General features: G+C 59.9%; 52 protein-coding genes and 1 tRNA gene (2 of these 53 only partly in view). 29 read left to right on the top strand and 24 right to left on the bottom strand.

All coding sequences use genetic code 11. From position 1 onward, the window contains the following. Both AC1EJZ_RS01265 and AC1EJZ_RS01260 read left to right on the top strand, forming a co-directional pair. Window positions 1-1,070: the 3' portion of an MFS transporter gene (locus AC1EJZ_RS01265; RefSeq protein ID WP_480293812.1), read on the top strand. The gene continues 151 nt to the left of window position 1, outside the view; only the last 1,070 of its 1,221 coding nucleotides appear in the window; its start codon lies beyond the left edge, outside the window; its stop codon occupies window positions 1,068-1,070. 5 nt (window positions 1,071-1,075) lie between these two features. Further along, complete coding sequence (locus AC1EJZ_RS01260; RefSeq protein WP_058237479.1) at window positions 1,076-1,990, top strand: alpha/beta fold hydrolase; 915 nt, start codon at window positions 1,076-1,078, stop codon at window positions 1,988-1,990. On the opposite strand, the gene nth is transcribed toward AC1EJZ_RS01260, so the two are convergent. Next, on the bottom strand, window positions 1,973-2,665 hold the full coding sequence (nth, locus tag AC1EJZ_RS01255) for an endonuclease III (protein ID WP_058237480.1): 693 nt from the start codon (window positions 2,663-2,665) through the stop codon (window positions 1,973-1,975). The two genes, AC1EJZ_RS01260 and nth, sit on opposite strands and share 18 nt — an antisense overlap. 148 nt (window positions 2,666-2,813) lie before the next feature. On the opposite strand from nth, the gene AC1EJZ_RS01250 reads away from it, so the two are divergent. Then, a complete protein-coding gene (locus AC1EJZ_RS01250; RefSeq protein WP_058237481.1) occupies window positions 2,814-3,494 on the top strand; it encodes a Crp/Fnr family transcriptional regulator in 681 nt (226 codons plus the stop codon). A 42-nt stretch (window positions 3,495-3,536) separates the two neighbouring features. On the opposite strand, the gene sp36 is transcribed toward AC1EJZ_RS01250, so the two are convergent. Both sp36 and AC1EJZ_RS01240 read right to left on the bottom strand, forming a co-directional pair. Then, window positions 3,537-3,704, bottom strand: a complete 168-nt coding sequence (gene sp36, locus AC1EJZ_RS01245; RefSeq protein WP_074026219.1) for a Sp36 family protein — start codon at window positions 3,702-3,704, stop codon at window positions 3,537-3,539. Window positions 3,705-3,737: 33 nt separating this feature from the next. Continuing rightward, the gene (locus AC1EJZ_RS01240) at window positions 3,738-4,073 is read right to left on the bottom strand and encodes a WhiB family transcriptional regulator (protein ID WP_058237482.1); all 336 of its coding nucleotides are present in this window, start codon (window positions 4,071-4,073) and stop codon (window positions 3,738-3,740) included. Window positions 4,074-4,322: 249 nt separating this feature from the next. Here AC1EJZ_RS01240 and AC1EJZ_RS01235 point away from each other — a divergent pair, with 249 nt between their 5' ends. The 5 genes from AC1EJZ_RS01235 to AC1EJZ_RS01215 all read left to right on the top strand — a co-directional run bounded on the left by AC1EJZ_RS01235 (window position 4,323) and on the right by AC1EJZ_RS01215 (window position 11,777). Next, the gene (locus tag AC1EJZ_RS01235; RefSeq protein WP_070725301.1) at window positions 4,323-6,611 is read left to right on the top strand and encodes a transglycosylase domain-containing protein; all 2,289 of its coding nucleotides are present in this window, start codon (window positions 4,323-4,325) and stop codon (window positions 6,609-6,611) included. A gap of 2 nt (window positions 6,612-6,613) precedes the next feature. Further along, on the top strand, window positions 6,614-7,651 hold the full coding sequence (locus tag AC1EJZ_RS01230; RefSeq protein ID WP_480293811.1) for a metallophosphoesterase: 1,038 nt from the start codon (window positions 6,614-6,616) through the stop codon (window positions 7,649-7,651). 244 nt (window positions 7,652-7,895) lie between these two features. Beyond that, a complete protein-coding gene (locus AC1EJZ_RS01225; RefSeq protein WP_058237483.1) occupies window positions 7,896-9,989 on the top strand; it encodes an alpha-L-fucosidase in 2,094 nt (697 codons plus the stop codon). 176 nt (window positions 9,990-10,165) lie between these two features. Then, window positions 10,166-10,242: transfer RNA gene (locus AC1EJZ_RS01220), tRNA-Pro, on the top strand. Between the two features lie 689 nt (window positions 10,243-10,931). Beyond that, window positions 10,932-11,777, top strand: coding sequence for a hypothetical protein (locus AC1EJZ_RS01215; RefSeq protein ID WP_070725510.1), 846 nt, complete (start codon window positions 10,932-10,934; stop codon window positions 11,775-11,777). Here the strand turns inward: AC1EJZ_RS01215 and AC1EJZ_RS01210 are convergent. Together AC1EJZ_RS01210 and AC1EJZ_RS01205 are read right to left on the bottom strand one after the other, a co-directional pair. Further along, a complete protein-coding gene (locus AC1EJZ_RS01210; protein ID WP_058237485.1) occupies window positions 11,774-12,169 on the bottom strand; it encodes a hypothetical protein in 396 nt (131 codons plus the stop codon). The genes AC1EJZ_RS01215 and AC1EJZ_RS01210 overlap by 4 nt on opposite strands. Before the next feature lie 42 nt (window positions 12,170-12,211). Further along, a complete protein-coding gene (locus tag AC1EJZ_RS01205; protein WP_480293810.1) occupies window positions 12,212-13,222 on the bottom strand; it encodes a bile acid:sodium symporter family protein in 1,011 nt (336 codons plus the stop codon). A 105-nt stretch (window positions 13,223-13,327) separates the two neighbouring features. On the opposite strand from AC1EJZ_RS01205, the gene AC1EJZ_RS01200 reads away from it, so the two are divergent. Together AC1EJZ_RS01200 and AC1EJZ_RS01195 are read left to right on the top strand one after the other, a co-directional pair. Further along, window positions 13,328-14,176 carry a YwiC-like family protein gene (locus AC1EJZ_RS01200; protein WP_480293809.1) on the top strand — a complete coding sequence of 283 codons (849 nt, stop codon included), beginning with the start codon at window positions 13,328-13,330 and terminating at the stop codon, window positions 14,174-14,176. 38 nt (window positions 14,177-14,214) lie between these two features. Then, a complete protein-coding gene (locus AC1EJZ_RS01195; RefSeq protein ID WP_092648928.1) occupies window positions 14,215-14,598 on the top strand; it encodes a phage holin family protein in 384 nt (127 codons plus the stop codon). Here the strand turns inward: AC1EJZ_RS01195 and AC1EJZ_RS01190 are convergent, their stop codons facing one another. Then, on the bottom strand, window positions 14,599-16,254 hold the full coding sequence (locus AC1EJZ_RS01190) for a hypothetical protein (RefSeq protein ID WP_480293808.1): 1,656 nt from the start codon (window positions 16,252-16,254) through the stop codon (window positions 14,599-14,601). 9 nt (window positions 16,255-16,263) lie between these two features. After that, window positions 16,264-16,491 carry a hypothetical protein gene (locus AC1EJZ_RS01185; protein WP_058237490.1) on the bottom strand — a complete coding sequence of 76 codons (228 nt, stop codon included), beginning with the start codon at window positions 16,489-16,491 and terminating at the stop codon, window positions 16,264-16,266. Between the two features lie 204 nt (window positions 16,492-16,695). Here AC1EJZ_RS01185 and AC1EJZ_RS01180 point away from each other — a divergent pair, with 204 nt between their 5' ends. Both AC1EJZ_RS01180 and AC1EJZ_RS01175 read left to right on the top strand, forming a co-directional pair. Then, complete coding sequence (locus tag AC1EJZ_RS01180; RefSeq protein WP_480293807.1) at window positions 16,696-17,535, top strand: ABC transporter transmembrane domain-containing protein; 840 nt, start codon at window positions 16,696-16,698, stop codon at window positions 17,533-17,535. Window positions 17,536-17,790: 255 nt separating this feature from the next. After that, window positions 17,791-18,567 carry a fructosamine kinase family protein gene (locus AC1EJZ_RS01175; RefSeq protein ID WP_480293806.1) on the top strand — a complete coding sequence of 259 codons (777 nt, stop codon included), beginning with the start codon at window positions 17,791-17,793 and terminating at the stop codon, window positions 18,565-18,567. Here the strand turns inward: AC1EJZ_RS01175 and putP are convergent. The 3 genes from putP to AC1EJZ_RS01160 form a co-directional block, all read right to left on the bottom strand. Further along, on the bottom strand, window positions 18,564-20,051 hold the full coding sequence (putP, locus tag AC1EJZ_RS01170) for a sodium/proline symporter PutP (RefSeq protein WP_480293805.1): 1,488 nt from the start codon (window positions 20,049-20,051) through the stop codon (window positions 18,564-18,566). The two genes, AC1EJZ_RS01175 and putP, sit on opposite strands and share 4 nt — an antisense overlap. 69 nt (window positions 20,052-20,120) lie before the next feature. Then, the gene (locus AC1EJZ_RS01165; RefSeq protein ID WP_058237494.1) at window positions 20,121-21,530 is read right to left on the bottom strand and encodes a GntP family permease; all 1,410 of its coding nucleotides are present in this window, start codon (window positions 21,528-21,530) and stop codon (window positions 20,121-20,123) included. Between the two features lie 12 nt (window positions 21,531-21,542). Then, on the bottom strand, window positions 21,543-22,064 hold the full coding sequence (locus AC1EJZ_RS01160) for a gluconokinase (protein WP_058237495.1): 522 nt from the start codon (window positions 22,062-22,064) through the stop codon (window positions 21,543-21,545). Between the two features lie 128 nt (window positions 22,065-22,192). On the opposite strand from AC1EJZ_RS01160, the gene purB reads away from it, so the two are divergent. Further along, window positions 22,193-23,647 carry an adenylosuccinate lyase gene (gene purB, locus AC1EJZ_RS01155; protein WP_480293804.1) on the top strand — a complete coding sequence of 485 codons (1,455 nt, stop codon included), beginning with the start codon at window positions 22,193-22,195 and terminating at the stop codon, window positions 23,645-23,647. Window positions 23,648-23,659: 12 nt separating this feature from the next. Here the strand turns inward: purB and AC1EJZ_RS01150 are convergent, their stop codons facing one another. Continuing rightward, a complete protein-coding gene (locus AC1EJZ_RS01150; RefSeq protein ID WP_480293803.1) occupies window positions 23,660-24,190 on the bottom strand; it encodes a hypothetical protein in 531 nt (176 codons plus the stop codon). Then, a complete protein-coding gene (locus AC1EJZ_RS01145) occupies window positions 24,177-25,595 on the bottom strand; it encodes an alpha/beta hydrolase (RefSeq protein WP_480293802.1) in 1,419 nt (472 codons plus the stop codon). The genes AC1EJZ_RS01150 and AC1EJZ_RS01145 overlap by 14 nt, the downstream gene beginning before the upstream one ends. Before the next feature lie 79 nt (window positions 25,596-25,674). Here AC1EJZ_RS01145 and AC1EJZ_RS01140 point away from each other — a divergent pair, with 79 nt between their 5' ends. From AC1EJZ_RS01140 to AC1EJZ_RS01125, 4 genes are all read left to right on the top strand, one after another. After that, window positions 25,675-26,409 (top strand): transaldolase family protein, encoded by a 735-nt coding sequence (locus AC1EJZ_RS01140; protein WP_285015923.1) that lies wholly within the window; start codon window positions 25,675-25,677, stop codon window positions 26,407-26,409. A 125-nt stretch (window positions 26,410-26,534) separates the two neighbouring features. Continuing rightward, complete coding sequence (locus tag AC1EJZ_RS01135) at window positions 26,535-26,816, top strand: metal-sensitive transcriptional regulator (RefSeq protein WP_058237500.1); 282 nt, start codon at window positions 26,535-26,537, stop codon at window positions 26,814-26,816. An 11-nt stretch (window positions 26,817-26,827) separates the two neighbouring features. After that, a complete protein-coding gene (locus AC1EJZ_RS01130) occupies window positions 26,828-27,067 on the top strand; it encodes a heavy-metal-associated domain-containing protein (protein ID WP_058237501.1) in 240 nt (79 codons plus the stop codon). A gap of 8 nt (window positions 27,068-27,075) precedes the next feature. Next, window positions 27,076-29,376 carry a heavy metal translocating P-type ATPase gene (locus AC1EJZ_RS01125; RefSeq protein WP_480293801.1) on the top strand — a complete coding sequence of 767 codons (2,301 nt, stop codon included), beginning with the start codon at window positions 27,076-27,078 and terminating at the stop codon, window positions 29,374-29,376. Here the strand turns inward: AC1EJZ_RS01125 and AC1EJZ_RS01120 are convergent. The 8 genes from AC1EJZ_RS01120 to AC1EJZ_RS01085 form a co-directional block, all read right to left on the bottom strand. After that, window positions 29,300-30,109, bottom strand: coding sequence for a glycosyltransferase family 2 protein (locus tag AC1EJZ_RS01120; RefSeq protein ID WP_257525587.1), 810 nt, complete (start codon window positions 30,107-30,109; stop codon window positions 29,300-29,302). The genes AC1EJZ_RS01125 and AC1EJZ_RS01120 overlap by 77 nt on opposite strands. 39 nt (window positions 30,110-30,148) lie before the next feature. Next, window positions 30,149-31,000: a DUF5926 family protein gene (locus AC1EJZ_RS01115; protein ID WP_480293800.1), complete on the bottom strand. Its 852-nt coding sequence runs from the start codon at window positions 30,998-31,000 to the stop codon at window positions 30,149-30,151. Between the two features lie 17 nt (window positions 31,001-31,017). Continuing rightward, the gene (locus tag AC1EJZ_RS01110) at window positions 31,018-31,623 is read right to left on the bottom strand and encodes an HNH endonuclease family protein (protein WP_480293943.1); all 606 of its coding nucleotides are present in this window, start codon (window positions 31,621-31,623) and stop codon (window positions 31,018-31,020) included. Between the two features lie 106 nt (window positions 31,624-31,729). After that, window positions 31,730-33,184 carry an amino acid permease gene (locus AC1EJZ_RS01105; protein ID WP_480293799.1) on the bottom strand — a complete coding sequence of 485 codons (1,455 nt, stop codon included), beginning with the start codon at window positions 33,182-33,184 and terminating at the stop codon, window positions 31,730-31,732. Between the two features lie 34 nt (window positions 33,185-33,218). After that, window positions 33,219-33,860, bottom strand: a complete 642-nt coding sequence (locus tag AC1EJZ_RS01100) for an SOS response-associated peptidase (RefSeq protein ID WP_480293798.1) — start codon at window positions 33,858-33,860, stop codon at window positions 33,219-33,221. Continuing rightward, window positions 33,860-34,615 carry a trimeric intracellular cation channel family protein gene (locus tag AC1EJZ_RS01095; protein ID WP_070725480.1) on the bottom strand — a complete coding sequence of 252 codons (756 nt, stop codon included), beginning with the start codon at window positions 34,613-34,615 and terminating at the stop codon, window positions 33,860-33,862. The genes AC1EJZ_RS01100 and AC1EJZ_RS01095 overlap by 1 nt, the downstream gene beginning before the upstream one ends. A gap of 19 nt (window positions 34,616-34,634) precedes the next feature. Then, the gene (locus tag AC1EJZ_RS01090) at window positions 34,635-35,675 is read right to left on the bottom strand and encodes a VIT1/CCC1 transporter family protein (protein WP_480293942.1); all 1,041 of its coding nucleotides are present in this window, start codon (window positions 35,673-35,675) and stop codon (window positions 34,635-34,637) included. A 143-nt stretch (window positions 35,676-35,818) separates the two neighbouring features. Then, window positions 35,819-36,103: a YtxH domain-containing protein gene (locus AC1EJZ_RS01085; protein ID WP_058237509.1), complete on the bottom strand. Its 285-nt coding sequence runs from the start codon at window positions 36,101-36,103 to the stop codon at window positions 35,819-35,821. A gap of 100 nt (window positions 36,104-36,203) precedes the next feature. Between AC1EJZ_RS01085 and AC1EJZ_RS01080 the strand changes: the two genes are divergently transcribed. Continuing rightward, window positions 36,204-36,974, top strand: coding sequence for an alpha/beta hydrolase (locus AC1EJZ_RS01080; protein WP_285015929.1), 771 nt, complete (start codon window positions 36,204-36,206; stop codon window positions 36,972-36,974). Between the two features lie 9 nt (window positions 36,975-36,983). Here the strand turns inward: AC1EJZ_RS01080 and AC1EJZ_RS01075 are convergent, their stop codons facing one another. The 3 genes from AC1EJZ_RS01075 to AC1EJZ_RS01065 all read right to left on the bottom strand — a co-directional run bounded on the left by AC1EJZ_RS01075 (window position 36,984) and on the right by AC1EJZ_RS01065 (window position 40,406). After that, a complete protein-coding gene (locus AC1EJZ_RS01075) occupies window positions 36,984-38,243 on the bottom strand; it encodes a hypothetical protein (protein ID WP_480293797.1) in 1,260 nt (419 codons plus the stop codon). A 124-nt stretch (window positions 38,244-38,367) separates the two neighbouring features. After that, window positions 38,368-39,063, bottom strand: a complete 696-nt coding sequence (locus AC1EJZ_RS01070; RefSeq protein WP_480293796.1) for a ChbG/HpnK family deacetylase — start codon at window positions 39,061-39,063, stop codon at window positions 38,368-38,370. After that, window positions 39,060-40,406, bottom strand: coding sequence for an MFS transporter (locus tag AC1EJZ_RS01065; RefSeq protein ID WP_480293795.1), 1,347 nt, complete (start codon window positions 40,404-40,406; stop codon window positions 39,060-39,062). The genes AC1EJZ_RS01070 and AC1EJZ_RS01065 overlap by 4 nt, the downstream gene beginning before the upstream one ends. 135 nt (window positions 40,407-40,541) lie before the next feature. On the opposite strand from AC1EJZ_RS01065, the gene AC1EJZ_RS01060 reads away from it, so the two are divergent. Genes AC1EJZ_RS01060 through hrpA form a run of 5 tightly spaced genes read left to right on the top strand, consistent with a single transcriptional unit; the run spans window position 40,542 to window position 51,099 of the window. Next, the gene (locus tag AC1EJZ_RS01060; protein WP_070725472.1) at window positions 40,542-43,568 is read left to right on the top strand and encodes an alpha-mannosidase; all 3,027 of its coding nucleotides are present in this window, start codon (window positions 40,542-40,544) and stop codon (window positions 43,566-43,568) included. A 13-nt stretch (window positions 43,569-43,581) separates the two neighbouring features. Then, window positions 43,582-44,955 (top strand): extracellular solute-binding protein, encoded by a 1,374-nt coding sequence (locus tag AC1EJZ_RS01055; protein WP_070725470.1) that lies wholly within the window; start codon window positions 43,582-43,584, stop codon window positions 44,953-44,955. Next, the gene (locus AC1EJZ_RS01050) at window positions 44,952-45,884 is read left to right on the top strand and encodes a carbohydrate ABC transporter permease (RefSeq protein ID WP_070725468.1); all 933 of its coding nucleotides are present in this window, start codon (window positions 44,952-44,954) and stop codon (window positions 45,882-45,884) included. Before AC1EJZ_RS01055 ends, AC1EJZ_RS01050 begins: the two co-directional genes overlap by 4 nt. Window position 45,885: 1 nt before the next feature. Continuing rightward, a complete protein-coding gene (locus AC1EJZ_RS01045; RefSeq protein WP_070725466.1) occupies window positions 45,886-46,728 on the top strand; it encodes a carbohydrate ABC transporter permease in 843 nt (280 codons plus the stop codon). Window positions 46,729-46,746: 18 nt separating this feature from the next. After that, window positions 46,747-51,099, top strand: coding sequence for an ATP-dependent RNA helicase HrpA (hrpA, locus tag AC1EJZ_RS01040; protein ID WP_083314352.1), 4,353 nt, complete (start codon window positions 46,747-46,749; stop codon window positions 51,097-51,099). Here hrpA and AC1EJZ_RS01035 read toward each other — a convergent pair. Further along, window positions 51,089-52,546 (bottom strand): alpha-L-fucosidase, encoded by a 1,458-nt coding sequence (locus AC1EJZ_RS01035; RefSeq protein WP_070725463.1) that lies wholly within the window; start codon window positions 52,544-52,546, stop codon window positions 51,089-51,091. The two genes, hrpA and AC1EJZ_RS01035, sit on opposite strands and share 11 nt — an antisense overlap. Before the next feature lie 241 nt (window positions 52,547-52,787). Here AC1EJZ_RS01035 and AC1EJZ_RS01030 point away from each other — a divergent pair, with 241 nt between their 5' ends. From AC1EJZ_RS01030 to AC1EJZ_RS01005, 6 genes are all read left to right on the top strand, one after another. Next, window positions 52,788-53,714, top strand: coding sequence for a carbohydrate ABC transporter permease (locus AC1EJZ_RS01030; RefSeq protein WP_083314351.1), 927 nt, complete (start codon window positions 52,788-52,790; stop codon window positions 53,712-53,714). A gap of 10 nt (window positions 53,715-53,724) precedes the next feature. After that, window positions 53,725-54,663: a carbohydrate ABC transporter permease gene (locus AC1EJZ_RS01025; protein WP_227469124.1), complete on the top strand. Its 939-nt coding sequence runs from the start codon at window positions 53,725-53,727 to the stop codon at window positions 54,661-54,663. Next, the gene (locus AC1EJZ_RS01020) at window positions 54,660-54,839 is read left to right on the top strand and encodes a DUF6903 family protein (RefSeq protein ID WP_058237517.1); all 180 of its coding nucleotides are present in this window, start codon (window positions 54,660-54,662) and stop codon (window positions 54,837-54,839) included. The genes AC1EJZ_RS01025 and AC1EJZ_RS01020 overlap by 4 nt, the downstream gene beginning before the upstream one ends. A 16-nt stretch (window positions 54,840-54,855) precedes the next feature. Next, a complete protein-coding gene (locus tag AC1EJZ_RS01015; RefSeq protein WP_070725461.1) occupies window positions 54,856-56,208 on the top strand; it encodes a carbohydrate ABC transporter substrate-binding protein in 1,353 nt (450 codons plus the stop codon). Window positions 56,209-56,217: 9 nt separating this feature from the next. Then, complete coding sequence (locus tag AC1EJZ_RS01010; protein ID WP_227469123.1) at window positions 56,218-56,742, top strand: SprT-like domain-containing protein; 525 nt, start codon at window positions 56,218-56,220, stop codon at window positions 56,740-56,742. 84 nt (window positions 56,743-56,826) lie between these two features. After that, window positions 56,827-57,671, top strand: the 5' portion of a protein-coding gene (locus AC1EJZ_RS01005) for a 6-phosphofructokinase (protein ID WP_070725521.1). It continues 286 nt past the right edge of the window; only the first 845 of its 1,131 coding nucleotides appear in the window; its start codon is at window positions 56,827-56,829; its stop codon lies beyond the right edge, outside the window.

Genomic DNA, 57,671 nt, shown 5'->3' with positions numbered 1-57,671 from the left:
AATCAGCTGCCAGCGATGAGATTCTCACGGGCGAAGAAGTGACCTTGAGCAGGCATGAGGGCGACACGGAAAACATCATTGGAGCGCCTGGCAGTGCTGCCGATGACACCTCGGCCGTCGATCCTGTGCCCTCCACGTCCGAACCACGCATCCCTTCCCCCGTCGATCCTGTTGATGACGAGGGCGACGCACCTGACCTGGATGAGGATGAACCTCGCGACCGCATCTCCCCGCCTGAGCGTGATGATTTGCCGGCACCAGCTCCGCGCGACGTCCTCGAAAATCGCCATGACCGCGATGAGGACGAAACAGCCACAGATGAAGATGAGCTGGAGCGCACCGCAGTGCACCGCCGTTCCCTCGTCTCTCCGCCGGAGGAAGCAGATCCGGCAGATGAGAACGAGGCAAACTGGCATCCTCGCGCTGAACCGGTTCCGGTGCACGTGGAAGGCACCCCGAGTTCCCTCGATGACGCCATCTTTGAAGGCACGACACTGTCGCCCGAGATTCCGTCTCGCGCTGGATCGCACTGGTGGAGCTTCTTCGCATTCTTGATCTTCCTGCCCATCGCATGGTTCCTCGCAGCTGATGCCGGGGCGCGCATGACACTTGCTGACGGGTCTGCGTTCTCGACGGGGGCAGTGAACCTGGCAGCTATTGCCGAACTGGTGGGCGCTCTGGTGATTGTTCTCCTGCTGGGGGTGACGGTTGCGCGCTCCTCGCTGGGTGGCTTCGTCATGGGTATTCTCACCTTCCTGTCCGGACTTGTTCCGATCGTCATTCCGGGGATTTTCTCGCAGCTCATTCAGCCTGCTGTTCAGTGGCTGAACTCGTGGAACGCATTCGGCATGAATCTTGCTCACCACTTCCAGGCCTCCGCATTTTCCGGACGCTTCGCACTCCTGGGCCTGATCGTGCTGGTAGGCGCGTGGGTCTCTCACTGGGTACGTCGCCGTGGCCGCTCGGAGGAAGCTCTGCGCGCTGAGGTGGAAAAGATCAATCCTGAAGGTGCCTTCTTCTCATGGCGAGCCCGCCGCCGCGCGGCCAAGGCTCGCGATGAGGGCCGCTGAATCACATGGATGCAGATCTTTCTCTTCGGGAGGTTCTGGAAGAGCCCGGTCCGTGGCAGCATCGCCACGTCAACGCTGGCGGCGCGACCTTCCACGTTGTCGATGCCGGCCCGTTGGAATGTGACCACGCCGTTGTTCTGCTGCACGAATTTCCTTTGTTCTGGCGTTCCTGGCGGCATGTTATTCCCTCCCTGGCTGAGCAGGGGCATCGTGTGATCGCAGTTGATCAGCGCGGTTTCGGCGCCTCCGACCTGCAGGCCGACAAGGTGGATCTGCTGCAACTGTCCCATGACGTCACCGCCATCATGTCAGCAATGGGTATTTCCCACTTCACAGTGGTCGGCGCAGGCATGGGCGGTGCTGTTGCATGGATGCTGGGAGCTACCAATCCGGTTGCGTTGCGCGCGGTGATGACGCTGGCGGCGCCGCACCCACTGGAACGTACCCTGTGGCCCACACTGCTTCCTCTGTGGCGCGGGCGTCTGCTCGCCCTGCGCATGGATATTCCCTGGCGGCGCGTCACCTTGCTCAAATCCGGCAAACTCATCGATTCAATGATCCGTTCGTGGGCGGCGCCCTCACATCGCGAACAGATGCTGGCCGACGCACAACCCTATCGACGCGCAATGGCTCGCGCGTTCGCCGCCTCCGCGACCACTGACTCATTTTCCAGCACGCGATTCCTGTCCATCGCCTCGCGCAAGGCGCTGGCCGACCCCGTGCAGGTTCCGACTCTGAGCGTGCACTGCGCAGAAGATTCATCACTGTCGGCTACAGATTTTGCGCGCGATTCACACCATGTGACCTATCCGCTGCACACCACAATGCTGCCCGCAGTAGGGCACTTCGCCCCCGAAGAAGCACCCGAGCGTGTCACGACCCTGATCAGCGATTTCCTGGCTTCACTGCCCACCACCTGACCAGGGCACTACACCGACTTTCGGGCAGCGATCCACCACCGGACACTCATCGCATCGAGGCCCCTGGGCAGTGCACACTGAGCGACCATGTGCGATCAGAACATGTGACAGTTTCGTCCAGTTCACGCCTGCCAGCAGTGTTGTCACGTCCTTTTCGACGCGCGTCACGCTGGTCGCCCTCGTCCATCCCAAACGGCGAGACAGGCGGCCGACATGTGTATCAACTGTCAGTGCGCGCGCTCCGAAACACACTCCCATCACGACGTTGGCCGTCTTATGCCCGACCCCGGGGAGTTTTTCCAACTCCTTGTTGGACTGCGGAACCTCACCACCGAATTCAGTGCACAGCGCCTGAGCGGTCGCAATGATCTGCCCGGATCGTCGGTGCTGGAAACCCAACGGCCGCACGATCTGCTCGACCGTATCGCGCCGCGCCTGAGCAAGGTCCAGAGCTGTTGGAAATTCCCCGAAGAGCGCCGGCGTGATGCGGTTGACCCGCTCATCGGTTGTCTGCGCCGACAGCATTGTCGCAATGAGCAGCTGGAACGGCGTCGAACAATCTAATGTGCATGTGGCGTCCGGATAGGCGTTCATCAGCTGACGCGCAAGTGCCTCGGCAGCTTCAGAACCCGCATTGACAAGCCCAGATGTGTCGTGTTCTGTTGGAATCGTCACGTATGAATAATAATATTGACTGTTGTTGCCATACACTCCGGCCAAAACGCCGTGGTGATTGTCACGATTACGACACAATGGAAGATGAAACGCTGCGAGCAGCCTCGCGCGATTCGACATAGACGACAGGAACGGAGTTTGGTCTCACATGTTTGTTGATGACATTATCAATCAGGTTCCCCTCTTCGACGGGCTCGACGAGGCGCAGAAGAACTTCTTGCAGTCCAAGATGGGACGCACCGCATTGCGTCGCGGCGAAACTCTCTTTGACGAGGGCGACCTTGGCGATCGCCTCTACATCATCACCGAAGGCAAGATCAAGCTGGGTCACACCAGCAACGACGGGCGCGAATCACTGCTCGCCGTGCTCGGACCGGGCGAAATTATCGGTGAACTGACGCTCTTCGATCCAGGCCCGCGCTCCACGGACGCTACCGCAGTGTCCCCGGCGACCCTGCTCTACCTTGAGCACGAAGACCTCATGGAAATCCTTGACACGAACCCGACGCTGGCCAAGCACATGCTCAAGGCACTTGCCCAGCGTCTGCGCCGCACGAACGAGTCCATGTCTGACCTGGTCTTCTCAGATGTTCCAGGCCGTGTCGCCAAGGCGCTGCTTGACCTGGCCGACCGTTTCGGCGCGCCCACCGACGAAGGCGTTCACGTGCCTCATGACCTGACTCAGGAAGAGCTTGCTCAGCTGGTTGGCGCGTCGCGCGAAACCGTCAACAAGTCACTGGCTGACTTCGTCTCCCGCGGCTGGATCCGCCTTGAGGGTCGCGCAGTGACGCTGCTGGATGTTGACCGTCTGGCTCGTCGCGCACGCTGAAGACGTCAAAAAAGTGGGGCGGTCGCTGACCGCCCCATTTTTTTATGCCTGTTTTTCTATCGGCCGCTTCAGGTAGGCGACCAGATTATCGGAACCCGTCGGCCCGGGGATGACGGTGACAAGTTCCCACCCGTCAGCACCCCATTGATCCAGGATTGCTTTTGTGGCATGTGTAAGCAACGGAATCGTTGCGTATTCCCATGTGGTCATGTCACTAGCCTAACTGTTTGATACCGATGCTTCCTAGCGGCGCACGTGGGCCAGAACTTTCGGGATCCGCGGTGTACGTAGTTCACACGCCAACGCGTCCTGAGATTCGTTGAGCCACTGCCACCAATCCTCCACGTCGTCGTAGTGACGCAGCATAGCTCGCCGTTCACGTTCAGTCAGTCCACCCCACACGCCGAAGTTAGCTTCTGACTGCAACGCATCTGCCAGACATTCCAGGCGCACTTCGCATGCCATGCATTTGACTCGTACCTGGCGTTGGGAAGCTCCCTGCACAAACAGTGCGTCCGGTTCTTCCGTCGCACACAGCGCGCGGGCGGCCCATGTCTGATCCTGATCGATACTGCTCATTCCTTGTTCTCCAGTCCATGATCATCCTTGACCATCACTACTGTGACCATACACACATCTGGCTCATTCAAGCAACACGAGATCATCAATAGTGTGAAATATCCTCCTCACAGGATGCATAACAGGCGCCCGCGGCCTCCCTCGTCAATCATCGACGAGGGTGACGCCAGCAGCCTCAATTTGACGAATTCCTCATACCTCAGGCACTTCCCCTCCCCTAATACACGTGGACACACGTATCCTTAACCTATGTCGAAGCCACAGACTCGAACTCGTTCAGTCACGCCAGTCCAGCTGGTGGCGCTCCTGCTCGCCTTCATCTGCATCTCTGCACTGCTGGGCGTCCTGGGTGCCGGTATCGCGGTGCCTGCCGTGGGATCACTGGGGGTGGCCGCCAAAGCCTCACCATCGATTCTCGAGGGGCTGCCCGAAGATATCGAGATCGTTGCACCGGCTGAAGAGTCGACGATGCTCGACGCCAACAATCAGACGATCGCCAAGTTCTACGACAAGCGCCGTATCGTCGTGCCGTCCGACAAGATTTCCGAAGAGATGAAGCAGGCGATTGTCGCTATTGAGGACAAGCGATTCTTCACCCATCACGGCGTGGACCCGGACGGCATTATGCGCGCCGTTGTGCGTAACTTCTCCGACGATGACGGCATGCAGGGTGCATCGACCATCACGCAGCAGTACGTGCGTAACTCGCTGGTGGAGAAAGGCCTTCTGGAAGGCGACCCTGAACAGATTCACGATGCGACGGTGAGTACACCTGAGCGCAAGCTGCGTGAAATGAAGTACGCGATGAGTCTGGAGCGCCAGATGTCCAAGGATGACATCCTGACCGGCTACCTGAATATCGCACCATTCGGCCCCACCACCTATGGCGTCGAAGCCGCTGCTGACCTGTACTTTTCCTCCCACGCATCCGAGTTGACCATGCCGCAGTCGGCACTGCTGGCGGGCCTGGTGCAGTCCCCGGTCTCCTACAATCCGCTGGTTCACCCCGATGCCGCTCAGGAACGACGTGACATCGTCCTTTCCGTCATGCTCGATCAGGGCATCATTACTCAGCAGGAACACGACGAGGCGGTGGCCACACCTGTTCCCGACATGCTCAACCCGAACGAGCGCCCCCAGGGCTGTGCCGGCGCGGCGACGGGTATGGAGTACTTCTGCGAGTTCGCCAAGCAGCAGTTCCTCGACGATGCAATATTCGGTGAGACCCGCATCGAACGTGAACGCCTGCTGAAGACCGGCGGTATCACGATTCGCACCACGATTGACGCGAATAAGCAGAAAGCTGCGCTGGACGTTGTCAACGGAGCATTGCCACCGGGTAACGGAGTCGACGCCGCGATCGCGTCGGTGGAGCCGTCCAACGGCCACATCGTCGCGATGGCTCAAAATACGCACTTCGGCGCACCCAACGAATCTGATCCAGCAATGACGCAGGTGAACTATTCGGCGGACTCAAACTTTGACGTCGGATCAACCTTCAAGGTATTCACTCTGATTCAGTGGTTCAAGGAAGGTCACGGCGCTTATGAAAGTGTTGGCCGGGGTAACCGCACCTACACGCCGGGTGATTTCCATTGCAACGGCGCCGCGATCGGTGGCTTCGAGCCGTGGACGGTGGGCGACCTGCCCGGCAAGGACGGCTCCCACACGGTCTTGCGCGCCACAGAGATGTCTGTCAACCAGGCATTTGTTAACATGGCGAGCCGCCTCGATTTGTGTGAGATTTTCCAGCGCGCAGCTGACCTGGGCATTAAGGACCCCAATACGGGTGAAGCGCCGGCCGCCCTCCCGTCCAACATCATTGGTTCGACCGGCGCATCGCCACTCGCGATGGCTTCGGCGTACGGCACGCTGGCCAACGGTGGCTCGCAGTGCCCACCGACGGCGCTCCTGTCCGTTTCTGACCGCTCAGAGAATGTCCTGAAGGAATTCAAGCCGTCGTGTCATCAGGTCTTGGATCAGGAAGTGGCTGATAAGGTTGCGACGCTTCTGGGCAAGTCAGCTGCTGAATGGTACGGCCCGCAGGAAGGTATTTACCTGGAGGGTGGCCGCCCGTTTGCCGCAAAGACCGGTACGACTGACTCGAACTCGAACACATGGACCGTTGGCTTCACACCGCAGCTCGCCACCGCCGCGTGGATGGGTCATGCGAACGCATCATCCCAGCAGGTCTCCGATGTGACGGTGGCCGGACGCTACTACTCGGTTCCTTATGGTTCCACGGTTGGCCTGCACCTGTGGATGCCGTACATGAACCTTGCTCTTCAGGGTGCGGAAGTCCAGCCCCTGCCGAACGCCAACCTGAATGGCACACGTCAGGTTCAGAACAACGCCAACTCGAACAACCAGAACCAGAATCGCGACAGGAACGCAGGTAACAACGCGAACTCCTCGTCCACTAGTTTGTCCACCGACGGCCAGGTTGACCTCAGTAATATTGATCTTGACAGTTTGAATCTGAAGCCCGGCGAAAGCATCGAGCTTCCTGACGGCACGATTATTGAGCGAGAGAGATAACGATGAGTGAGTTCAACGCGCGCCAGTCGTTGGCTGCGACGGATCCTCGCATCTTGCTCAATGCGTCCCGTCAGCCATCGGTTCTGCCACCCCGCCTGATCGCAGCGGGCCGCGCGTTGGGCCTGGCCACTGCGACGGTGGCGGGTCTGGGGGTCGCTTCGCTTGCCTGGGGTCAGTGCGAGCGACGATGCCCGACGGTACGGCACTTCTCGATTCCAGTGCCTGCACTGCGCCAGGGCGAAGAGCTGCGCATCCTGCACATCTCCGACCTCCACCTGTATTCCGGTCAGGACTTCCTCGTCGATTTTCTTGACCACGTGGCCCGAACCGAGGATTTCGACATGGTGATGTCGACGGGCGACAACTTCGGCAATGCGACGGGAGCTTCGCTTCTGCGTGAGGCCTACCGGCCGCTGTTGGCTTACCCCGGAGTGTTCGTGCTGGGTTCCAATGACTATTACACGTCGTCGACGTTCCGCCCCTGGACGCACTATCTGCGCCGCGATGCGCACGCCGTTCACGACACGTCCCGCCTGGCGCGTCTGCCGTGGCGCAATTTCGTTCAGGAATTGACGAGGGCGTCCTGGGTTGACCTGTCGAATCGGTACGATCAGCTGACGGTGCGCATGGCGCACGGCGACCGGTCGGTGGCGGTCAATCTGGCAGGTGTTGACGATCCTCACCTTGAACGCGACCGCATGCCGAAGCTGCCGGAAAGATGGGATGATTCGGACACCATCCGCATCGGTGTCACTCACGCACCGTATCGCAGGGTCCTCGATGCGTTCGTTGATCGAGGTGTGGATCTGATCTGCGCGGGACATACTCACGGCGGACAGATCGGGCTGCCCGTGTGGGGGGCGTTGGTGACGAACTGCGACCTGCCGCCGCGCTACGCCAAGGGTGTGCACACGTGGACTCATACAAGCGGCTCGGCTCCGCTGCATGTCAGTGCCGGACTGGGAACCTCCCCGATGGCGCCTGTTCGAATCGCCACGCGCCCCGAGGTGTCGATTCTGCGTCTGGTCAGCGCAAACTGAAATCGGTTGACATCACCTTGAGCCGCATTATGTGTGGGGGGACTTAGATCCTTATTCCTTTTGTTTTAATTTTGTTTCTTGCAATAAATTAACTCTTTATTTTGGTTAATACCGAAACAGTAGAAGAAAAGTAATTCTTTCGAGTAGCGTAGTCGGCGACAATGTTGTCACACTATTAGGAGATCGCGTGAGAAAGCTACATTTTCTTGCATCTTCAGCGTTAACTCTGGGCCTCATAACTTCTATGACAGGTCTAGCCTTCGCTGAACCGTCTGCCGATCTGGCACCCGCGAACCCATCCCCCGTGGTAGGCGTGGATGCAGCAATTCCCTACACTGAATCGGAGCGCGCCCAAAACTGGGAAAAGCTGAAGTTCGGAATGTTTATCCACTGGGGCGTTTATTCGAACTTCGGTGGATATTACAAAGGTCAACGCCAGCCCCTAGGGTATCCGGAACAGATTAAAGCCTGGTCGAAAATCAGCGACGAAGATTATCTTGCTGAAGCAGCACAAATGAATGCGCCTGAATTTGATGCCCATGAATGGTGTCAAAATGCTAAAGACGCTGGAATGAAATACCTAGTTATCACATCAAAGCACCATGATGGTTTTGCAATGTGGGATACCGCAACAACTGACTATAACGTCATTGATAAGACCGATATGGGTCTCGACCCTCTGGAAGAACTGTCGACTGCTTGCGCCGATGTCGGTTTGAAGTTCGGCGTGTACTTCTCCATTATCGACTGGACTAAGCACGAAGCTGAGCCCTACTCGAACATGAACAAGATCCCCGAAAGCATGATGCCCTACATCAAGTCTCAGCTCACTGAGCTGATGACGAAGTACGGCGAAATCGCAGAGGTCTGGTTCGATATGGGCGCTCCCACTGCCGACCAGTCAGAGCGAATGGCCAACTGGGTGCATGAACTGCAGCCCAACGCCATGGTCAGCTCACGCGTGTGGAACAACAAGGGTGACTTCGAAGTCGGTGGCGATAACGCGGTCTTCAGCCAGAAACGCCAGGCACCGTGGGAAGCTGCCCGTTCAACGTTCCCCACGTGCTGGGGATACTGCAAGTGGCCTGAAATTGAAAACAAGCGGCAGAATCCCGCTCAGCTGACCTACCAGATTCAGCACGAAGTCAACAACCTGTTCACAACAGTCGCCAACGGTGGCCAGTACCTTCTGAATATTGGCCCCAAGGGCACCGGCGAAATGGATCCATTCGAGGTCAACATCCTCAAGGGTGTGGGCGAATGGAACAAGGCTCACCCCGCCATTCTCAACGGCTCACGCTACGCCCGTTTCCCACAGGAAAACTGGGGATATGCGGTCGTCAACGACAATGCGGTGTACCTGGGTGTCACCGACGGCTGGGCTCCTGACAAGACCATCCAGTTGCGCGGCCTTTCCTCCACGGTCAAGTCTGTGACAATTGACGGAACGGATACGGAACTTCCGTTCACGCATGAGGGAACCACACTGACAGTCACACTCAAGGGCAATTCCCCTGACGCGAACCTGCCGGTGATCAAGGTTGAAACAGAAGGCAAGCCACTGTACCTGTCGGAGAAGACTGTCACGTCAGATAACGGCACCTTCACCGCAACTGAAGAGAACGCAGAAAGCATGCCGAGCACCCTTGGATACTCAGGGGACGTGTCCCACACCGTGTACCTGACTGCCAAGGACAATGCGGTGATGGATGCCACGGCAACTGTCACGTCCAATGCCCTGAAAGACCAGACGATGTACGCCCTCACTGTCGGGGACACGCGGATGGAAGTGACAGGCGCGCAGCTCAAAGCTGGCGTGGAGATTGGAGCTCTGGCGGCCAATACCGCAACGCCGGTCATGCTGTCACTTGCCAATCCTCCTTACTACGCCACACCGCTGGGAATCGACACATTCCAGATGGACGTGAAAGGCACTGTCACCAAAGTCGTGACCCCCGAGGCGCCAACAGTGGTTCCCGCCGACAAGTGCGGCGTTGAGCAAACGGTGAAGCTTCCAACCCAGGAAGGCGTCACCTACACCACGGAAAAGACCAACTCAACGGTTCACGTCACAGCTTCAGTGGCCAAGGACTACATGGTTAAAGACGGCGCAACCGTGGAATGGGACCTGTCGGTGGCTGCGCAGCCATGCCCTGTCACCCCAGCCAAGCCGGTCACTCCAGGCAAAGTCGAACAGTCCAAGAAGAGCGCGGACGGTAAGTACATCGTCGCCAAGGGAATTGCTCGCACCGGTGCGAACAACCTGACTGGCCTCATTGCGCTCAGCTTCATCGTCGGCGCAACCGCACTCACGGTTGTGTCCCGGAAACGGAGGTGACCTGAACTAACTGCCATCCCTCGCGGGTGAGGTTTCCAGCCGTGTCAACAGCCAGAAGCCTCACCCGCTTCTCCCTTTCATCAGCGCCACGCAAAGGGTGTGACCGAAACTTCAGAGGGATGAGCCACTTAATTTTGTGCACTCTGCTCCCTCGTCGCTATACTTGAACGGTCGCACGGGGTGTGGCGCAGCTTGGTAGCGCGCTTCGTTCGGGACGAAGAGGTCGTGGGTTCAAATCCCGCCACCCCGACCATGTGATGTGTCGGGACATCGTTGACAGTTTGTTGGCGGTGTCCCGATCTGTCTGTATACGGCCGCCTTTCAGTACACTGCCGGCGTTTCCACATCTTGCTGGCCTTTCTGCATCTCACCGCCTTTTTGGGGTTAATGCCCGAAATGTGTGTATGGGGTGGGCGTGTCGCGGGGTGTTTAGTGTCCGGCCCAGCCTTTTTGGGTGTGTCATGACCGCAGATCCTTCGGGCGGGGATGCCACTGCTGTCCTGCCGCGCGCACCAACACGTGCACATACCCCTAGTTCTAACCCCGCCTCGTGCACATACCCCTAGCTCTAACCCCGCCTCGTGCACATACCCCTAGATTTAAACCCTCCACGTGCACATACCCCTAAAAAGTCTTGTAAAAATGCACAATCCCCTAGATTTAACGCGTGAGGCTCGAGGCCGCCGGAAGCTACTGACGGCTGACCTGCGGAAATAGGTTTTGTCCTTTTGGGGTGCCGACTTTAGCTAGGGGTATGTGCAATTCGAGCGTTAAATCTAGGGGAATGTGCACCAAAGCAGGGAAGATCTAGGGGTATGTGCAACGCAGGTAGCCAGCACGTATTTCAATCAAGTCGGCGCTTTGTTCCGCGACGAGGCATCAACGAAACAGAGGAGGAAGCCTCTGGCACGTGGAGGTGAGTGAGCACCGCGGCGTGGCACAATGGAGCTTTCAGATCTTCTGTTCACTGATCGGAGTGTTATGGACGGCATCACCCAGTATCTTGACTATGTTTTTGATCAGGTTGCCGACAGGCACAACCCTCAGGTCCAGGCTACGCGCACACAGATCCACGATCAGATGAGCGAACGGGTACAGGCACTGGTTGACTCCGGCGTTGACGAGGATTCCGCACTGTCAACTGTGATCAGCCAGTTCGGCACGCCAGATGAGCTCGCAGCCTCATTCGGGCTTGAAGCGCTGTCACCCTCGACACCGAAACGCGACGTGGTTCCCGAAGAATTCACCGTGGTGGATCTGCAGTGTGCCCAGCGTGTGCTGGACTATCGCCGCGAACGAGGCCAGCGCATTGCCCTGGCGTCAGCTCTGTGTGTCATCGCATTCATCCCGATCATCGTGCTTGAACTGCTCGCAGGCCAGGACGGTGCCGTGACCGTGACACTCGCGTTGAGCATCGGCGGTGCGGCCGTGATTGTGTGCTTCGCCGTTGCGGCATACCTGTTCATTGCGGATCCGCATCGCCGTGAGTTCTCAGAGTGGAAACGGACCCGCTGGATCGCTGATGCCGAGGCTCGTGCGCATGTTCGTGAGCAGCGCGACCGCTTCACCCCTTCTTTCAGCACGATGACAGTCAGTGGAGCAACGGGGTGTGTCATCGCCACAGTCCTCATCGTATTGACAGGGTTCATTGACCCCGCCCGACTGCCCTACGCTCTGCCGATCTGTTTTGGCGTGGCAGGTGTGATCCTGACGGTTTCCATCTACGTTCTGGTGCGGGCGCAGTCATTCAGGAATGCGCTCAACCTGATCGTCCCGGACGAAACCTAGACGTCAGAGCGCGTATGCGGCAGGTACTCCCACTGCACGTCGATCACGTCCGCAAACCTTTCAATCATCGCCCAGATCGCGTCGGTGCACATTTCGACCGAATCGATCGCATCCTGACCACCTGAACAGATCGCGATCTGAACAGGCTCGTCAGCGCTTCCTGCACCGAAACGCAGCATGGAGGCTCCGCCTCCGTAGGCACCGAACCCCTCGGGCACGCCCTGAGCGGGAGTTTTGCGCGCGAATCCCTCTCTCAATGCGCGCCGCAGGTCGGCGCACACCGTCTCATCACCGTCCGTGACGGTAATGCGGACAAGCATGTTGAGCAGCTGGTTTTCATTTTCCCGGCCATAACCCCAGTCATAGTCGGGTGTCCACGGTTGAGCTGTCATGACGTGTCCTTTCCGGGTGGGGTCACCCTCGTCGATGCTTGTTTAGTCTACGTCGCCAAGGCTGCGGCGGCGGAAGAAAGCGGCGAGGATTCCGCCGGACAGATTGTGCCATACGGAGAAGACGGCTGCCGGCAAAGCGGATTCGGGAGTGAAGAACTGGGAAGCGAGGCCTGCGGCCAGACCGGAATTTTGCATGCCCACCTCAATGCAGGTGGTGCGGGCAACACGCTCTCCGCCTCCGGTGGCCCGCCCTGCGAAGTATCCCAACACGTGTCCGAGGACGTTGTGCAGCATCACGACGAGGAGGACGAACAGGCCAGCATGCACAATGCGATCAGCTGACTTACCGACAACAGCGATCAGCACGTATGAGATACCGAGGACAGACACCCACGGCAGGAACGGCAGCACTTTCTGCACGGAGCTTTCTGCCAGGCGTCGAATAATCAGGCCGGCCAGAATCGGCACAAGGACGATCTGCACAATCGTCTTCGCCATCGACCACGCGTCAACAGGCAGGTATTGGCCGGCCAGCCACTGCGTGAGCAGCGGAGTCATGATCGGGGCAAGCAGAGTCGACACGGATGTCATGGCGACGGACAATGCAACATCACCTTTGGCCAGATAGGAAATCACGTTCGACGCAGTGCCGCCCGGCGCGCATCCCACCAGGATGACGCCCACGGCAAGTTCGGGCGGAAGGCTGAATACCTTCGTCAAGACGACGGCGAGTGTGGGCATGATGACGAACTGTGCAATCACACCGACGATGATGGGGAGCGGACGCTTGACGACCAGGACAAAATCGGATGCCGTCAGCGTCAGGCCCATGCCGAACATGATGACGGCGAGCGCAATGTTGACGCCTCCTGCCAGGCGCGCCGCTGGCCCGGGAATCAGCAGCCCCATGATGAAGGCGATAATGATGATGAGCGGGAAAACGGTCGCTGCGCGGCGAGCCAATCGGTCCTCCGGATTCAGACGTGCCGATGAGTGATCCTGCTGGGAGTCGAGCACGTTGGTAGTGCTCTCATTATTGTGTTCATGGGACATAGATGTACAGTGCTCCACCGCATGCCACAGATGATTCGGCATCTCACCTTTTGGCCGAAGTGTCCATATGGCGACCACGTGCGCCACTTCCGTACACTGATCGTCATGACGAGCCGCCCGACTGACCATCCGCGCATCCGACGCCCGCGTTCTTCTTCGCGCGTGCGCGCACTCATGCGCACCGGCTGGCTGCCTGACCAGCATGGCTCGTGGATGATGACGCTGCTGCCTTTCCTGGTCGGTGCCACGCGCGGAGGCTGGCGCCCTCTTCACCTGCTGGTTCTGGCTGCGTGGATGGTGGCGTTCATGCTCTTTTCTGCGGGAAGCTGGTGGATCCGCTCCCCCAAGCGTCAGCGTTTCGCAGCGGCCACAGGCACGTGGGCCGTAAGCACCGTCCTCCTGGGCGGAGCGTCGGTCCTGTGCGCCCCGAAACTGCTGTCGTGGGCACCGATTTTCGCACCCCTCATCGCGATCGCGCTGGTGCAGAGTCTGCGACGGCGCCAACGGTCCATACTCGCGCGACTGTCGCAGGTATTTGCTTCTGTGTTCATGTGTCCTGTTGCGGTGGATATCTCGACCGCTTTCCGGCGCACACACTGGTTCCCCTGGCAAGGCGGCGAGCTGTGGCCTCAGGCCTGGTGCGCGTGGGCAGCGTTGGCCGGAGTGCTGGTCGGGTCCGTTCTGCATGTGCGCTGCCTGATCCGCGAGCGCGGAAACCCCACTTGGATTGTCGCCTCAGTGATCTGGCATGCGCTGACTGTCGTCGGGACTGCGTGGGCAGCTGCGGCCGGGCAGCTTCATTGGCTCGTACCCTGTGCCTTCGCGCTCGCATTCACGAGGGCGACTTTCATGCCGTGGAAGCATCAGCGCACCACGATTGCCGTGAAATACATCGGGCTGGCCGAACTGGTCGTCATGGTGGCTGTGGGAGCTTCCCTCATGGTGGCGCCTTAGCGGTGGTCTGGCGGCAGGCATCATGAGACCATGTACCTATGAGGTTTCTTGTACGTTCCCTTGCCAATCTGGTCGGAATCTGGGTGTCCACCCTGATCATCAGCTCCGTGAATTTTGCTCCCGAAGCGTCGGTGTGGAAATCTCTGGGCACGATGATTCTGGTGGCTTTGATTTTCACGGCGGTGAACTCACTGGTTCGCCCACTGGTCAAGGTTGTCACCTTCCCGCTGTATATCCTCACCTTCGGCTTGTTCGCACTGGTCACAAACGCGTTGATGTTCATGCTGACAGGATGGCTCAGTGAGCAGGCGAATCTTGGTTTCACGGTTGGAGGCTTCTGGCCGGCAGTAGGTGCGGGTCTGATCACGGCTGTTATTTCCGCTCTTGTTGTCGCCGCGCTGCCACGCAGGTCAGAGTCGTAGCTATTCATCTGCAAAGATGCGGCGAGTGTTGAACAGCTGCGAGGTTGTCACAGTCTGATCGCTCAGGCGCAGTGACTGTTCGCGATGCCTGGACCATTCGCGCACTTCCGGGGGCGCCGCATACGCTGACGGATCATTCAAGGCGTCGAAGGCTTTGGTGTACGGTTCCAGGCCGTGCGGCGTGATGTCCAGCCCCTCCCCGTCCAGCGGTCCGACCAGGTCGCCGTCAAAGGAAACAGTCACCGCATCGTTGACATCCATGTTGGGGGAGCCGTCAAGAGGCGGGACGATGTCGCGCGTATTCTCCATGAACAGGGTGTGGACGCCCTCGGGCATGACGTAATTTCCTGTCGGAGACCCGGCGGTCAGACTGGAGACGACGGTGTACTTGCGCGTCGTGTCCGGGTCGGCAATGAGCTGCGTATTTGTGATACCCGACTGGGAGTGTCCGACGAATTCGACGGGCTCGTCGGGTGCGATCCCCGCCATGTCCATCGCTTCAAGGGTTGCAGCACTCAAGTCGTTATTATCATGGCCGACCGCCTGCAAGTTGCTGAGCATGTCCTGCGGGTTGGTCTGCCCGGGTGTCCACTTTTGCGTACCGCGCACGACGACTGACCATGATCGCTTTGTCGACCCGTCGGGCTGCGGCGTTTCATGTTTGAGGATCTCAAGCTGGCCGAACGTGTCGCTGCCGCTTTCAAGCTGACTGACGCGGCCCAACAGTTCACTACCACTGCGAGGCGTCGGTACGGTGCGGGGTAGGCGGGGAGTTGGCGCATACCTGTTGGATACGCTCACGCCGCTGGCTCGACTCGACGCATTCACCGCACTTCGCGCCGTCAGCCACAGCGGCGGCACACCCGCCAATGCAGCCACACCTTTTTTCGGGATGCTCGGATCAACGACACGGATCTGCGAGGATCGCTGGGGGCGCCCCGATCCTCCCGCGTCACTGATTTGCGAGGTGGTGATTTGCAGGCCTGCCAGCGGTCCCGTCGCGCGCTGCCCGACCGTGAAGAAGAGCTGACTGGCAACGCGTGCGGCGTCAACGGTTTGAGTGCGCGGACTGCCCCACCATGCCTGCTGACCGGCATCGGGACGGAAACCGTACAGATCCCTTCTGGTGGACAGAGAATTCACTGTCGTCCCCAACGTCGCCATGTCGAATTCGACACGGTATCCCAAGGTAGAGTCGCTGCGCATCTTGCCGCTGAATTCATTCGCATACCCGTAGACTTGCTCCGCTGTCAGCCCTGTTGTCAGTGGCGAAAGCGGTGTCCACGACACTCGCCCGTCCATCAGCAGCATGCGTGCGGTGACAAAACGCTGGGCATCACCTTCTGCACTGAGATACTTCATTGCCGCTGCGGTCAGGCGGTTACTCAAAGATTCCAGACGCACAACGAGCGCACTCACAGCAGTCATCGCATCCTCCACCGCGCCGATGAGGAGGCCGGGATCGAACCCCAGCATGACGGCCGAGGACGCCATGAGCTGAATAACCATCAGACTCGCATAACAGTTCTGCGCCGTCTCTTTCGCCATCATCACGCCGAGTGCCGCTCCGATCAGCTCATCTGTGTCAACACTGGTGTGTGCGCTGGTGGTGACAACGGAGTCATAGAAACCTGGGTCTACGCTCTGCTCACTCACGCGTTCCTCCTATCCCCCAACCGGACACATCAATACGGAGTTGCGTGCCGCATCGCCCACAACCTGCTGCGCCCACATCGCATCCGTCACAACGGCGTTGAATTCCCGGCGCGCCAGGTCCGCAGTGGGTCCTTGCCAACTGGGGCATTCGATGGCGCTGAGAGTTGCAACCAGCCCATCCATGTCCTCGCTCACGCTCCACAAGCTCCTCAATACCGCGTCGATTTCGCCGCTCATATGCTGCCTCCTTCACATCAATGACGGTGTCACGGTAGCCAGCCTCATCGCCTCGCGCGCATGCCGTGCGGCCGCCTGTGGATTGGCGAGGGGAGGCGCGCGAACCTGTGGAAAACCTCTCCGCTCCACCATTCGCACTTGACCGAGTGATTGAATACAGTGTGATCACCCCACGCGCATGACTTTTCTTCGGGAGATGACCGGATGTACGTCGATCCCACATCCAACACCAAGGCTTCGAACCTCAGGTGGATTGCGCCCTACTGCCGCCCCGACGTTCCGCGCGTCCTTGCCGCACTGGTGCTGTTCGTCGTCGACAAGATCCTGATCATGCTGGTCCCGATCCTTGCGGGAATGATCGTGGATCTCGTCATCGTTGACCGCCACCTCGATCAGCTCCTGCCCCTGTGCGGCGCGATGGTGGGTGCGACGCTTGTACGCACCTGCGCCCGCTACGGCTACCAGATGCTGATGGAACGCTTCGGACAGAACTCGATTTACCGCCTGGTGTCCGACCAGTACGAAAAACTGCATTCGCTGGATTTCACGTACTTCAACCACACGCGCACCGGCGACATCATGAACCGCCTGACCGCAGACACCGACGCAATCCGGCACTTCCTGTCGTGGGTGACCTACAACGTGGTCGACTGCGTGTGCCTGTTCATCGGCTCACTGGCCGTCATGTTCACGATCGAATGGCGCCTCGCGCTGGCCCTGCTGGCCATCACCCCGTTCCTGGCCTATTGTGCCCGCCAGCTGGCCAAACATGCACGCCCCCTCTTCCTGTCGATGCGTGAATCCCTGGCTCGTCTCAATTCGATGGTGAAGGAAAACATCGAAGGCAACCGCGTGGTCCAAGCCTTCGTGCGGGAACCTTACGAGATCCGCAAACTCGATGAGCACAACGCTGCCGTCGACCCACATGTGTGCCTGGTAGTCGACTGCTCCACAGTTGAGGATCACACGCTGCCCGGACCCGCGCACCGCGCTGATCTCAGCGTCCGTCAGCGCGCGGTAGTACCAGCAGATCGGGTGAAATGACGGGTCATTGATGCCGGAGGCTTCAGATTCGGGCGGGTACGGAACGGTGATTGTGCGATCGAAGATCTCAGCCGGATTGTCACGAGGGCGCTCTCAATGCTCGCTCAGGCCGCGATCCTCATCATCGTATGCGAAGAGCCACTGACCGGTGAGGTCGAGCCACTCCTGGCGGCATAGCTGTGGGTGCTGTTGCGCCACAGTGCGCTCCTCGAAAAACAGATGAACAGAGTCTCGTTCTGATTGTACGGTAAGGATATGGGTACTTTTCGCAAGAGTGATCAGCGACCAGGCAGGATCCTGTACGAGGTGGCCGGTCTCAAGTGGCTGGCTGACACGCCACCCCAGGCTGCGCCCGTTGTGCCGGTGAGCGATTACGGCACGACATGGCTGGAGGAACCCGAGCTGGAAACGACGCGGCCAACCAGGCAGGCTGCCGAGGATTTTGGTCGCGCACTGGCCCACACACATGCGGCCGGCGCACCGAATCTGGGTGCGCCGCCACCGGCCAAAGAGGACGCTCAGGGGTGGATGGGTCTGACGCCCCTGCCGCTCCTGTCCAAAGTCGAAGCACCCACGTCATGGGGCGAGTTTTACGCCGAATATAGAATCCGCCCGTACCTGAAAGCTCAAGCCTTCACCGCAGATGAGCGCGCCACACTCGAAGCTTTGTGCACCAGGCTTGAAAGCGGCGCCCTCGACCATGACCAGCCGAAACTGGTCACAACGCCTGCGGCCCGCACGCACGGGGACCTGTGGTCGGGCAACGTGATGTGGACCCCGAACGGTGCGACGCTGATCGACCCGGCTGCTCAGGGCGGTCATGCGGAGGAAGACCTGGCGGCACTCGCCGTATTCGGCGCGCCCTTCGTGGAGCGGATCTGGGCGGCTTACGACGAGGAATCGCACCTTGCTGACGGCTGGCGCGAACGCATTTCACTGCATCAGCTGCATATGCTTGTCGCACACTGCGAGCTGTTCGGACGCTCCTACGTGCCTGAAACCCTCGCGATCGCGCGGCACTGGGTGGGTTAAGCCGTCAATCCGTCCAGAGCGGCATCAAACTCGGCGTCGATCTCATTGTTGCGCCGATAGGTTGCCATCGACACTGCGACGCTGACCAGAAGGTTGAACACGAATCCGGGGACGATTTCGTACAGGTCGAAGATGCCGCCTGACAGGTTGCCCCACACGGCCACGGTCACAGCTCCGACGATGATGCCGGCACATGCGCCTTGCCAGGTGAGTTTGCGCCAGTACAGGCACAGAATCACGATCGGTCCGAATGATGCACCGAAACCTGCCCACGCGAAGGCCACCAGTCCAAGGATCGTGTCCGAGGGACTCCACGCCAGCACCGCTGCCAGTACGGACACGGCGGCCACGGCCAGGCGTCCCAGTAGTACGCCGTTGGTTTCCGACAGGTCTCGTTTGGACAGTGCTTTGTAGATATCCTCCACGATTGCCGAGGATGTGACCAGCAGCTGCGATGAAATCGTTGACATGATCGCCGCCAGAATGGCGGCCAGCATGAACCCGGCGATCAGGGGGTGGAACATCAGCTGTCCCAGCGTGATGAAGACGGATTCGGGATTCGGCAGCTGTGATTCGTCGTGCTGGTAGTAGGCGACGCCTGCCAGAGCAGTCATACCTGCGCCGATGACTGCCAGAGCCATCCAGCCGATGCCGATGCGACGCGCAGCCTTTGCTTGCGCGGCTGAGCGCAGCGCCATGAAACGCACGATGATGTGGGGTTGACCGAAGTAGCCCAACCCCCATGCCAGTGCGGAGATAATGCCTATCACGGCCGTCGCGCTCAGCGTCCCGCCCGATGGATGCAAAATGGTGGGATCCACGCGCTTGATGGTCTGCACCATCGGGCTGAAGCCGCCGACGTGAATAATCGCCACGGTCGGCACCAGAATGAGCGCACCCACCATCATGAGGCCCTGAACAACGTCCGTCCACGATACTGCAAGGAAGCCGCCCACCAGGGTGTAGAGCACAACGATCCCGGCCACCAGCGTCATGCCCAGGCGGTAATCCATACCGAAGGATGATTCAAAAAACGAGCCGCCGGCTACCATGCCTGATGACACGTAGAAGGTGAAGAACACCATGATGACCAGACCGGCGACGATGCGGATCACGTTGTGAGGGTCTTTGAGGCGCGAGGACACGAACGACGGCACAGTGATCGAGTTGGAGGAAACCTGGCTGTATGACCTGAGCCGAGGAGCTGTGTACTTCCAGTTCAGCCATGCGCCGATCGTCAGGCCAACCGCGATCCAGCCGTTGATCAGACCTGTCGCGTAGATTGCGCCGGGCAAACCCATCAGCAGCCAGCCCGACATGTCGGATGCGCCGGCCGACAACGCTGCCACACCTGGGGACAGCGACCTGCCACCCAGCATGTAGTCGTCAAGATTGCTCGTCCGGTTGTAGGCCAGCAGGCCGAGCATAATCATGGCGACGAAATACACAATCATCGCGATAGCCTGATACGTCATTTCACTCATTATGGCCCCCTTCGGTCTCGAGGGAAAAGAACAGCATCAGGCTACGTGATGATGTGAGGTAGTCGTCTCCTAGAAGGCTCCCAGCGGGATGGCGATAACGATGACGCACAGCAGCGCGACCACCGACAGGATCGTTTCCATCAGCGACCACGTTTTGAACGTCTCACCCACCGTCATGCCGAAGTATTCCTTGACCAGCCAGAACCCAGCGTCGTTGACGTGTGAGAGGAACACGGATCCGGCGCCGATGGCGAGCACCAGCAGTGCAGCGGCAACGGGTGAAATGTCGGCTGCCATAGGTGCCATGATGCCGCCAGCGGTGATCGTGGCAACTGTGGCCGAACCCGTGGCCAGACGCACGGCGACTGCCACCAGCCAGCCGGCGATCAGGATCGGCATTCCCATCTGCTCAATCCACTGGGCGATGACCTCGGCAATACCGGATTCGACCAGCGTTTCCTTGAAACCGCCGCCGGCACCGACAATGAGGAGGATGGATGCGACCGGGGCCAGCGAGGAGCCCACGATGTTGGTGACTTCCTGTGTGGTGCGGCCGCTCATGCGCCCCAGAACGACAATCGCATACAGCACGGTCAGCAGCAGCGCCACGATCGGTTCACCGACGAATGTCAGCAGTTTGAAGATGATGGAGTCCTCGTGCCCCATCATCACCATTTCGACCACGGTGCGCAGCAGCATCAAGATCACGGGCATCAAAACTACGGAGATTGCCACACCGAATGATGGGCGGTGCCCTTCGCGCTTTTCGGTTTCAGAGGCATCGCCCAGGACACTGGCGGCTTCGCGCGGCACCCACTTGACCATCACCTTCGCCGCCAGCGGGCCGGAAATGATGACTGTGGGCACAGCGACGAGGAGGCCCAGGCCGAGTGTGATGCCGATATTCGCATTCAGTGCGTCAATCGCGATGAGTGGCCCGGGGTGCGGAGGCACGAGTCCGTGCAGTGCCGACAAGCCAGCCAGTGCAGGAATCCCGACCGCTACGACCGGCAGTTTGGCGCGGCGCGCAACGAGCATGACCACTGGGATCAGCAGCACGATGCCGACTTCAAAGAACAGCGGGATACCGACGACGAAGGCGACCAGTGCCATAGCCCACGGCAAGCGGTGCGGAGCTGTCTTTTCAAGGACAGTGTCAACGATCTGGTCAGCGCCGCCTGAGTCGATCAGGAGCTTGCCGATGATGGCGCCGAATGCGATCAGGACGCCCACGCCACCGACGGTGGATCCGACGCCCTTGGTAAATGCGGTGAACGTGTCGGTCAGCGGGATGCCTGCAATCAATGCGAGGACAGCGGATCCGAGTGTCAGCGCGAGGAATGGGTGCATTTTGCGCCAGACGATCAGCACGATGATCGTGGCGATACCGGCCAGTGCCGCTACCAGCAGCTGCGCCACACTGTCCGTGTGTTGCACACCGTCCGCGGCTCCTGCCATGGGGATGAGAATCTGATTCATCGGTTTGGCCCCTTAATCAATCAGACCCTGCTCGCGCAGGGCATTCACTGTGGCATTGAAAGTCTCGTCGATATCTCCAAGGGCGGAGATCACTACGCCGTCCTCGTCACTTTCGAGGTCTTCGAGCGTGGCAAACTGTGAAGGCAGCATATTGGGCTTCATGAAGTGGTCACGGGTCGCCATGCGCTCTCGGATGACATCTTCCGGCACTGTCAGATGCACGAAAAAGACGCGTCCTTGCGATTCGCGCAGCAGGTCACGATAGCTGCGTTTCAACGCGGAGCAGGTGACGATCGTTGATTGGCCATTTCTGGCGTGATCGCTCATCCAGTCGCGTATCGAACGCAGCCACGGCCAACGGTCCTCATCGGTGAGCGGTGTGCCCGCACTCATCTTGTCGATATTCGCCTGGGGGTGGAAATCATCCGCCTCGGCTGCTGGCCATTTCAGGAAGTCGGCCATCTGCTGAGCTGCAGTGGTCTTTCCGCATCCGGCAACTCCCATGAACACCAGGTGCACTGCCTCGTTACTCATCTTCCTCCACCCCATTGTCTGTGAACAATCGTTCAGAACTAGCCTACTGATTCTACTGTTCTTGCAACGATTAAACGTGTGAATTGCGGGCAATACGTCGATTCGGTGCGATTGCGTAGAATAAGGCCATGAGCGATACGTGGTCAACTCTTTTCAATCCGGAATCCGGCTATACCGACCTTGCAGTGGACACACCCCTGTCCCCTCTGGATGGGCGCTACCGCGCAGCCGTCGCCCCTCTGGCAAACACGCTGTCTGAGGCAGCGTTGAACCGTGCGCGCGTCCATGTGGAAGTTGAATGGCTCATCTACCTGATGGACCACGAGGTTCTGCCCGGCGCTCCCACACTGACCGATGCGGAACGCGCCTATCTGCGCCGCCTGGCCGTCGATTTTGGGCCGGAAGACATTCATCGTCTCGCCCGCATCGAAGCTGAAACGCGCCACGATGTCAAAGCGGTCGAATACCTGATCAAAGAGCACTTGGATCAGGCGCCAGACGAGCTGGGAGATTCCACCTGTCTGCCGGACCTGCACGAAGTGGTCCACATTTTCTGCACCTCCGAAGACATCAACAACCTCGCGTACGCGCTGACTGTCGCCGCGGCTGTCACACACACGTGGCTACCGGCAGCCCGCCAGCTCATTGAGTCACTGCGTGCCATTGCGCGCGACGGTGCCGACGCGCCGATGCTGGCACACACCCACGGTCAGCCCGCCACTCCCGTGACAATGGGCAAGGAAATGGCGGTCTTCATTCACCGCCTGAACCGTCAGATCGACCGCATTGAGAAAGCCGAATACCTCGGGAAGATCAATGGTGCGACCGGCACGTGGGCGGCACACATGGTGGCCGTTCCCGGTGCCGACTGGCCGGCGCTCGCTCAGGGATTCGTCGAGTTCCTCGGCTTGACATGGAACCCGCTGACCACGCAGATCGAATCGCACGACTGGCAGGCCGAGCTGTACTCGGACGTCGCCCGTTTCAACCGCATCGCGCACAACCTGGCGACGGATTGCTGGTCGTACATTTCGATGGGCTACTTCCACCAGAACCTTGCTGCCCAGGGGTCTACCGGCTCGTCCACCATGCCCCACAAGGTCAACCCGATCCGCTTTGAAAACGCCGAAGCGAACCTGGAGATTTCGTGCGCGCTCTTCGACACGTTGGCGGCCACACTGGTGACATCGCGCATGCAGCGCGACCTGACGGATTCAACCACGCAGCGCAATATCGGTGTCGCTTTCGGACATTCGCTGCTGGCACTGGATAATCTGGTGCGCGGCCTGGCCGGACTGGACATCAACCGTGAGCGCATGGCTGCTGACCTGGATCAGAACTGGGCTGTGCTGGGTGAAGCCGTCCAGCAGGCGATGCGCGCTGCTTCCATTGCGGGCGCAACCGGCATGACCAACCCGTATGAGCGCCTCAAGGAGCTCACCCGCGGGCACACAGTCGGCGCCGACGAAATGCGCACATTCATCGCCGGCCTGGGATTGCCGGGTGAGGTCGAACAGCGCCTCCTGGACCTGACCCCCGCCACCTACATTGGCCAGTCCGAAAAGATGGCGGGCTGGGAGTAGTCCGTCCACGGTTTACGGCCGCCAGGCAGGGTCAGCGTCGGGTGCGCCGAAACGCGCATACAGGGCCGAGGGTGTCGCGGTTTCCTCGCTGAACCCAACACTGGTGACGTCGCATCGCACTTCGCCTGCTGAATCCGTGACGCAGGCGCGCACCGCCACGGGAGCCAGCTCCGGGTTGTCCCATGCGCACCGCACCGCATCCTCGAGCTGTTGGCGCGCCTGATCTTCACTGTCGTCATCACACACGATGCGCATGTCAATCAGAGGTGAACGGCCGAACCCTTCGTGCACACGCACATCCAACGACAGGTGCGCTCCCATCATGTCCGGCATGCGCTCAGTCAGCCACTGCTGCACGCGCTGCCCTCGACCCGCCCGTTTCGGCGGTTTAAGAACATCCAGCGCGGCGCTGACCCCCCGCGCTCCGGCGGTGAGCACACTGATCAGCACAGGGTTGTCGATCTGTGGCAGACGGCCGCGTCGCCCTCGTCCATGCCCCTTATTGACGGGGGTGGGTGAGCCTTTTCCTTTACGTCTGCGCATGTGTCCTCCTCAACCTTGAAAAGTCGATCAATGGGTTGGGCTGCCACTGCCAGTCACTGCCCACCAGGTCAGTTTCGGGTGCGTCGAGCACGACGTACTGGTCCCACGTCGACTCTTCGACGGTTTCGAGTACGTCCTGCCACACCTCATGGAATGTGGTGTGCACGGATTCCCCCTCGCGCGGCAGGAATTCCTGCAGGCGGTCCACGCATTCCGAGGGGTATCCGTGTCGCACGACGCTGGCTCGCCGCTCCAGCAGACGCACCGTGTCGGTGTAGATCGTCGATGAATGCGCGTAGTACAGCGGCGACTGACGCGGCCGCACCAGGGTTCGGTGGATCGTCACCCGCTGGTCGGGGGTCAGTGCGGGTGTGCCGTCCAGGGCTGGAATCACGTCCTGGTCGTGAGCAATCGACACCATCGTCACATCGGGGCGAATTTTGATGCGCCGGCATGGTGATCCCATCGTCATCACGCCGCTCACGCGCATACCCGCCTCATCCGGGTCCATCGACGCCAGGGCTGCTGCCACCATGCCGCCCTGAGAGTGGCCGCAGATCAAGACGCGTTCGGCCGGCCAGTCATCCTGGTCCACACCGCTGCGTCGCATCGCTTCATGCACCGCCTTGACCGCTCCGATCCGCACGGCTGAAGGCAGGAAGAGGACTTCGCGGATATTCGATTCCGTGTCGGCAGGGTTCGGAGTCGATGTCGGGTCAAGGTGCATGGTGCCGGGAATGGCCACGATCCAGCGTCGCGCGTCGCCCTCGCCCACGCGCACCACCTTGACCATCTGCCCCATCGACCCGCAGTAGTACATGTCGTCGATGTCGGCGGCGATGTCACCCAGTGACGAGGGTGGCTGCGTTCTGCGCAGTTGCGGTGTGGGGTGGCCGGGCGGAACGGTCGGCGTACCGTCGTCACTATCGAGGATCACCGCAGTGTGAACCGCTCCGCCACGAAAATATCCGGTCGCTGTGCCAACAGTCAGTGCGATCACCATCAACGCTTCATATCCGCGACGCGGAACCAATGGCAGCATGGCGCGCGCTCGGCCGTCGCAGTCGGTGTGCGTGGCGATCCGCGCCTTCAGATACAGTCGGCCAGCGTCGGCCACGCGGCGCGCAGCAGCGGCTCCTGCCCGCACCAAAAGCGTGTCCAGGCCCGGTTCATCGAAGAAGATCCGCTGGAAGCGTTCAAGTATTTCCGACCCCATGCGCTCGGAGGCGACCCTCAGCACTTTCTGTGCATCCTTCGGCACGAAGCGCGCATCGGAGAGCAAGTCGGCACCGGCTGCCAGAGCAATGGCCGGAATCATCGGCACGAGTTTCATGCGCACGTAGGTCGGCGGATAAGACTGCGGCACACGTTTGAGTGGATACCACCTGTCTTCGCTGCGACCCATATGTGTAGTCTGGCACGTCCCATTTATTGATGCCTGCCGAATCGTACAATGGGGTCAGGCTACGAATTCAAGGAGAATCATGCTCATTCTGATCGATCACGCCAATATTGACCTCATTCGTGAGACTCTCGATTACCTTCCCATCGACGGCGTGACTACGAACCCCACCATTCTGGCGAACGAGGGAGGCGACCCGCTGGAGGTTCTCCGTAAAATCCACTCGGTTTTGCCGGAAGGCTCGCAGCTGCACGTGCAGGTCGTGTCCCATGATCGCGAATCCATGGTGGCCGAGGGGCGCGCGCTGCGCTCGGAGTTCGGCAAGCACCTGCATGTCAAGATTCCGGTCACCCATGAAGGCTTCGCCGCGATCAACATGCTGGCCTCGGAAGGTATCCCGGTCACGGCAACGGGCGTCCACTCCACCCTGCAGGGCTTCATGGCTGCTCAGGCCGGTGCGCGCTATGTTGCGCCGTATGTGAACAGGATGGATAACTTCGGTATCAACGGTGTGCGTGTAGCAACCGAAATTCATCAGATCCTGCGCACCCATCACCTGCATGCGGATGTGCTGGCCGCTTCCTTCAAGAACTCCGATCAGGTGCTGCGCCTGGTTGAGGCCGGTATCGGCGCAATCACTGCCGCTCCGTCCGTGCTGGCTGCGTTGGTGGCCAACCCGATCACGGATGTGGCGATCGCCGCTCAGGATGCTGATTTTGCCCGCCAGGTCGGCGGCGAGGAGACCTTCAGTGATCTGATTGCTCTGGCTCACCAGCGTGACCAGCAGTCGCTCAAGGTCGCGCAGCCTGAGCTGTAACCTTTTTCCTTCACGCGCGCCGTGACCGTCAGTGGTCGTGGCGCGCGTTTTACTATCGGCGCACCCCTTGACACTAATACCCCCTAGGGGTATTGTTGTGCTGGTAGACCTGAGAGGAGACCTCAATGCGCGGATACTCGGCATCAACCCAGCAGTACCTCACCCGGCTTCGCCGTATCGAAGGTCAGGTGCGCGGCGTCCAGCGCATGGTCGAGGAGCAGGACTACTGCATTGACGTACTCACGCAGATATCTGCCATTCAAAGCGCCCTTGATTCAGTCGCCCTCGGCCTCGTTCACGACCATCTGGGCCACTGCGTCCTCGACGCCGCCAAGCACTCTCACGAAGCTGGCGAAGAAAAAATCACCGAAGCGATCAACGCGATCGCACGGCTCGTCAAATCCTGAAAGGACTCATCATGGCACTCGATCGAACTGTTGAACTCTATGTCGACGGCATGACCTGTTCCCACTGCGTCGCATCCGTCACCGAAGAACTCAAAGAGGTCGAAGGCGTATCCAACGTGGAGGTCATTCTCAAGGCCAACAAGACCTCACTGGTCACCGTCCACACGCAGACCGGCGTAGATGACGACGCCCTCAAAGATGCCATCAGCGAGGCCGGATACACGCTGACTGAAATCAAGCGAGACTTCTAAGGAGCTATATGCGCAGCGTGCTGGATCGCGCACAAGACCTCAGGCGTCGCCTCATCGTCACCGCACCGCCCACACTGGTCGTTGCTACCGTTTCCATGTTACACAGCCTGCATTTTCCGGGCTGGCAATGGGTGGTGGCCATCCTGTCACTACCTGTCGTCACATGGGGCGCGTGGCCCTTCCACCGCTCAGCCATTCAGGGTCTGCGCCACGGCACCACAACAATGGACACACTGGTGTCCCTGGGCGTGACCGCTTCAACTGTGTGGAGCCTGTGGGCACTGCTGTGGGGCGGCGAATCCGCGATGCTCTATTTCGAGGGCGCCTGCGTGATCGTCCTGTTCCTGCTGATCGGGCGCTATGCGGAGGCGCGCACCAGGCATCGGGCCGGCGACGCGCTGCGCTCACTGCTCTCAATGGGCACCACAACAGCGCACCGCATTCTGCCTGACGGGACGCGCGAGGACGTCGACAGCACCGACCTGCAGGTCGGAGACATTTTCGAGGTTCGTCCCGGCGAATCCATCGCAACCGATGGACGCATCATCTCAGGCGAATCCGCCATTGACACGTCGATGCTGACCGGTGAGTCCGTTCCGCGCGATGTTGCTCCCGGTGACGATGTCGCAGGTGCCACGATCAACACGTGGGGCGCTCTGGAAGTGGAAGCCCGCCGAGTTGGATCCGACACCGCGTTGGCCAAAATCGGTCGCATGGTCAGCGAAGCTCAGGCCACGAAGGCACCGATCCAGCGCCTGGCCGACACGATCAGTTCGGTTTTCGTGCCGGTCGTGCTTGCGATTTCCGCGGCAACACTGATCGGCTGGCTCATCTTTTCCGGTGACGTTCAGGCCGCGGCCACCGCCGCCGTTGCCGTGCTCGTGGTGGCTTGCCCGTGTGCGCTGGGACTGGCCACGCCCACCGCCCTGCTGGTCGGCTCAGGGCGCGCCTCCCAGCTGGGCATCGTGATCCGCTCAGCTGAAATCCTCGAAGAAACCCGCAAGATTGACACGATTGTGCTGGACAAGACCGGCACGGTCACAACCGGCAACCTGGCCGTCGAACACGTCGAGTCAAGCGATCCCGACGTCACGCTCGCCCTCGCAGCCGGTATCGAGTCGCGCTCTGAGCACCCGATGGCGCGCTCAATCGTGCGCGCCGCGCAGTTCCGCTCGCTCACGCCCGTCGTGACTCGCCGCTTCGTCAACCATTCCGGCATGGGTGTATCTGCCCTGATTGATGGAGGTTTGGCCCTGGTGGGCAGGCCCGAGTGGTTCACGGAGCTGGGTATCAGTATTCCCGAGGACATCGTGCGCACTGCCCGATCCCGTTGCGCAACGCCCATCGTGGTGGCCAGCGTTCCAGGGTGGGATGAGTCGCCCTCGACAATCCACGCCGACGAAAGCGACGCTGAGAGCCCGGTCCGTGTTGACATGGCGGTGGGCGGAATGACGTGCGCGTCGTGTGTGAATCGTGTGGAACGCAAGCTGGGCAAACTTGATGGAGTCGAGGCACACGTGAACCTGGCGACCGAAAGCGCGTCGATTCTGCTCACCCGCGACCACGGAGACGATGAGTTGGTGCACGTTGTGGAAGCTGCCGGGTACCAGGCGCGTGTGCGCTCGCGCGCCAGTGAGACTGCCGTGCCGTCTGCGCCGAGTATTGGCCGCCAGCTGAACGCACCACTGACCGGGGCGCAGGTGCATGGTGTGATCGTATTGCGTGACCAGGTGAAGGACTCGTCAGCTGAGGCAATCGGCCTGTTCCGCAACTTGGATATTGAGCCGATCCTGCTGACCGGCGACAATCAGGGTGCTGCTGACGTGGTAGCCGACCAGGTCGGCATTTCCCACGTGATCGCTGATGTGTTGCCGGATGACAAGCGCGATGTCGTGAAGGGCCTGCAGGATGAGGGACGCGTTGTGGCGATGGTGGGTGATGGCGTCAACGACGCTGCGGCGCTCGCTCAGGCGGGACATCGCGGGCTGGGTATGGCGATGGGATCCGGAACAGATGTGGCGATCCAGGTTGCTGACATCACGTTGGTGTCCTCGGATCTGCGCGCAGCCGCCACCGCAATCGACCTGTCACGGCGGACACTGCGCGTCATCCGGCAGAACCTGGTGTGGGCGTTCGGCTATAACGTGGCTGCCATTCCGCTGGCTGTCGCAGGACTGCTCAACCCGATGATCGCAGCCGGCGCGATGGCGTTGTCATCGGTGTGCGTGGTGACTAATTCTCTTCGTCTGCGTCGGATTCGCGCCCTGGGGTCTCGTCAGCCCGATGCGGATACGGGTCACCCAGCTTAAACGCGCGGCTCTCGGAGCGCCTCAAAGGCGAACGCGTCAGCACGCGTGGCCCGCGTTCGGTCAGCGCCACCAGCGTATCGATCAGCTGCTGTGGTTTGTTGAGTTCACCGAGGGTGCGATCTCCACCCAAGTGGACGAATGCGCACGGCAGTTCCACCATGGTGAACCCCTGCATCAGCAGGTCGATGGTCATGGCGGGTTCCAGCCCGTACCCGTTGGCGAAAGGCATGATGGCTGTCAGCGCTTCGCGCGTGATGCAGCGATTTTCGGACATGGGCGATTCAGGTGCCCACCCTGTTGCGCGCCGGATGGCTCGTCGCGCTATCCGTGCGGCGGGCAGGCGGCGACTGGATTTCTCACTGGCGCAGGCACAGTCCGCCATCCCGGTCATCACTGCTTCGACCAGCACGGCGGCTTCGACGGCTGATTCGCCCAGGTCGGATGAGAGGAAGAGCAGGAGGCGCGGTGGCCAGTCGGCGCGGTCACGCATCGCTGCGACTTTCACGCCTGTCTCCATCGCGGATGCGCGTCCACGCGGCACTGAGTGTCGAACAACGACGGCACCTGCCATTCGCGCGTGCGCGCCTGTTTCGTCAGTGGAGCCGTCATCGACGACTATGAGCAAATCGACTGCGGGAATGGCGCGGCAGGATCGGACTGTGGAGGCAATGTCATGAGCATCGTCGTGCGCCCAGATGATCGCGGCAACGCGTTGGGGTCCCGAATCGTTCACGCCCACAACTTTACTCCGACTTTGCCTCTCCTTGTACCTCTACCGGATGGTGACTTGTCGAGAAACAAGCCCCTGTTTGGCTCGACGCTCGTCATGTGTCAGAGCTTCGGTCGCATTGAGCGCGTCCTCAAGCTTGCTGATGAAGTTCTGCGCAGGCTTGGACACGTCATCAGAGCTGACTCCTTCTGCCAGTTCGAACACGGGGATGGCCAGCCCGCAGGCGCGGAAGGCTCCGACAAAGCGGGAACCCTCCCCCACGTGGGCATCTCCGGCCACCTGCATACGTGCCAGCGCGGTAAAGAGCTTGTTTTCGTCCTCGTCGGTCACGTAGCGCACGAAGTTGCGGTTCATTTCGCACCAATACATGCCGGGCGCTCCCGGGACTTCCTGCGTGGGGATCAGTTCGTTGCGTGTCTGCTCCATCGTGGAGCGGATGTCCTCGGACATTTCTTCGGTCGGGTCGAACCAGAATGAGAAATCGTCGCACAGTTCCATCGGCTCGGCGCTTTCCAGCAGTTCCTGCAGCCTGGGTGCGGGGTCACGCACGTCAAAGGCAACGATGCCTTCGTCTTTTGCGTCGAGGGCGGCTTGCAACGCGCCACCCACATCGTGAGACAGGTCGCCGGAATGGAATCGCGTTTGCATGCCCACCATGATTCGCCCGTCGCCGCGCACCATGGCACCCTGCCCGTCTGGCAGCAGTGAGACTATGTCGAATTCGACGCCGTCCTTCGTGCGGGCACTCATGCGCGCACACGGAATGATTTCCCTCATGGCGACCAGGTCGCTTTCGCATGGAAGCCCGTCAAAGGGTCGTTCCACGAAGCGGATCGGCGGACGGTACGTGCTGCGTCCGGGTTGTACTTTTTTACGACGGCTTGCTTTACCCATACGCACAACAATACTGGCTAACAGTGTGCGAGCGCATGCGCCATTGCATCGTGTTCCGCTCTGGTCACCGTGAGTTTCCACTTGGCTTTCACCGCGATCTGCCGCGTCACGTATTCGCAGCGGAAACTGCGGTCAGGTGGCAGCCACTGATCAGCTGAAGCAGCCATCTTGTCCTGGTTGGCCTGTCCGTCAACTGCCAGGAGATTGTCCGGGTCGTTGGCGAAGGCCTGCCTGCGGGCTGTGTCCCATTGCCAGGCTCCCGATCTCCATGCGTCGGCAAGCGCCACGACGTGATCGATCTGCACCAGTGTCGACGTGTCCTGACCTCGCTGAAATTCGATGACCTTGCCCGTGTAGGGTTCTGCCAGTGTTCCGCTGAGCACCACACAGTCGCGAGTATTCGGCTTGAACGTTGGCCGCGCGAGGTCACGGGCCAGAATGTCGTTACGAGTGTCGCACCCGTTATGGTCCTCATCGGCCCACTTCTGACCAAACTGGTCCCGGTTGTAGTCAGGGGCGCCCTCGTCACTGCGTACGATCAGTGTGCGCAGCTGGTCACCGGCGGGACCGGCGGGAGCTTCGACTCGTGGGGCGGGTATGAACAGCCACAACACCCACGCCAGCAGCACAATGACTGCCAGCGCGATGATGAAATCGCCGATGCTGAATCGCCTGTGCACTCACCTATTATCGACACGGCGTCGGCATCTGCCCGACTTATCCACAGGGCTAGCGCCGCGCCAGTTTTTCGCGAATCCAGTAGATCCCCATGATGATCAGCATCAAGCCGAGCATCGAGATCAACTGCGGGCGCGCAGAAGGGCTCAGAGCCATCAGCACACCCATCACCGCCAGGCCAGCCAGAGCCAGATACCCCGTCCACGGCCAGCCGGGCATGCGGATCGGCAGATCATGATTTTCGCGCAGAACCGGGCGCAGACGAATCTGCGAAATGATGATGAAGACCCACGCAATGAGCAGCACCATGCCGATCGCGTTGATCAGGATCCCCAGAATCGCCTCCGGCAGCCACCAGTTCAGACCAACCGACACCAGGGCGAGGATGACTGACAGGCTGACGGCTCGGCGCGGGGTTCGCCCTCGTGCAATATCACCGACTGCAGTTTCTTCCGCCATGACGGCCTCAAGATCACGCTTTGAATCGCCGGTGACGACATGGGCGAGGGCGTCCGGCGAATCCGATGCAGTTGCCGACCCGCCCAGCAGCCACGGTGAGCCCATGCCGCGAGCGCACAGCGAGTAGGCCATACGCGACGACGAGTAGACGTTGGCTGAGAAAGCGCTGACGAGGGCCACGAACACGATGATTTCCATGATGCGGCCGACAGCTGGGATCCCCGCCATGTTCAGCACCGTTGCGAACGGGTTGAGCACCATGTCAGGCGAGTTCCACGGCAGCAGGCAGATCAGCAAAATCACTGATCCGACGTAGAACACCAGGATGCGCCACAGAACCGAGCGAATCGCCTTGCTCATGGCGCGCTGCGGGTCTTCCGCTTCGGCGGCCGCAATCGTCACGATTTCAATGCCGCCGAACGATGTGATGATGGCGAGCAGACCGGTCGCGATACCCGCCATGCCCAACGGTGCGAACCCACCGTTGCCAAGGACGGTTTCCATCACCGGGGCGGTCTTGCCGGGAATGAAGCCGATCAGCAAACCGACGCCGATCAGCAGGAACATGATGATGGCTGCGACTTTGATTCCGGCCAGCCACGCTTCGACCTCACCGAAGTCACCGGCTGCCATCAGGTTGACTCCGCCGAGCACCACCACAATGACGAGGGCGACGACCCACTGCGGGACCGCAGGGAACCACTGCACGAAGATCTGTGCGGCACCTGTGATTTCCATGCCGAGCACCATGATCAGCATGAACCAGTACATCCATCCGACCGTGAACCCGGCCCACCGTCCGATGCCGGCTTCGGCATATGTAGAGAACGATCCGGTCGACGGCAGCGCGGCTGACAGTTCCGCCAGCGAGTACATCACAGTGATCGCGATGAGCGCTGCAATCAGGTACGACACAAGAACGGCCGGTCCGGCCGATGCGATGGCCTGCCCGGTCCCCAGAAAGAACCCAGCACCGATCGCTGAGCCAAGAGCAATCATTGACAGGTGGCGCGTTTTGAACCGGCGCGGTTTTCTGGTTTCAGTCATAGTCATGATTCTCACACTTTCCGTTCGTGCGCTGTCATGCGCGCTCAAGTGGTGAGATCAGCGACGGGTCGTTATTCTTCACCGACCCGACTTCCCGGCCCACGCGGCGCGGCAACAGGTGTGGCTCGGGAACAGCGTCAATCAGTGAGCGCACCTCATCCGGACGGTCTAGGTGCGGGTCGAGCCATGCTCCCCACAATTCCTTGGGCACGATCAGCGGCGTGCGGTCATGAATATTTCCGAGGGCGTCCGGCGCGCTGCGTGTCAGGATCGCACATGTCCAGCTGTCGCAGATGCCTGCAAAGGCCATGAGGGGGTCGCCCTCGTCGGCGGACAAAAACCAGGGCTGCTTGCCTTGCCACTCGTAGTATCCGTTCGCGGGAACGAGGCAGCGGTGGTGCCGGACGGGGCCGCGGAAGGACGGCTTTTCCGTGACTGTTTCGGCGCGCGCGTTGATCATGGGGCGAAAACCGGGTTTGGCCCAACTTGGCACAAGCCCCCATGTCGCATCGGTCATCACGCGGACAAGGCGGTCGGCGTAGTGTTCCATGATGACGCGGATTGGCTGAGTGGGCGCGATGTTGTAGGACGCGATGGTACGCCCCAGCAGCTGGTCGAGTTCGAAGAGATCCTGCATATCGTCGTCGTTACCGAACAGAACGAACCGTCCGCACATTATTGCTCCTTATCGAGTTCTTCACGGATCTGGTTGAGCGCGTCGGTCGCTGCCTGAGCTGCAGCTTCAGCGGTCACAGCGGCGGTTTCCACGCGGTTGCGGCCCCACAGGTGTGCAAGCGACCATTCCGAGTTGCGCGGCAGCTGCCAGGAGCGCTGGAAAGCAAGGAATGTGAATGCTGACCCGACTATGATTGCGGTCGCCATTCCGATGGTGTCGAGGTGCCAGTTCCAGAAGGCCACCATGATCGCGGAGGACACCAGTGCAGGCGTGGCGTACAGGTTGTTTCCTCCGAACACCATCGGCGTGTTTCCCGCTGCGATGTCCCGGATCATGCCGCCGCCGATTGCGGTGGTCATCCCGAGGATCAGTGCCGGCATGATGCCGAACCCTGCTTCGAGTGTTTTCGCGGCTCCGGTTGCTGCCCAGCAGCCCAGTACCGTCCCGTCAGCAAAGGCGAGGGCGATCTGCCAGCGCCGTGAATCAAATGTGAACATGTAGGCGATGATGGCTCCGACCAGCGCCGCTGCCAGGTAGAACGGGTCGGTGAGTGCTGCCGGTGGGCCCACCTGCAGCATGACGTCACGCAGAATACCGCCGGCCAGTGCAGACATCACGGCGAGGACGCCGAACCCGACGATGTCGAACCTTTTCATGCGTGCCAGGCGGCCACCCAGTACGCCGTTGAGCACCACGCCGATCAGGTCGATGGCGCGAAAAATGTCGGGAAGCGCATCGTTGAGCGAATGGAGCACAGAAGTCACATTGTAGATTTTAGAGTGCTGTTGTACCGAACAACCAGCCCAGAGCGTATGTCACGGCGGCTGCTCCGAATCCGATTGCCAGCTGTCTGAATGCGCGAGGCATGGGGTCCTGACCAGAAAGCACACCCACCATTCCGCCGGTCAGCAGCAGCGAAATTCCCACCAGCACGGCGGCAATAACGACGGCGAGCAGGCCATCGGCCGCGAAAATATACGGAATGAGCGGGATGAACGCGCCAGCGGCAAAGAAGATGAAAGAGCTGATTGCCGCGCGCCACGGGGTCCCCACTTCTTCACCGGCACCGCCAGAGTCGTTGCCACTGAGCGCTGTGCGCACGGCGATCGGTCCGGATTGGCCTGATGGATGGGCGGCGAGTTGCTGGAAGACGCGGCGCGCGTGTTCGGCTGCATCTTCAGGCGTTTCGCCGCGAGCGCGGAACACCAGCGCCAGTTCGTTCGCATCCACGTCGAGGGCGGGCACTGACTGGTGGGCCTGCGAGTCGGGCCGGGATGCGTCGAGCAGTTCACGCTGACTGGACACGCTGACCCATTCCCCTGCTGCCATTGACAGGGCACCGGCGAGCAGGCCGGAGATGCCGGTGACGAGGACAATCCTGGAGCTCACACCGGTTGCCGCAATGCCCAGGATCAACGCCAGATTGGACACGAGGCCGTCGTTGGCACCGAACACTGCCGCGCGGAACGTGCCGGCCAGAGACTGGCGCGATCGTGCGGTCAGGCCTCGGATCACTTCGCCGTGTATGTGTTCGTCGGCTGCCATCTGCGCGGTCGCGTCGTCGTCCCGGTCGTACGCCGTGCGTTGTTCGGATCGTTGAGCCATCGCGAGAACGAAGATTGTTCCGAACATGCGTGCGAGAAATGCGCGTGCCCGGGCGCGAAACGAAGGCCTGGGTTCAGGGTAGGCATGAGGGCCAAGCAGGTCGAGCCAGTGTTTTTCGTGACGTTCTTCCGCGTCTGCCAGTGCGTTCAGCACCTGGCTGTCGCCGTCTTTTCGGCGAGCGGCGAGATGGCGGTAGGTCGCCTGTTCCATGCGCTCTTCAGCCAGGTACCTGCGCCACCGGCGTATCTGTTCGCGGGTCGGGGTGTGTTCAGACGTCACGGTGACTACAGTGGCACTCCCACCGGCGCGTTGTCCACGAGCGTCGTCGAAAGAGGACGTTCGGGCGTCCGGAATTATTCTTCTTCCACCTCAACGTCGACATATTCGTAGGTGCTGGTCGGTGTGCCGAAAAGGCGTTCCTTCACAGCATCGGCAACTTTGTCGGTCACACGTTCGCCGCCGGTGCGCACCGCTTCGGATACCCGCTGGCCGGCATTGTCGAGGGGACGCGACACGAAAGGCTGTTCACGAAGCTTGTGCGCTGCGGCTTTGATCTTCTCGTAGCGTTCACGTCCGGCTCGTGTTCCGAGGACGTACCCCACTCCCAGTCCGAGGGCGAGTCCAATTTTCATTCCCATTGACGGTCTCCTCTCGCGTCGACACCCAGTGTATTTTCCTTAGGGCGAATTGTCTCACGCTTTTGCCACAGAACTGACAAAAATAGCTAGGTTGGAAGGTATGAGTGAGGTCTTGATTGAAACACCCCGCGGGCTCAGCCTGTCGGGTTCGTTCGTCAACCCTGTGGACAGCACTGACTGTGCCGTGCTGTTTTCTCACTCGTTCCTGTCCGATCGTCACTCCGGCGGGCACTTCGATCGCCTCGCCGGGCACTACCGCACGGCGGGGTATGCGACGCTGGCATTTGACTATTCGGGACATGGGCTGTCTGACGATGACATCATCACTCTTGACTCTCACGCGGAGGATCTGCGTGCCGCATCAGGCTGGCTGGCTGACCAGGGTTTCCATCGCCAGCTGATCCACGCGCACTCCTACGGCGCCACCGTCGCCATGAACGCTGCTCCACCTGCAGCGACAACTATGGTGCTGTCCGGGGCGGTACTGGGTCCCGTGTCGTATGACTGGCAGGCTATTTTTTCTTCCGAGCAGCTTGATGAGCTGGAGCGTCACGGCGTTACAACCATCCCTGACGATTCACCCGGCCCTCGCCAGAACTTCACGATTTCCAGGCAGACTCTGGTGGATCTGTCGCTGGTCGACACGAAAGCGACAGTGGCTCACCTGACTATGCCGGTTCTGATCATTCACGATGCCGACGATGAGGAGATCGGCCTGGTGGAAATGACTGAGGAAGTCATGCCGGAGCTGCCGCTGGGAAGTTCCGTCCAGGTCATTCACGGCTCGCATTTCGGCGCAGGTGAAGACGCTCAAACGCTTGTGGATCTGTCGCTTGAGTGGTCACGCACGCACGTTCCGATTCGTCGATAGTCGGCAGGCCTATGCGCGCTGAGGTCGGCGGTGTCCGCGGTATCGAGTCTTGCCGTGGGTGACGCTGTAGCGGTAGCCCAGTGGAGATGTCCACTCGTATATTCCCGGTCGGTGCTGAGTCAGGTGCCAGCGTAAATGCGTCTTGTCGCGGTGCACGGTACGTGAGAGCGGACCGAGATTGCCCAGGTGGGTCTGTCCCTTTCGCCCGTGCGGGTCATACGGAACGGTATGGTCAAGGTCGCATGCCGAAGAGCGCATCGTGGAGTACGGGAAGACTTCGACGGGCTCGCGAATATGCATCGCATGGCGGATCAATGGCGGTGGGTCATGTCGGTCGACCGCACGGTTGCTGTTGAGGTCAAGGACGGGACGCACTGTGACGTGGCAGTGAGCCAGCAGGTCGGAAAGAGCCTGCGCCGGGATCGTGCCGCACCTGTCACCGTGTACCAGTCGCGGCGACGCAGCGTTGATATGCAGGTGAAGCGTGGCAGGCGGGCGGGTGCGATCAAGCGCCTTACCAGTGGCGCCTCCCAGGCGCGCAAGCGCATAGGCGGGCGTCGCCAGAATTCCCAGGGCGCGGGACTTGCGCTCGTCCAGAGATTCGTCGGGATGTTCGCTCACGAGCGTGCGCGCCAAAGCGTTGACCGTTCCTTCCAGAAGCTGCGCGTCGGTCACGCTCAAGGTGGCATCGAGATACACCAGATCCGTCGAGCTCTCACGGTCGAAGGCGACTCGGCGGTGCGACTTCTTCAAGTCGAAGCATCGTTCGATGCGTTCGGTGTCAACCTCGGCAATCAGCTCGTTGATGTGCCGGATGGTGCGCTCTTTGCTCCACGTGCCGATGTTACCGATTCGGCGATCAACTTCCCTGCACACGTCCAGCGACAAACTGGTGGTGCGCATCGTGATAGCGCGCGCCTTCCACACGGGCACGTCCAGATCCAGTATGCGCTGCCACAGGCGCGGCATGCGGAAACGCATGTCAAGCAGGTCTGAAATAAGGTTCAGCGCCACGTGCGGGGAGCATCCCAGAGCCGCCGCCACTTCCAGGTGAGCGAACTCGGCAATCAGGGGTGTACCCGCGCCACTGCGAATGACACGCTCTTCATCTGCAGGAGCTGCGCGGCTGACAGCCAGGACAGTGTCGACGACAAGACGGGCACGATCAGCTTCGGCCTGTTTCCAGCGCGTGTCCGCCTCACGCAGGGCATCGATGCGAGCTATGGCATCGTCCTGCGCGAGCTGCGGAACACGTGTTTTGTCGAACATGTGTTCTATTGTGGCAGCACCCACCGGCATCTGCGTTCCACACACAGCCAACAACCATCCTGATTTAAGTGATGTGTGTCACACTATCGACCGGCGTCACGACCCCACCACTACCAGTTACCAGCTACCAGCGATCGACCACGCGAATATCGCGCTCCTCCAGTGCTTCCAGCCATTGTGAGTCAACGACGAGCCGCGCCTCCCACTGCCGCTTGGCATCATCAACACCGGGATGCACAAACACTTCACTGACCCCGACAGGCACAGCATCCAGCATTGCAATATAACTGTCCCGTAGCTGCTCGTAGCTGGCGACGTCTTGATACGGCGTCGTATTGGTGAGCATCACGTCCGGCAGAGCCACCCCCATCGCATCAGCCGCCTCAACGGCTTGAGCATGCAGAGAACGCATCGACGAGTCACCCTCGGCAAAAAACTGTGTGGGGAAGGTGCGCGGCATGCGGAAAGCCAACGAAAAGTGGGTGCAGAATTCGAGTGCGGCGGGGAGCGCCTCGGGCGTATACAGTGCGCCGCAATGCGAATCGAGCCGGATGACGTCCATCCCGCAGTCAGTCAAGCGCGAATGCTGTTCGCGCAGCTCATCGGCGATCTCACCTCCGGTTGCTTCGTGATGCAGGCCGACGCTGCCCAGTCCGGCGTCTCGCAGCATGTTCAGCTGCGCGGGCAGGTCGTCAGAATTGGCGAGGGCGGTCACGGCACTGACACGGCCACTGGCGACAAGGTCGCACACGATGCGCGAGGACGCGGGGTTCATGCCGAAGTCATCAGCGGTAATGACGATGCGACGCTCGGCACTCATGCTTCGTCGGCTTCCGGAAGGCGAATGAAGCGCGAAATCAGCGTGCCGATCAGCATGAATACCAGCGGATAGATGGCCATGTAGACGCGCCACGCCATCGCCGGGTCAGGGCCGGGCACCGCGCCGGAACGATATCCGAAGAACCAGCCCAGCGACAGCAACGCAATGGAGGTCGGGATCGCATTGAGACGGCCGAACACGCCGAATGCCGACAGGAAGATCCCTTCGCGATGGATGCCAGTCTTGCGGGCATCCTCGTCAAGAACGCGGGCGAAGATCAGGTCGTTGGTGGCGAGCATACCGGACCAGCCGAACGCCACGCAGATTCCGCACAGGATGCCGGTGATGAGGTTGTGGGCAAAGAACAGTGGCACAAAGGTCAGTGCGCATACCGGCAGGGCCAGGCGCCATGTCCACGCCGCGCCGCGTCTGCGCACGATCGAGGTCCAGATGGCGAGCGACCCCAGCGACGTGAAGATGACGACACCTTGCATGATGGTGGCTTCCAGCGCGCCGCCACCCAGCGCGTAGTCCACGTAGAACTGCAGACCACCCATGAGCATCGCCATCGACGCGCCGTACAGTGCTGAGACCACGCCGATCGTCCAGAAGTAGCGGTTGGTGACGATGTCTCGGATCGATCGCAGGAACGTCGGGCGTTTTTCTTCGACGTCGCCGTGGCGTTCGTGGATCCCCAGCGCCATGAAGATGATGACTGCAGCGGCGATAACACCGTAGATGACGGCGAGGCGCTCGTATCCCACGGTCGGATCAGCACACGCTGCATCCCTGACGTCACATCCCAGGATGTTGCGGGCCAGCAGTGGGGTAAGGCCGAGGGAGAAGATCATGGCGACCAACTGGAATCCCTGTCGCAGCGAATTGGCGAGGGCGCGTCGCTTTTCCTGCGGGAACAGTTCCGGCAGCAGCGACCCGTAGGCCGCGTTGATCATGGAATCGGCCGCTTCGGACAAGATGGCGAACGTGGCGAACCAGGCGACCAGCGATGTTGTCTTCGCCGCGACGACGGCGTCAGGCACCCAGAACAGTGCGATCATGCCGATCAGCAGCACCAGTGCGCCGACGATGAGGTAGGGACGGCGCCTGCCCCAACGGGAGCGCGTGCGGTCGGAGAAATAGCCGAAGATCGGGTTATCGATGGCGTCAATAATCCCGTAGACCGTGTAGACGGCGGCGTAGATGGCAGCATCCATACCGAGGACCGACACGTAGAAATACAGCATCGACCCTTTGATGACATTGATCGGAATCGATGTGCCAAACATGCCGATGGCGAAACGCCACGGCGGCGTCTGTCGACGCTCAGGTGAGATGGCGGTCACAGCAGCATCGTAGCACGCCTCATTATGCATACATTTTACGTTTGAGGATGATTCATGATCCATTCCCTCTTCAAATACATCAATAATGATGGATAATAGAGAGGAACACATCACAATTCGAGCCAAAGGAGCCTCATGTTCGATGAAAGTTCACGCACCCGCCGCCAGGTGTCACGCGTACTGCGCGACTGGCTCACCCCGGGTGTCACGATCGAACGAGCAGATCTGACCCTTACCGCATGGGAAGTGCCCGACGAACCCGTCCCCTTCGACGAGGCAGTCACACAGGAATACTCCGACATCAGCCTGCCCTACGCATGGTCGCACCCCTGGGGCACGACATGGTTCCACGTCAGCGGGCGCGTACCGCAGGAATGGGACCCTGCATCCGACCAGCGCCGCCACGAAATCATCGTTGACCTGGGATTTTCCGACGCCGGCCCCGGTTTCCAGGCAGAAGGCGCAGCATATCGGCCAGACGGCACGATGATTAAGGCGCTCGAACCACTCAACCGTTACATTCCGATCGAGGCAGCGCCCGGTGAAGAATTCGAGCTCTACATCGAAGCGGCCGCCAACCCGAATGTCATCGAAGGTGACTGGGTGACACCACCGACGATGGGCTCGAAAGAAACAGCCGGCACAGAGTCGATCTACACAATGACTACGTGCGAACTGCGCGCCATCGACACCACGGTTGAAGCACTCCAGGCTGACCTGACCGTGCTGAACGACCTCGTGACCGTCGTCGACTCACCCAGGCGCGAACAGATCATCCGCGGACTTGACCGCGCGTTGGACGCCCTCGACTATGACGATCTTTCGGGCAGCGCACACGAGGCGAGGCAGATGCTCAGCGATGTTTTGAGCGCTCCGGCCTCCGCGTCAGCGACCACCGCATACGCGATCGGACATGCGCATATCGATTCGGCATGGCTGTGGCCGCTGCGAGAGACGCGACGCAAAGTAGCGCGCACGTGGTCGAATGTCCTGCACCTGATGGACGTCGACCCCGACGTCATGTTCGCCGCCTCCTCAGCCCAGCAGTATCAGTGGCTGCGTGACGAGCACCCTGACGTGTTCGAGCGCCTGCGTCAGCGCGTTGCCGAAGGCAGGTGGGTAGTCGTCGGAGGCCAGTGGATCGAATCCGACCCGTACATGATCGGCGGGGAGGCAATGGTTCGACAGTTCCTGGAAGGCCAGCGATTCTTCCAGCGCGAATTCGGCGTCATGCCCGAACACGTGTGGCTGCCGGACTCCTTCGGATACTCGGCAGCACTGCCGACCATCGCACGGCACATGGGTATGAAATGGATGCTCACGCAGAAGCTGTCGTGGAATGAGACGAACACGTTCCCGCATCACACACTGTGGTGGGAAGGAATCGACGGGTCGCGTATCTTCACGCACTTTCCACCCGTTGACACCTACAACTCGACGCTCAGCCCGACCGACCTGCATCACGCTGAAAGCACATTCCGCGACAGCGGCGGAGCATCCAGGACGCTGGTGCCGTTCGGCTACGGTGACGGTGGCGGCGGCCCGACCAGGGAAATGCTGGCCAACGCGCACAGGCAAAAAGACCTGGAAGGCTCCCCGCGCGTGCGCATCGCCTCACCGACCGACTTTTTTGCCGACGCGCAGACCGAATATCCCGATGCGCCGACGTGGGTGGGCGAACTGTACCTGGAGAACCATCGCGGCGTGCTCACCTCGCAGGCGCGCACCAAGCGTGGGAACCGACGCTGCGAGCATCTGCTGCGCGAGGCCGAATACTGGTGGACGCAGGCAGCGGTGCGCACCGGTGCCGACTACCCCTACGATGAGCTGCACGAGATCTGGCAGGAAGTCCTCCTGCTGCAATTCCATGACATCCTGCCCGGATCCTCAATCGCGTGGGTCCACCGCGAAGCTGAAGAAACCTTCGAGCGCCTCATGGAGCGCCTCAACACCCTGATCAATGACGCGCTCAGCATTGTTGCCGGCAACGGTGAGACCCCGCTCACCGCGAACGCCTCGTCCGCCGAGCAGCGTGGCGTGGGTGCCGGAGTGATCGCACATGTCAGCGCGCAGGCTCCCTCGTCCATCACCATTGACGAGGGCGACGACGGCTGGCAGATCTCGAACGGCGTGCTGAACGTACATGTCACGCGGGACGGTTTGATTGACTCGTTGGTGGATGCGCGCCGTAATCGTGAGGTTGTGCCGGCAGGACAGGTGCTCGGCAGACTCAACGCGTACCGCGACATTCCGGTGGACTGGGATGCGTGGAATATCGACGGTGATTACCGTCGCCACCCGAACCCGATTGACTCGGTGGACGCTCTGGATGTGCGTGAAGAAGACGGTGCTGCCGTCGTGACGTGTGAGCGGTCCTGGGGCACGTCGACGTTCGTTCAGACGATGCGCATCGCGCCCGATTCTGCGACGGTTGATTTCACGACTGAAGTCGAGTGGCATGAGCGCCGGCGGATGCTCAAACTGGAGTTGCCGGTGGACGTGTTGACCACAACCGCCCAATCCGAAATTCAGTGCGGACATATCACGCGCCCCATTCACGAGAACACGTCGTGGGAGCACGCGCGCTTTGAAACTGTGGGACTGCGGTGGGTGCGCGTGGCAGAAGATGATTTCGGCGTGGCCGTGGCCAACGACCGCACCTATGGGCACTCGTTCGTACGCATGCGCAGCGACGAGGGCAGGCCGTTCGTACAGATCGGTGAGTCACTGCTGCGCGCGCCGATGGCTCCGGATCCGGATGCCGATCAGGGCCACCACGTCCTGCGCACCTCCCTGACCGTCGGAGCTGAGATTGACGATGCGATCGCGCAAGGACAGCGCATGAACCTGCCGGTGCGCGAAGTGCGAGGCGACCATGACGTGCCGGCACTGGTGACACTGGACAGCGGGCATGCCCTGATTGAGGCAGTCAAGCTGGCTGATGACGAATCCGGTGACGTGATCGTTCGCTTCCATGAAACAAGAGGCGGGCGCACCACGGCGCGATTCAGTGTCGATATTCCCCACCTCGCGTCAATTCACCTGGTGGATGGACTGGAGCGCGAGTGCGAGGACGAGGCTGACCTTCGCGCCGATGAAAGCGGCTTCGACGTTGATCTCAAGCCATTCGAACTGGTGACAGTTCGTATGCATCGCAACTAACTAGGAGTAGAAAATGAGAAAGAAGTATGCGGCAACCGCAATCCTGTGCAGTGCAGCGCTGTTGGGGATGGCTGCATGTTCCGGTGGAAGTCAATCTGGACAAAGTGGTTCAGCTGGAAATGGCGATCCCAACACACTGACCATCGCGTATCAGAAGACTGCTGCCTTCCACCAGCTTGAAAACATGCTGGAAAAAGCGAAGACCGAATTTGAAGCGTCCCATGAGGGCATTACTGTCAACATGCAGCCTATTGAGGCTGATCAAGATCAGTACTTCACCAAGCTCGCGTTGATGAACGGCTCGCCTTCGACCGCACCTGATGTCATCTATGAGGACACATTCCAGGTCATGCCGGACGCTGAAGCGGGGTACCTGTACCCGATGGATGAGTTCCTCGATCAGTGGGAGGACTGGGATCAGTTCGACAAATCCGCGCAACAGGCCGGTGTCGCAACCGACGGAAAGACGTATGGAGTCTCCTTGGGAACAGATACACGCGCACTCTACTTCCACAAGGACGTCTTCAAAGAAGCCGGATTACCCGAGGACTGGCAGCCGAAGAACTGGAATGAGATTCTTGACGCGGCTAGGACGATTAAACAAAAAACTGACGCCATTCCGCTGGCGATTTACGGCGGCAAAGCTGCTGGTGAAGCATCAACCATGCAGGGCTTTGAAATGCTGCTGTACGGCACAGATGACACGCTGTATGACGAAGAGTCCCAAAAATGGATCACCGGGTCGAAAGGATTCCGCGATGCTCTGGGATTCTATAAGACAGTGACTGACGAAGAACTCGGATTGCCACTCGATATTGCGTTAGAATCTTCCGTTGGAGACAAGACATCGCATGAGCTCCTACCCGCAGGCAAGGTTGGTATCGTCATGGACGGTTCGTGGGTACCGGGAAGCTGGATCGAAGGCGAACAAGAGTGGGACGAGTGGGCCGATAAGATCGGCTTTGCGAAGATGCCGACTCAGAATGGTCAGAAACCAGGATTCACGTCCATGTCGGGTGGATGGCTCTTGTCCATCGGCGCGTCGACCGCCAACCCGCAGGCAGCGTTCGACTTCATTTCCATCGCCACAAATATGGAAAACTCCAAGCTCTATGACACCACCGAGTCTCAAATTGCCGTGCGCCGGGATGTTCAGGAAGACCCAGAGTATTTGAACTACAACGAGTCTTTCGAGTTCTTCTCCGGTCTGGTGCAGTACACGCATTTCAGGCCGGCAACACCGGACTACTCCCAGATTTCTTCGAATATCCAAGTGGCAACCGAGTCGATGGTCACCGGCGAAGCCACTCCGGAGCAAGCTGCTGAGCAGTACGACCAAACATTGATCGGCATCGTCGGAGAAGAAAACACACAGGCAGCTCAATGAGTACTGGTCATTTAGAACGTGAGACTGTCCGGGCAGGCGCATCGTTGGGACAAACCCGATCGACTGCCCGGCGTCTCGCCGAGTTCGGCGCGCTGGCACCGGCACTGCTGCTGATGGCAGTTTTTCTGGCCGGACCAATCGCCTATTCACTGTACGGATCCCTGACAAACCAAGCCATGACGGGAATTCGCGCGGCTGAGCCACAGTTCGTGGGACTGGATAACTACAAGGCTCTTCTGGGCGCGCCTGAATTCTGGAAGTCAGTGCTGCTGACAGTCGTATTCGTCCTTGCCTCCGCAGTTATCGGCCAGAACGTCCTGGGCATGTCGCTTGCACTGCTGATGCGACGCGTCCCCAGATGGGTGGCGACATGTGTGGGCACCATTGTCATTATCGCGTGGGTTCTGCCTGAAATTGTCGCCGCGTTTGCCTTGTACGCATTCTTCCAGAAAGACGGAATGCTCAACTCCTTCCTGGAGATGATCGGCCTCCATGGCCCCTCGTGGCTCATTGGCTTCCCGATGCTGTCGGTCATCATCGCCAACATCTGGCGCGGAACAGCTTTTTCCATGATGGTGTATGCGGCAGCTCTTTCGAACGTGCCAGCTGATGTGCAGGAAGCCGCCATGATCGACGGGGCAGGCGGATGGCAGAGACTGATCCACGTGACAATACCGATTATCAAGGGATCGATTTCAACCAACCTTCTGCTCACCACGTTGCAGACTCTAGGTGTCTTCACACTGATCTGGGTCATGACAGGTGGCGGGCCCGGGACCCAGTCATCAACTCTTCCTGTTCTGGCGTTCCAGCGCGCATTCAAGTTCTCCCAGGTCGGATACGGCACCGCAATCGCCACCGTGACCCTGATCCTCGGTGCCCTGTTTGCGCTGGTCTACATCAAGGTCCTCAAACCGGAGGTGGACTGACATGGCGCCCTCTGTTGCACAACCGAAACAATCCTCAACAAAACTGTGGGCGTCGGTCGCCCTGCTGGTCGTCAGCATCGCGTTCCTGGTGCCTCTGGCCTGGCTGCTGGTGTCCGCAGTGCATCCATCTCCAGGAGTGTCACTCTCCATCCCGTCGTCAGTGACAATGGAGCATTTTTCTGAAGTAGCCGACTGGGATCTCACGTTCCGTCCGCTGCTCAATTCCATGATCCTGTCACTGGGCACGGCACTGCTGACCGTGGCCGCCGGAGCGCTTGCCGCATACCCGCTGTCACGCTACAAGTCGCGATTCAAGCGCTCCCTCATGTACACCATCCTGTTCGGCACCTGCCTGCCGATCACCGCAATGATGGTGCCGGTGTATTCACTGTTCGTCCGGATGGATCTGCTGGATTCTCACGGTGCCATCATCTTGTTCATGGCGGCAACGTCACTGCCGATGGCCGTGTGGATGCTAAAGAACTTCATGGACGCTGTGCCTGTGTCACTGGAGGAGGCAGCCTGGGTTGACGGATCATCTGCGATGGGCACGTTGTGGCGAATCGTTCTGCCGCTCATGCGTCCCGGACTGGTCGTTGTGTTCATCTTCGTGTTCACCATGACATGGGGGAACTTCTTCGTTCCCTTCGTGCTGATATTCGATTCAGCCAAGCAGCCCGCAGCCGTCGCAATCTTCAACTTTTTCGGAGCATACGGCACCGTTGCCTACGGGAAACTTGCAGCATTCTCACTGATGTATGCAGCCCCCGTGCTGGCACTGTATGCCATCTCCCAGAAAGTCTCGGGCGGCTCATTCGCAATGGCTGGAGCAGTCAAAGGCTAATCGACATAGACTGGGCCGGTGCCCCGACGACCACGTAAACATTCAGCGTTCAAGCCGTTCACACCTGAACAGCTTGCGCAGCGCGTCGCCGCCATTCCGGTGATCACATACCCGGATTTGCCGGTAAGCGACAGGCGCGACGAGATCGCCGCTGCGATTCGGGATCACCAGGTTGTCGTGGTGGCCGGGGAAACCGGCTCAGGCAAGACGACCCAGCTCCCGAAGATCTGTCTGCAGCTGGGGCGCGGTGTGACCGGCATGATCGGACACACTCAGCCCCGACGCCTCGCCGCACACACTGTTGCTGAACGTATCGCCCACGAACTGGGGCAGAAAGTGGGGCGCGAAGCCGGCCAGGTTGTGGGCTACCAGGTTCGTTTCACTGACGAGGTCGGCCCGACGACGCTGGTGAAACTCATGACGGACGGCATTTTGCTGGCTGAGATCCAGTCGGATCCACTGCTGCGCCGTTACGACACTCTGATTATCGACGAAGCTCATGAGCGTTCCCTCAACATCGATTTCATCCTGGGGTACCTCTCCCGCCTGCTTCCTGCGCGCCCTGATCTGAAGGTCATCATCACCTCCGCCACGATCGATTCGCAGCGCTTTGCCCGTCACTTCGGCACACCGGAGGACCCCGCACCTGTCATCGAGGTGACCGGACGTACCTACCCGGTCGACATACGCTACGAACCGCTTTTTGACGACGAGGGTGACCACATCGACCAGGATGAAGGTATCTGCCGCGCTGTCGACGAGCTGCGTACGGAAGGCCCCGGCGACATTTTGGTGTTCCTGCCCGGTGAGCGCGACATTCGTGACACGCAGCAGGCGCTGGCTGACCATCTAGGAAGCATTTCTGACATTGACATCCTGCCGCTGTATGCGCGGCTCACATCGGCCGAACAGCACCGAATCTTTGAACGTCATTCGCGTCGCAGAATTGTCCTGGCCACGAACGTTGCCGAAACGTCACTGACTGTGCCGGGGATCCGATACGTCATCGACCCGGGTCTGGCGCGCATTTCCCGCTACTCGAACCGCACGAAGGTGCAGCGCCTGCCCATCGAACCGATCTCGCAGGCTTCAGCGAACCAGCGGGCAGGACGCTGTGGTCGCGTCGCCAACGGCGTGGCGATCAGGCTGTATTCCGAGGATGACTTCGACGCGCGCCCCGAGTACACCGAGCCGGAGATTCTGCGTACCTCACTTGCCAGCGTCATCTTGCAGATGGTGTCACTGGGGTTGGGTGACGTGCAGCGCTTCCCGTTCATCGACCCTCCCGCGCAGCGTGCCGTTCGGGATGGCCTGCAGCTTCTGGTGGAAATCGGGGCACTGACCGCTGACCACGGGCTGACGGCGATCGGCCGCTCCCTGGCGCATTTGCCGATCGATCCGCGGCTGGGCCGCATTCTCATTGAAGGTGACCGTAACGGATGCGGCTCCGATGTCCTTGTCATCGTGGCGGCCCTGTCGATCCAGGATGTCCGCGAGCGCCCTCTGGACTTTCAGCAGGCTGCCGACCAGGCGCATGCGCGCTTCGTGGATCCGCATTCAGATTTCATCACCTACCTGAACATCTGGCGCTACCTCAACGTGCAGTCACGTGACCTGTCCGGCTCCGCTTTCCGCCGCATGTGCCGCGCAGAGTTTCTGCACTATCTGCGTTTTCGTGAATGGCGTGACGTGGTCGGGCAGTTGCGGGACATGGCGCGCCCCCTCGGCCTGGATACTCACCGCATCGGCATTCCCAGCCCGAAAGAAGTGGCGTTTGCTGCCAACAGTGGCGGAATCGCAAACGCCGCTGCGCGCGCAGCCGTTGCCTACACGCGTTCAACGTCCTCACCTGATGCTGACGAAATCCACCGCTCGCTTCTGGTTGGCTTACTGTCAAACCTGGGCAACTGGGATCCGGCGAAGAAGGAGTATGCGGGCACTCGCGGCACACGATTCACCATCTGGCCCGGCTCCGGCCTGACCCGCAGCCACCCCGAATGGGTGATGACGGCGGAGCTGGTCGAAACTTCGCGCCTGTTCGCCCGCACGGTGGCGCGCATCAAACCCGAGTGGATCGAGCCTCTGGCCGGCCCTCTGCTCACCCGCGTCTATTCCGAACCATACTGGTCATCAGGCAAGGGCGCTGCGATGATCCACCAGAAAACCATGCTGTACGGGTTGACGCTGGAAGCTGACCGTACGGTCCTGCTCGGCAGGCTCGACATCACGATGGACGAGGGTGGCCCACGCCGTTCCCGAGTAGCGCGTCCGGGAACACTGGCTGGTATTGCGCAGGGTCTGCGCGGCCATGAGGGGCCAAGCGTGTTCGCTGACGCACTGTCGGACGCCCTGGGAGAAACGACCGTTGAGGAGGACTCCCCCGTCAGCGTGGAAGAGGTTGAGCCGCTGACTGCACGCCAGTTGGCGCGCGAAATGTTTATCCGCCATGCGCTGGTGCGTGGCGAATGGCGTGAGCACCACCGTTTCATGGCACAGAATCGTGACCTGCTGGAGCAGGCTCATGAGGTGGAGCAGCGTTCACGCACGAGCGGACTCGTTGCAGGCGAAGACTCCCTCGTCAATTTCTTTGACGACCTGCTGCCTGAGGGCATCATCTCTGCCCGCCACTTTGACCGGTGGTGGGCCAAAAAGCGCCGCTCGAAGCCTGACCTGCTGACGTACCCGCCACAGCTGCTGTTGCCGCGCGGCTCGGGAACGGATGCCGACGCATTTCCTGACACGTGGAACGAGGGCGACCTGGAGTTTCCCCTGTCCTACGAGTTTCACCCCGGTGCCGCCCGTGACGGCGTGACGGCGACGATTCGTGTAGAAGAGCTTCCGCGCGTGACGGGACGCGGCATGGACTGGCTGGTGCCTGGGTTGCTGGACGAACTGGTGATTGAGACGATCCGTGCGCTGCCTAAAGCGAAACGGCGTCTGCTGGCTCCGGCTCCGGAAGTGGGAGTGGATGTGGCTCAATGGATTCGTTCACGCATCGGCGGGGACGATGAAGTCGTGAGCGTTGAAGTGGACGAGCCTGAGGATCCTCGTTCCCTGAACGCCGCGATGGATCGCCTGGCCGAGTGGGGGGCGACCAGCGGATCAGTCAGGCGCAACAGGACGGCATCTGCGCAGTTGCAGCCAGAGCCAGACCATGCCCCGGTCGTGAAGCGCTCGGCCGGCATTGATCCCGATCCCGCCAGGCGTCCGCCTTTTGAGGAGGTGTTCGCTGATGCGGTGCGTCAGATTCGTGGCGTTGACCTGGGTGCAAAGGATCTGGCTCATGCGCGTGAGAATGTTCCCTCCCATGTTGTGATGACGCTGCGAGTAGTGGATCAGGATGGTCGTGAGCTGGGTTCGGGTCCGTCATTGACGTACCTGCAGCGCACGTTGGCACGCACAGCCGACGATGCCGTGCGCACCGCTGTTCGCGGGGCTGTGGCCGAAGCGTTTGCACGGGCGGCTGCACCCTCGCCTGCGCTGACACCGGAACCTGTCACGGAGTTTCCCGACGATGTGCCCTGGTCGGTGGAGCCAGATGCGACGCAGGTGGCATTGCGCGGTTTCCCGGCGCTTGTTTCTGACAAAGATGAGGTGCGTCTGCAGATCGTGGCGAATCCCGATGAGGCGAACCGTCTGCACCGCGTGGGGGTGGCGAGGCTATTGGTGCGCGAAGTTCAGCTGGCGACTGCGCGGGTAACGACCCGGTGGAGTGGCCGGCAGGCAATGATGCTGGCTGCCTCCCCGTATGAGTCGACGCAGGCGCTGGTTTCTGACGCGCAGTGGGCCTCCGCGTTGAGCCTGGTGGACCAGCTTTCCGGTGATGACGGGCCGGCAGCGATCCGCAGCCGCACCCGTTTCGACAGCCTGGTTGCGCAGGCCCGCGACCGGCATGAAGACCGTGTTTACGAGATCCTTCAGCATGTGATCCGCACGCTTGAGGCTTCCAGCGAGGTGGCGGACAGTGTGCGTACTCATCAGCACGCGTCACTGAATGAAGTTCGCCAGGAGGTGCGTGATACGACTGAGGCGCTGGTCTTCCCCGGTTTCATTTCAGCCACACCGTTTGAGGTTCTGCCTCACCTGGCCAGGTATGTGCGTGCCGGTGCCGTGCGCCTTGACCGTGCGGCGCGAGGGCGACCCATGCTCGATCAGGACGCGCAGAATGCGCACGTGATCGGTGATGTTGAAGACGCCATTGAGCAGGCGCAACACGCATTGGATGAGCATCCGTTCAATGCGAAGCGGGCGCGCACGATCAGCGAGGCGCGCTGGTTGCTCGAAGAGCTGCGCGTCTCACTGTTCGCTCAGCAGCTGGGCACTCCGCGGAAAGTTTCAGCCAAGAGGATCTACTCCCTGCTCAGGCACTGACTGGCCATACGTGCGCCAGGCGCACTGATCCGCGTGACTGCTCGACCGACACTGTGATGCTGGCCAGTTCGACCGGATCGAACGAAATGATGCGCTGGTAGCCCACTGAGTTCGCGCCGCCTAGATCGACGATGGAGCCATCTGGCCGGGTTCCACGCACCGAGACTCGATCGATGCGCTGGCCTTCAGCGATGGCTTCACGGATAATGACGGCGCTAACAGTCGTGGACCGGTCGAAGCTGATGGTCAGCGTGGGCGCTGAGTCTCCCTCGTCCGGCTGCCAGTACGGGGCGGTCAGCAGGGCGGGAATGAGGGGGTCGTACGAGTCATCGAACGGGGTGCCCGCCTGGGCGGTGAGCGTGTCAGGCACGGTTGACGTGGACGCGTCCACGGTGACGGTGCTGATGCGGCGCGCGTAGAAGTCGCGCACCAAATCTCCCAGCCCCTTCAACGAATCGATGTCGGGTTGGGCCAGGACGCCCTTGCGGGTGGGTGGCACGTTGAGCAGCAGCGAGCAGTTCCCGCCGACGCTGCCGCGCCAGATGGCGAACAGTTCATCAGGGGTGCGCACGTGCTCATCTTCGGCGGCGTGGTGGAACCATCCGGTTCGGATCGACGTGTCCACTTCGGCCGGGTACCACACGAGCGGCCCGTCGTAATTGGCGAGGGCGGCTCGCGATCCGAGGTCCTCGTCGGTGGATTTCACTTCGCGTGAGAATGTGCCGTCATCTGCTTTTTGAGAGTGTTCCTGTGTGCGTTCGGCGGACTGGAGTTCTGCTGGAAGGACGCTCCATTCTGCCGGCCTGGCAACGCCGGCCTCGTTCCCGCACCAGCGCACATCGGGTCCGCAGATGTTGATGACTGCTTCGGGCTGCAGGGCGCGGATCAGGGTGAAATATCGTTCCCAGTCGTAGTACTGGACCTTGCCGTTCTCTCCTTCACCGTTGGCGCCGTCGAACCAGACGGAGAAGATCGGGCCGTAGTTGGTGAGCAGCTCGGTGAGCTGGTTGATGAAGAAGTCGTCGTAGGCGACGCCTTGCCCGTAGGTGGCTTCGGTGCGATCCCACGGGGACAGGTAGACGCCGAATTTGAGGCCGAAGCGGCGGGCTGATTCGCTGGCTTGTGCGACGATGTCACCCTGGTAGGGGCTGGAGGCGACGCTGTGGTCAGTGTAGGCGCTGGGCCATAGGCAGAAACCGTCGTGGTGTTTGCAGGTGAGGATCACGCCTGTCATTCCGGCGTCCTTGAGGGCGCGCATCCACTGATCGGTGTCAACGTTGCCGGGGGTGAAGAGTGCAGGATCTTCGTGCCCCTCGCCCCATTCGCGGTCTGTCATCGTGTTCATGCCGAAGTGGATGAAGGCGTACATTTCCATCTCCTGCCAGCGGAGCTGACGGAATGATGGTCGAACATTGGACAGATAATTCAGTGCGTCACCCGCATGCATGATGGAAAGTCCTTTTCTTTGTATCTGACAGCAGCGATTAAATGTTACATAACACTCACTAACTTGTGATAGTTTGGCACCCTTTCTGATGTAGATTGTTATGAGGTTCTTTTCCGGCCAGCTGACAGTAAATGTCAATGACCCGGAGACTTGGATTCTGACGAATTGAGGATGCCGATGTTGTCACGCTATTTGGCGGAGCACCCTCACATCCTTTCTTTCAACTCAAAGAGGATCAACTATGTCAACGACAAATAGGCGAAAGCGCAGGTCAGCCGAGCTTCAGCGCAATCGAAGCATCTTCGGTATTGCGTGCGCACTCCCGACGGCCATCCTGTTCACTGTCTTCATCGTCGTTCCGACGATCAACATTTTCAGAATGTCACTCTACAAATGGAGCGGTTTTTCTGGTGTTCCCGAATTCGTTGGGCTGAACAACTTCAAGATTTTGTTGGGTGACATGAATTTCGTCCACTCGCTACAAAACACCCTTCTACTACTTGTTGTCGTGACATGTATCACGATGCCCGTTGCCGTGATCTTTGCTGCAATGCTGATTCAAACGAAGATTCTCGGAGCAAATCTGCTCCGCTTCGTGATGTATATTCCGTCGATTCTATCGGCAGTTGTCATCGCAGCAATGTTCTCCGTCATTTACGACCAGGCTGATACTGGCCTAGTAAACGGTACCTTGCACATCCTGCGTCTTGACTGGCTTAAGCAAGTCTGGCTCGGCGACCACAAGATCGTCATTTTCTCAATCGCATTCGCAATGGTATGGCAGTCCTTTGGCTACTACATGGTGATGTATATGGCGTCCATGACTGGCATCGATAAGAGCCTGTACGAGGCAGCATCATTGGACGGAGCCGGCCAGATCCGCACCCTGGTGAGCGTGACGGTGCCACTGATCTGGAGCAACATCCGAACGACATTGATTTTCTTCATCCTAGGGTCGGTCAATCTGAGTTTCGTCCTTGTTAAGGCAATGACTGACGGCGGTCCAGATAACGCATCCCAAGTCATTCTGGGATACATGTACGACCAGGCCTATACAAACTCCTCATACGGTTACGGCATGGCGATCGGAGTAGTGATCTTCCTGTTTAGCTTCATCTTGTCATTGATCGTCAGCCGCGCGACCAAACGCGAACCAATTGAGCTGTGAGGGAAGAAAAATGACACCAACAGTTTCAGTTTCTCCAAAGAAGCCTTCTGTCAAGAAGATGCGCAAAGCCTCAGGAAGTGTTGCCGACAGGTGGACTCCGCATCGCATCTTCAACCAAGTCATTCTCGTCTTGGTTTCCCTGACGATCATCATCCCGACGATCTGGGTTTTCCTTGCCTCCTTCAAGCAGAGAGACGAGTTTTACGGAAACCCGTGGTCCCTACCTCGCAGCCTTTACCTACAGAACTACGTCGACGCCTTCACCGACGCCAGAATCGGCGACTTTTTCTTGAATTCTCTGTTCGTCACTGCTCTGGCAATGGTGCTAGTTGTCGCTATCGCGCTGCCTTGCGCTTACGTACTGGCACGATTCGACTTCCCTGGCCGCAGGATCTTGCAGATGGCCATCCAAGGCGGACTGTTCATTAACGTGAACTATATTATCGTCCCAATCTTCCTGATGCTGGTCGGATTCGACTCATCGGTATACCAGTGGTTCCCCAACGGCCTGTTCATTAACAACCTCGTGGTACTTGCCATTGTGTACGCCTCAACTTCACTGCCCTTCACAGTGTTCCTGCTCCAGGACTTCTTCGCGCGCATCCCTGAAGATTACGAAGAAGCTGCCTTGCTTGATGGCGCCAACCAGTTCACCGTCATGGTTCGCATTTTCTTCCCCATGGCGACACCAGCCATATCCATGGCAATGCTCTTCAACTTCCTGAGCTTCTGGAATGACTACATCATTTCAATGACGCTGATGACCGATTCATCCAGCCGCACCGTCCAGGTCGGTCTGCTCAACCTGATGGCAACGCAACGGGCAGCCACCAATTACGGCCGCCTGTACGCAGGCATGGTCATCGTGATCGTTCCAGTGATCATTTTCTATTCACTCGTTCAAAAGCGTCTACTCAACGTCACCAATGCTGGAGGTATCAAGGGATGAGCGACCGCGCACTACGAATTATCGGCATGATCGGTGCCGCTTTGATCTTCATATTCTTCGTTGCACTGGTCGTCATCGGTCAACGTACAACCAGCTGGGGTAGCCTCGGCATCCAGCTAATCGGACTGGCTGGCGTCCTCGGCATGCTCGCTTTCTACAACCATCAATACCGCTAACTAGAAAGAGGTAATCGTGAAACATCACACCAAACGCACTTTGTTGTGCGCGGGAACCTGCCTTGCGTTGACGGCAACGCTAGGCGCATGCGGCGCCGGCGGATCTCAAAGCGCATCAGACGGCAAATCGACGTTGAACCTGGCGTTCTTCGATGGCGGAAACGGCCCTGAACCCTACCAGGAGGTCGTGGCAGCCTACAAGGAACTGTTCCCTGACGTGGAAGTCAACCTTGTGACGTCAACGGAAATCGAAGACGAAATCATGCCTGGCATGAAAGCGGGCAGGTACCCGGACTTGGTCCAGCGTGGCCTGAATGCAAAGGCCGGGCTCGTTGAAACCATGCTCGGTGACAACGCAATTGCCGATGTCACCGATGTCCTGTCGATGCAAATTCCCGGCGAGGAAGTCACCGTTGGCGAAAAGCTGATCGACGGCATCATCGGACCCTACACGAACCCAAATGGCGACGATCGTACCTTCCTGCTGCCGACGTTCTACTCACCTGCCGGATTGGTCTACAACAAGACCCTGCTGGAAGAGAACGGCTGGGAAGTTCCGCAAACATGGGATGAAATGTTCGAACTAGGCAAGAAGTCCAAGGAAAAAGGTATCTCGGTCTTCACCTACGCAACCTCAGGCTACTTCGATTCGCTCGTGGGTGCCTTGCTCGCAGACGCTGGCGGCGAACAGCTCTTCCAGGACGTGATGTTCTATAAGAAGGACGTGTGGAAGTCGGACGAGGCCCGCAAAGTCCTCGACACGATCGGCAAGATCGTCAGCCCCGATTACCTGCACCCGGACACACTGGGATACGCAAACGTGCAGGACTCAAAGAAGAATCAGCAGACGGTTCTCAATGGTGATGCAGTGTTCATGCCCAACGGAACTTGGATCCGCAACGAAATGAAGGACGCCCCGAAGACTGAAAACTTCAAGTGGGCGCTCTCACCCGCTCCCGGTTTTACTCCCGACGAGCGCTACCTGACGGTACTGATGGACGCACTGTGGACGCCAACTCAGGCAAAGAACCCTGAAGAAGCTAAGCGTTTCATGGCATTCATGTACTCCGACAAGGCTGCCGAAATCTTCGCCAAGATTGGTCAAGCTCAGCCCATCAAGGGCATTACCGACAAGCTCGAACCAGAACTCGCTGAGTTGTATGGTGCTTTCGACCAGGAAGGCGTCAAGATTATTCCCGGCACCTCCTTCAGCCAGAATGCAAGCGTTGAAGGTGTCAGTATCAAGGATGACCTGTACTCAACGATCGACTCAATTGCCTCGGGCAAGAAGACCGTTGACGAGTGGCAGAAAAAGCTCAACGACGATTCGAACGCTCTGAATGAGGCGATGCCCAAAGATCAGAAGTAACCTGTCCAGGTGACTGATGATCTGAGCTGGGTGCTTAAAGAAGCACAAACCCTGCTCACTTCGCACGGCGTGCATGGTTGGACCGTTCAGTTCGACCATGCACGCCGTCGTGCTGGACAGTGCAACCACACGGCGCATACCCTGTCGTTTTCTCGGCCGTTGATGACACTGTATCCCCCAGATGAAATTCGAGACGTCATCGCTCACGAAGTGGCTCACGCTCTGGCAGGCGCCAGCCACCATCACGACGATGTGTGGAAGAAGGCGGCTCGCAACCTGGGGGCGCGACCCGAGGCGCGCTTGTCTGCGGCCTTACCTGCTCCTGAGGCGCCGTGGATCGGAACCTGTCCGCGCTGCGGAGCACGCAGGTATTTATATTCCGTACCCAGGCGCGTGTCATCATGCGCGTCATGTTCACCACACTTTGATGTCGCCTTGATCTGGCAGTGGGAACACCTCGGCCACCCTCGTACCCCACCGGGGCGCTACCTGCGCGAACTGCGCTCACTGACACGCCGATCTTCACGACGTTAAATCATCCTCGTCATTACTCCTGGCGCAACATCGTCCACTACCATGGGAATCACTGCCGATCGGCGCACAGGAAGGAAGCGGATCATGGCGAAGAAATTACAGCGCGTGGGAATCCTTACCGCAGGGGGCGACAGCCCTGGGCTTAACGCAGCAATCCGCGGGTTCGGCAAAGCGGCCATCGGGCATTACGGAATGGAACTGATCGGCTTCCGCGACGGCATCCGCGGCATGGCGGAAAACCGCACCATTCCCATCGATTCACGCTTCCTCTCCGGGATCCTGACCGTCGGCGGCACGATCCTTGGAACTTCGCGCGACAAGCCGCACAAGATGAACGTCAATGGCAAAACCGTTGACATGACGGACACGATCCTGGCGAACTGCGAGAAGAACAAACTGGACTGTGTCGTGTTCATCGGCGGTGGCGGAACTGCGAAGAATGCGAACCGGCTGGCCAAAGCAGGTCTGAATGTCATTCACCTGCCCAAGACCATTGACAACGACATCGCGCACACCGACACAAGTTTCGGATTCTCCACTGCACTGGGTATCGCGACCGACGCGATTGATCGTCTGCATTCAACGGCTCACTCCCACCACCGCATCATCGTGGTGGAAATTATGGGTCACAAAGCAGGGTGGCTGGCACTGGGAGCCGGCATCGCCGGCGGCGCCGACATCATCCTGATCCCCGAAATCGCCTATTCCATTGACTCCATCGCCGCATCGATTCGCAAACGTGCCGAGGCCGGGCATTCGTTCTCGGTCGTCGCAATTGCCGAGGGCGCCCGTGACACTCAGGACACCGCTGACCTCGAAGCTGCTGAAGCACTGCTGTCTGCTGCAGACAGCCCGGAAGCAAAGTCGGCAGCCAAGATGCATAAGCAGTCCCTGGAACTGGCGCATCGCGGCAACGCATTCAAACTGGC

The sequence above is a fragment of the Pauljensenia sp. C0170B5 genome, assembly GCF_056590195.1.
Note: the sequence above shows the minus strand (reverse complement) of the source record. Positions and strands in the feature narration are given on the sequence as shown.

Excerpts from the sequence above, each read along its gene's own strand:
- AC1EJZ_RS01230 (WP_480293811.1), top strand. The coding sequence starts at position 6,614 with ATGAGTGAGTTCAACGCGCGCCAGTCGTTGGCTGCGACGGATCCTCGC.
- AC1EJZ_RS01055 (WP_070725470.1), top strand. The coding sequence starts at position 43,582 with ATGAGAAAGAAGTATGCGGCAACCGCAATCCTGTGCAGTGCAGCGCTG.
- AC1EJZ_RS01165 (WP_058237494.1), bottom strand. The coding sequence starts at position 21,530 with ATGAATCAGATTCTCATCCCCATGGCAGGAGCCGCGGACGGTGTGCAA.
- AC1EJZ_RS01185 (WP_058237490.1), bottom strand. The coding sequence starts at position 16,491 with ATGAGCGGCGAAATCGACGCGGTATTGAGGAGCTTGTGGAGCGTGAGC.
- AC1EJZ_RS01130 (WP_058237501.1), top strand. The coding sequence starts at position 26,828 with ATGGCACTCGATCGAACTGTTGAACTCTATGTCGACGGCATGACCTGT.
- AC1EJZ_RS01080 (WP_285015929.1), top strand. The coding sequence starts at position 36,204 with ATGAGTGAGGTCTTGATTGAAACACCCCGCGGGCTCAGCCTGTCGGGT.
- AC1EJZ_RS01195 (WP_092648928.1), top strand. The coding sequence starts at position 14,215 with ATGAGGTTTCTTGTACGTTCCCTTGCCAATCTGGTCGGAATCTGGGTG.
- AC1EJZ_RS01030 (WP_083314351.1), top strand. The coding sequence starts at position 52,788 with ATGTCAACGACAAATAGGCGAAAGCGCAGGTCAGCCGAGCTTCAGCGC.
- AC1EJZ_RS01035 (WP_070725463.1), bottom strand. The coding sequence starts at position 52,546 with ATGCATGCGGGTGACGCACTGAATTATCTGTCCAATGTTCGACCATCA.
- sp36 (WP_074026219.1), bottom strand. The coding sequence starts at position 3,704 with ATGACCACATGGGAATACGCAACGATTCCGTTGCTTACACATGCCACA.
- AC1EJZ_RS01060 (WP_070725472.1), top strand. The coding sequence starts at position 40,542 with ATGTTCGATGAAAGTTCACGCACCCGCCGCCAGGTGTCACGCGTACTG.
- AC1EJZ_RS01180 (WP_480293807.1), top strand. The coding sequence starts at position 16,696 with ATGTACGTCGATCCCACATCCAACACCAAGGCTTCGAACCTCAGGTGG.
- AC1EJZ_RS01200 (WP_480293809.1), top strand. The coding sequence starts at position 13,328 with ATGACGAGCCGCCCGACTGACCATCCGCGCATCCGACGCCCGCGTTCT.
- AC1EJZ_RS01260 (WP_058237479.1), top strand. The coding sequence starts at position 1,076 with ATGGATGCAGATCTTTCTCTTCGGGAGGTTCTGGAAGAGCCCGGTCCG.
- AC1EJZ_RS01235 (WP_070725301.1), top strand. The coding sequence starts at position 4,323 with ATGTCGAAGCCACAGACTCGAACTCGTTCAGTCACGCCAGTCCAGCTG.
- purB (WP_480293804.1), top strand. The coding sequence starts at position 22,193 with ATGAGCGATACGTGGTCAACTCTTTTCAATCCGGAATCCGGCTATACC.
- AC1EJZ_RS01135 (WP_058237500.1), top strand. The coding sequence starts at position 26,535 with ATGCGCGGATACTCGGCATCAACCCAGCAGTACCTCACCCGGCTTCGC.
- AC1EJZ_RS01075 (WP_480293797.1), bottom strand. The coding sequence starts at position 38,243 with ATGTTCGACAAAACACGTGTTCCGCAGCTCGCGCAGGACGATGCCATA.
- AC1EJZ_RS01160 (WP_058237495.1), bottom strand. The coding sequence starts at position 22,064 with ATGAGTAACGAGGCAGTGCACCTGGTGTTCATGGGAGTTGCCGGATGC.
- AC1EJZ_RS01205 (WP_480293810.1), bottom strand. The coding sequence starts at position 13,222 with ATGTCCCATGAACACAATAATGAGAGCACTACCAACGTGCTCGACTCC.
- AC1EJZ_RS01085 (WP_058237509.1), bottom strand. The coding sequence starts at position 36,103 with ATGGGAATGAAAATTGGACTCGCCCTCGGACTGGGAGTGGGGTACGTC.
- AC1EJZ_RS01020 (WP_058237517.1), top strand. The coding sequence starts at position 54,660 with ATGAGCGACCGCGCACTACGAATTATCGGCATGATCGGTGCCGCTTTG.
- AC1EJZ_RS01090 (WP_480293942.1), bottom strand. The coding sequence starts at position 35,675 with ATGGAACAGGCGACCTACCGCCATCTCGCCGCTCGCCGAAAAGACGGC.
- AC1EJZ_RS01240 (WP_058237482.1), bottom strand. The coding sequence starts at position 4,073 with ATGAGCAGTATCGATCAGGATCAGACATGGGCCGCCCGCGCGCTGTGT.
- AC1EJZ_RS01105 (WP_480293799.1), bottom strand. The coding sequence starts at position 33,184 with ATGACTGAAACCAGAAAACCGCGCCGGTTCAAAACGCGCCACCTGTCA.
- AC1EJZ_RS01215 (WP_070725510.1), top strand. The coding sequence starts at position 10,932 with ATGGAGCTTTCAGATCTTCTGTTCACTGATCGGAGTGTTATGGACGGC.
- AC1EJZ_RS01210 (WP_058237485.1), bottom strand. The coding sequence starts at position 12,169 with ATGACAGCTCAACCGTGGACACCCGACTATGACTGGGGTTATGGCCGG.
- AC1EJZ_RS01250 (WP_058237481.1), top strand. The coding sequence starts at position 2,814 with ATGTTTGTTGATGACATTATCAATCAGGTTCCCCTCTTCGACGGGCTC.
- AC1EJZ_RS01175 (WP_480293806.1), top strand. The coding sequence starts at position 17,791 with ATGGGTACTTTTCGCAAGAGTGATCAGCGACCAGGCAGGATCCTGTAC.
- AC1EJZ_RS01025 (WP_227469124.1), top strand. The coding sequence starts at position 53,725 with ATGACACCAACAGTTTCAGTTTCTCCAAAGAAGCCTTCTGTCAAGAAG.
- AC1EJZ_RS01145 (WP_480293802.1), bottom strand. The coding sequence starts at position 25,595 with ATGGGTCGCAGCGAAGACAGGTGGTATCCACTCAAACGTGTGCCGCAG.
- AC1EJZ_RS01125 (WP_480293801.1), top strand. The coding sequence starts at position 27,076 with ATGCGCAGCGTGCTGGATCGCGCACAAGACCTCAGGCGTCGCCTCATC.
- AC1EJZ_RS01150 (WP_480293803.1), bottom strand. The coding sequence starts at position 24,190 with ATGCGCAGACGTAAAGGAAAAGGCTCACCCACCCCCGTCAATAAGGGG.
- AC1EJZ_RS01050 (WP_070725468.1), top strand. The coding sequence starts at position 44,952 with ATGAGTACTGGTCATTTAGAACGTGAGACTGTCCGGGCAGGCGCATCG.
- AC1EJZ_RS01140 (WP_285015923.1), top strand. The coding sequence starts at position 25,675 with ATGCTCATTCTGATCGATCACGCCAATATTGACCTCATTCGTGAGACT.
- AC1EJZ_RS01045 (WP_070725466.1), top strand. The coding sequence starts at position 45,886 with ATGGCGCCCTCTGTTGCACAACCGAAACAATCCTCAACAAAACTGTGG.
- AC1EJZ_RS01100 (WP_480293798.1), bottom strand. The coding sequence starts at position 33,860 with ATGTGCGGACGGTTCGTTCTGTTCGGTAACGACGACGATATGCAGGAT.
- AC1EJZ_RS01070 (WP_480293796.1), bottom strand. The coding sequence starts at position 39,063 with ATGAGTGCCGAGCGTCGCATCGTCATTACCGCTGATGACTTCGGCATG.
- putP (WP_480293805.1), bottom strand. The coding sequence starts at position 20,051 with ATGAGTGAAATGACGTATCAGGCTATCGCGATGATTGTGTATTTCGTC.
- AC1EJZ_RS01115 (WP_480293800.1), bottom strand. The coding sequence starts at position 31,000 with ATGGGTAAAGCAAGCCGTCGTAAAAAAGTACAACCCGGACGCAGCACG.
- AC1EJZ_RS01225 (WP_058237483.1), top strand. The coding sequence starts at position 7,896 with ATGACAGGTCTAGCCTTCGCTGAACCGTCTGCCGATCTGGCACCCGCG.